The sequence below is a fragment of the Pseudomonas poae genome (assembly GCF_001439785.1).
In the GTDB taxonomy this organism is placed as follows: domain Bacteria; phylum Pseudomonadota; class Gammaproteobacteria; order Pseudomonadales; family Pseudomonadaceae; genus Aquipseudomonas; species Aquipseudomonas poae.
On sequence record NZ_JYLI01000004.1, the window covers coordinates 173,015 to 230,685 of the forward strand.

At 62.6% G+C, this 57,671-nt stretch carries 45 protein-coding genes and 1 riboswitch (2 of these 46 running past the window's edge); of the genes, 34 read left to right on the forward strand and 11 right to left on the reverse strand.

Features of this window, described 5'->3' with window-relative positions:
• The 3 genes from tssI to TU75_RS06240 form a co-directional block, all read left to right on the forward strand.
• On the forward strand, window positions 1–166 hold the 3' end of the coding sequence (gene tssI, locus TU75_RS06230) for a type VI secretion system tip protein TssI/VgrG (protein ID WP_060548459.1). It extends 1,862 nt beyond the left edge of the window; only the last 166 of its 2,028 coding nucleotides appear in the window; its start codon lies off the left edge, out of view; its stop codon occupies window positions 164–166.
• A complete protein-coding gene (locus TU75_RS06235; RefSeq protein WP_060548460.1) occupies window positions 166–894 on the forward strand; it encodes a DUF4123 domain-containing protein in 729 nt (242 codons plus the stop codon). The genes tssI and TU75_RS06235 overlap by 1 nt, the downstream gene beginning before the upstream one ends.
• Window positions 895–967: 73 nt before the next feature.
• On the forward strand, window positions 968–1,804 hold the full coding sequence (locus tag TU75_RS06240; protein ID WP_003237231.1) for a 23S rRNA (adenine(2030)-N(6))-methyltransferase RlmJ: 837 nt from the start codon (window positions 968–970) through the stop codon (window positions 1,802–1,804).
• Window positions 1,805–2,123: 319 nt separating this feature from the next.
• On the opposite strand, the gene msrA is transcribed toward TU75_RS06240, so the two are convergent.
• The 4 genes from msrA to aceE all read right to left on the reverse strand — a co-directional run bounded on the left by msrA (window position 2,124) and on the right by aceE (window position 10,157).
• Window positions 2,124–2,771, reverse strand: coding sequence for a peptide-methionine (S)-S-oxide reductase MsrA (gene msrA, locus TU75_RS06245; protein ID WP_015373601.1), 648 nt, complete (start codon window positions 2,769–2,771; stop codon window positions 2,124–2,126).
• Window positions 2,772–2,842: 71 nt separating this feature from the next.
• Entirely contained in the window at window positions 2,843–5,536 is a 2,694-nt protein-coding gene (locus tag TU75_RS06250) for a putative bifunctional diguanylate cyclase/phosphodiesterase (RefSeq protein ID WP_060548461.1), read from the reverse strand.
• Between the two features lie 314 nt (window positions 5,537–5,850).
• Window positions 5,851–7,500: a dihydrolipoyllysine-residue acetyltransferase gene (gene aceF, locus TU75_RS06255; RefSeq protein ID WP_060548462.1), complete on the reverse strand. Its 1,650-nt coding sequence runs from the start codon at window positions 7,498–7,500 to the stop codon at window positions 5,851–5,853.
• An 11-nt stretch (window positions 7,501–7,511) separates the two neighbouring features.
• Window positions 7,512–10,157 carry a pyruvate dehydrogenase (acetyl-transferring), homodimeric type gene (gene aceE, locus TU75_RS06260; protein WP_060548463.1) on the reverse strand — a complete coding sequence of 882 codons (2,646 nt, stop codon included), beginning with the start codon at window positions 10,155–10,157 and terminating at the stop codon, window positions 7,512–7,514.
• Between the two features lie 383 nt (window positions 10,158–10,540).
• Between aceE and glnE the strand changes: the two genes are divergently transcribed.
• The 18 genes from glnE (at window position 10,541) to TU75_RS06350 (ending at window position 32,156) form a co-directional block, all read left to right on the forward strand.
• On the forward strand, window positions 10,541–13,480 hold the full coding sequence (glnE, locus tag TU75_RS06265; protein ID WP_060548464.1) for a bifunctional [glutamate--ammonia ligase]-adenylyl-L-tyrosine phosphorylase/[glutamate--ammonia-ligase] adenylyltransferase: 2,940 nt from the start codon (window positions 10,541–10,543) through the stop codon (window positions 13,478–13,480).
• A gap of 198 nt (window positions 13,481–13,678) precedes the next feature.
• Window positions 13,679–14,713, forward strand: coding sequence for a lipopolysaccharide heptosyltransferase II (gene waaF / locus TU75_RS06270; RefSeq protein ID WP_015373604.1), 1,035 nt, complete (start codon window positions 13,679–13,681; stop codon window positions 14,711–14,713).
• A gap of 1 nt (window position 14,714) precedes the next feature.
• The gene (waaC, locus tag TU75_RS06275; RefSeq protein ID WP_003237218.1) at window positions 14,715–15,776 is read left to right on the forward strand and encodes a lipopolysaccharide heptosyltransferase I; all 1,062 of its coding nucleotides are present in this window, start codon (window positions 14,715–14,717) and stop codon (window positions 15,774–15,776) included.
• Window positions 15,776–16,900, forward strand: a complete 1,125-nt coding sequence (locus TU75_RS06280; protein ID WP_060548465.1) for a glycosyltransferase family 4 protein — start codon at window positions 15,776–15,778, stop codon at window positions 16,898–16,900. The genes waaC and TU75_RS06280 overlap by 1 nt, the downstream gene beginning before the upstream one ends.
• Entirely contained in the window at window positions 16,897–17,703 is an 807-nt protein-coding gene (rfaP, locus tag TU75_RS06285; protein WP_015373606.1) for a lipopolysaccharide core heptose(I) kinase RfaP, read from the forward strand. The genes TU75_RS06280 and rfaP overlap by 4 nt, the downstream gene beginning before the upstream one ends.
• Window positions 17,703–18,437 carry a lipopolysaccharide kinase InaA family protein gene (locus TU75_RS06290; protein ID WP_003237212.1) on the forward strand — a complete coding sequence of 245 codons (735 nt, stop codon included), beginning with the start codon at window positions 17,703–17,705 and terminating at the stop codon, window positions 18,435–18,437. The genes rfaP and TU75_RS06290 overlap by 1 nt, the downstream gene beginning before the upstream one ends.
• Window positions 18,434–19,186 carry a lipopolysaccharide kinase InaA family protein gene (locus TU75_RS06295; RefSeq protein WP_060548466.1) on the forward strand — a complete coding sequence of 251 codons (753 nt, stop codon included), beginning with the start codon at window positions 18,434–18,436 and terminating at the stop codon, window positions 19,184–19,186. Before TU75_RS06290 ends, TU75_RS06295 begins: the two co-directional genes overlap by 4 nt.
• Window positions 19,186–20,631 carry a lipopolysaccharide kinase InaA family protein gene (locus TU75_RS06300; protein ID WP_060548467.1) on the forward strand — a complete coding sequence of 482 codons (1,446 nt, stop codon included), beginning with the start codon at window positions 19,186–19,188 and terminating at the stop codon, window positions 20,629–20,631. Before TU75_RS06295 ends, TU75_RS06300 begins: the two co-directional genes overlap by 1 nt.
• A 410-nt stretch (window positions 20,632–21,041) precedes the next feature.
• The gene (locus TU75_RS06305) at window positions 21,042–22,019 is read left to right on the forward strand and encodes a sugar ABC transporter substrate-binding protein (RefSeq protein ID WP_060548468.1); all 978 of its coding nucleotides are present in this window, start codon (window positions 21,042–21,044) and stop codon (window positions 22,017–22,019) included.
• The gene (locus TU75_RS06310) at window positions 22,019–23,542 is read left to right on the forward strand and encodes a sugar ABC transporter ATP-binding protein (protein WP_060548469.1); all 1,524 of its coding nucleotides are present in this window, start codon (window positions 22,019–22,021) and stop codon (window positions 23,540–23,542) included. The genes TU75_RS06305 and TU75_RS06310 overlap by 1 nt, the downstream gene beginning before the upstream one ends.
• A complete protein-coding gene (locus TU75_RS06315; RefSeq protein ID WP_003237200.1) occupies window positions 23,535–24,485 on the forward strand; it encodes an ABC transporter permease in 951 nt (316 codons plus the stop codon). Before TU75_RS06310 ends, TU75_RS06315 begins: the two co-directional genes overlap by 8 nt.
• Complete coding sequence (locus TU75_RS06320; RefSeq protein ID WP_003237198.1) at window positions 24,482–25,408, forward strand: ABC transporter permease; 927 nt, start codon at window positions 24,482–24,484, stop codon at window positions 25,406–25,408. The genes TU75_RS06315 and TU75_RS06320 overlap by 4 nt, the downstream gene beginning before the upstream one ends.
• Before the next feature lie 112 nt (window positions 25,409–25,520).
• A complete protein-coding gene (locus TU75_RS06325; RefSeq protein ID WP_003237196.1) occupies window positions 25,521–25,850 on the forward strand; it encodes a YceK/YidQ family lipoprotein in 330 nt (109 codons plus the stop codon).
• A 170-nt stretch (window positions 25,851–26,020) separates the two neighbouring features.
• The gene (locus TU75_RS06330) at window positions 26,021–27,778 is read left to right on the forward strand and encodes a carbamoyltransferase family protein (RefSeq protein ID WP_003237194.1); all 1,758 of its coding nucleotides are present in this window, start codon (window positions 26,021–26,023) and stop codon (window positions 27,776–27,778) included.
• Entirely contained in the window at window positions 27,779–28,675 is an 897-nt protein-coding gene (locus tag TU75_RS06335; protein WP_060548470.1) for an antimicrobial resistance protein Mig-14, read from the forward strand. It begins immediately after the preceding gene.
• Window positions 28,672–30,072: a PIG-L deacetylase family protein gene (locus tag TU75_RS06340; RefSeq protein WP_060548471.1), complete on the forward strand. Its 1,401-nt coding sequence runs from the start codon at window positions 28,672–28,674 to the stop codon at window positions 30,070–30,072. The genes TU75_RS06335 and TU75_RS06340 overlap by 4 nt, the downstream gene beginning before the upstream one ends.
• Window positions 30,073–30,126: 54 nt before the next feature.
• Window positions 30,127–31,275, forward strand: coding sequence for a glycosyltransferase (locus TU75_RS06345; RefSeq protein ID WP_060548472.1), 1,149 nt, complete (start codon window positions 30,127–30,129; stop codon window positions 31,273–31,275).
• Window positions 31,272–32,156, forward strand: coding sequence for a glycosyltransferase (locus TU75_RS06350; protein ID WP_060548473.1), 885 nt, complete (start codon window positions 31,272–31,274; stop codon window positions 32,154–32,156). The genes TU75_RS06345 and TU75_RS06350 overlap by 4 nt, the downstream gene beginning before the upstream one ends.
• Here the strand turns inward: TU75_RS06350 and TU75_RS06355 are convergent.
• Window positions 32,153–34,003, reverse strand: a complete 1,851-nt coding sequence (locus TU75_RS06355) for a bifunctional O-antigen ligase/aminoglycoside phosphotransferase family protein (protein ID WP_060548474.1) — start codon at window positions 34,001–34,003, stop codon at window positions 32,153–32,155. The two genes, TU75_RS06350 and TU75_RS06355, sit on opposite strands and share 4 nt — an antisense overlap.
• A gap of 158 nt (window positions 34,004–34,161) precedes the next feature.
• Here TU75_RS06355 and msbA point away from each other — a divergent pair, with 158 nt between their 5' ends.
• The 3 genes from msbA (at window position 34,162) to TU75_RS06370 (ending at window position 38,441) form a co-directional block, all read left to right on the forward strand.
• Window positions 34,162–35,967, forward strand: a complete 1,806-nt coding sequence (gene msbA / locus TU75_RS06360) for a lipid A export permease/ATP-binding protein MsbA (protein WP_003237182.1) — start codon at window positions 34,162–34,164, stop codon at window positions 35,965–35,967.
• Between the two features lie 127 nt (window positions 35,968–36,094).
• Window positions 36,095–37,519, forward strand: coding sequence for a bifunctional D-glycero-beta-D-manno-heptose-7-phosphate kinase/D-glycero-beta-D-manno-heptose 1-phosphate adenylyltransferase HldE (gene hldE / locus TU75_RS06365; RefSeq protein ID WP_060548475.1), 1,425 nt, complete (start codon window positions 36,095–36,097; stop codon window positions 37,517–37,519).
• Window positions 37,512–38,441: an NAD-dependent epimerase/dehydratase family protein gene (locus TU75_RS06370; protein ID WP_060548476.1), complete on the forward strand. Its 930-nt coding sequence runs from the start codon at window positions 37,512–37,514 to the stop codon at window positions 38,439–38,441. Before hldE ends, TU75_RS06370 begins: the two co-directional genes overlap by 8 nt.
• 475 nt (window positions 38,442–38,916) lie before the next feature.
• Here the strand turns inward: TU75_RS06370 and TU75_RS06375 are convergent, their stop codons facing one another.
• The 4 genes from TU75_RS06375 to TU75_RS06390 are packed head-to-tail and all read right to left on the reverse strand — an operon-like array spanning window position 38,917 to window position 42,284.
• Complete coding sequence (locus TU75_RS06375; protein WP_003236303.1) at window positions 38,917–39,867, reverse strand: hypothetical protein; 951 nt, start codon at window positions 39,865–39,867, stop codon at window positions 38,917–38,919.
• A 41-nt stretch (window positions 39,868–39,908) separates the two neighbouring features.
• A complete protein-coding gene (locus TU75_RS06380) occupies window positions 39,909–40,721 on the reverse strand; it encodes an aldo/keto reductase (RefSeq protein WP_060548477.1) in 813 nt (270 codons plus the stop codon).
• The gene (locus TU75_RS06385; RefSeq protein ID WP_060548478.1) at window positions 40,718–41,893 is read right to left on the reverse strand and encodes an NAD(P)/FAD-dependent oxidoreductase; all 1,176 of its coding nucleotides are present in this window, start codon (window positions 41,891–41,893) and stop codon (window positions 40,718–40,720) included. The genes TU75_RS06380 and TU75_RS06385 overlap by 4 nt, the downstream gene beginning before the upstream one ends.
• 55 nt (window positions 41,894–41,948) lie before the next feature.
• Window positions 41,949–42,284, reverse strand: coding sequence for a DMT family transporter (locus TU75_RS06390; protein WP_003236297.1), 336 nt, complete (start codon window positions 42,282–42,284; stop codon window positions 41,949–41,951).
• An 81-nt stretch (window positions 42,285–42,365) separates the two neighbouring features.
• On the opposite strand from TU75_RS06390, the gene waaA reads away from it, so the two are divergent.
• Window positions 42,366–43,640 carry a lipid IV(A) 3-deoxy-D-manno-octulosonic acid transferase gene (gene waaA / locus TU75_RS06395; RefSeq protein WP_060548479.1) on the forward strand — a complete coding sequence of 425 codons (1,275 nt, stop codon included), beginning with the start codon at window positions 42,366–42,368 and terminating at the stop codon, window positions 43,638–43,640.
• Between the two features lie 30 nt (window positions 43,641–43,670).
• Here waaA and TU75_RS06400 read toward each other — a convergent pair whose 3' ends face one another.
• The gene (locus TU75_RS06400; RefSeq protein WP_060548480.1) at window positions 43,671–45,110 is read right to left on the reverse strand and encodes a TolC family outer membrane protein; all 1,440 of its coding nucleotides are present in this window, start codon (window positions 45,108–45,110) and stop codon (window positions 43,671–43,673) included.
• A gap of 195 nt (window positions 45,111–45,305) precedes the next feature.
• Window positions 45,306–45,411, forward strand: a riboswitch (TPP riboswitch).
• A 148-nt stretch (window positions 45,412–45,559) separates the two neighbouring features.
• On the opposite strand from TU75_RS06400, the gene thiC reads away from it, so the two are divergent.
• The gene (gene thiC, locus TU75_RS06405; protein WP_003236291.1) at window positions 45,560–47,464 is read left to right on the forward strand and encodes a phosphomethylpyrimidine synthase ThiC; all 1,905 of its coding nucleotides are present in this window, start codon (window positions 45,560–45,562) and stop codon (window positions 47,462–47,464) included.
• A gap of 133 nt (window positions 47,465–47,597) precedes the next feature.
• A complete protein-coding gene (gene cytX / locus TU75_RS06410; protein WP_060548481.1) occupies window positions 47,598–48,887 on the forward strand; it encodes a putative hydroxymethylpyrimidine transporter CytX in 1,290 nt (429 codons plus the stop codon).
• Here cytX and TU75_RS06415 read toward each other — a convergent pair.
• A complete protein-coding gene (locus TU75_RS06415) occupies window positions 48,856–49,602 on the reverse strand; it encodes an RsiV family protein (RefSeq protein WP_060548482.1) in 747 nt (248 codons plus the stop codon). The two genes, cytX and TU75_RS06415, sit on opposite strands and share 32 nt — an antisense overlap.
• Before the next feature lie 193 nt (window positions 49,603–49,795).
• On the opposite strand from TU75_RS06415, the gene TU75_RS06420 reads away from it, so the two are divergent.
• The 7 genes from TU75_RS06420 to parC all read left to right on the forward strand — a co-directional run.
• Window positions 49,796–50,413 carry an NUDIX domain-containing protein gene (locus TU75_RS06420; RefSeq protein WP_003236285.1) on the forward strand — a complete coding sequence of 206 codons (618 nt, stop codon included), beginning with the start codon at window positions 49,796–49,798 and terminating at the stop codon, window positions 50,411–50,413.
• Complete coding sequence (locus TU75_RS06425; RefSeq protein WP_060548483.1) at window positions 50,404–50,853, forward strand: DUF1249 domain-containing protein; 450 nt, start codon at window positions 50,404–50,406, stop codon at window positions 50,851–50,853. The genes TU75_RS06420 and TU75_RS06425 overlap by 10 nt, the downstream gene beginning before the upstream one ends.
• A gap of 60 nt (window positions 50,854–50,913) precedes the next feature.
• Window positions 50,914–51,726: a 3',5'-cyclic-AMP phosphodiesterase gene (gene cpdA / locus TU75_RS06430; protein ID WP_003236283.1), complete on the forward strand. Its 813-nt coding sequence runs from the start codon at window positions 50,914–50,916 to the stop codon at window positions 51,724–51,726.
• Between the two features lie 114 nt (window positions 51,727–51,840).
• Entirely contained in the window at window positions 51,841–52,449 is a 609-nt protein-coding gene (locus TU75_RS06435) for a YqiA/YcfP family alpha/beta fold hydrolase (protein WP_003236281.1), read from the forward strand.
• Between the two features lie 44 nt (window positions 52,450–52,493).
• A complete protein-coding gene (gene parE, locus TU75_RS06440) occupies window positions 52,494–54,398 on the forward strand; it encodes a DNA topoisomerase IV subunit B (protein ID WP_003236280.1) in 1,905 nt (634 codons plus the stop codon).
• Window positions 54,398–55,393, forward strand: a complete 996-nt coding sequence (locus TU75_RS06445; protein WP_060548484.1) for an esterase-like activity of phytase family protein — start codon at window positions 54,398–54,400, stop codon at window positions 55,391–55,393. The genes parE and TU75_RS06445 overlap by 1 nt, the downstream gene beginning before the upstream one ends.
• A gap of 73 nt (window positions 55,394–55,466) precedes the next feature.
• Window positions 55,467–57,671 carry the 5' portion of a DNA topoisomerase IV subunit A gene (gene parC, locus TU75_RS06450; RefSeq protein ID WP_003236276.1) on the forward strand. The gene runs 60 nt beyond the window's last position, so only the first 2,205 of its 2,265 coding nucleotides appear in the window; it begins with the start codon at window positions 55,467–55,469; its stop codon lies off the right edge, out of view.

Below are 57,671 nucleotides of genomic sequence, written 5' to 3' on the forward strand. Positions count from 1 at the left end.
GCCCGGCGTGACGGACAAGCTGCTGGCGTCTCTTGCTGCGCCACTGAGCCAGGCGCAGGTGGCGAGCTTGAAACGCAGCGCGCCGTTTTGTGAAGAGTGCGAGCGCTGCAAAAACGGGCAGTGTGACATCGCCGAACATGCCAACATCGACAGGAAACTTCCCTGATGCCTATCCCTTTGACGCCCAGTGCCTGGCTGGCGCAGTGCCCTTTGCAGGCCGGTGAAATCCTCTACGCGGTGCTGGGCAATGCCAGCGAGGCCAGGCCGCTTGCCGTCTGGCAAGCCAGGGCTGCAGGGCCTGCGCCTCAACCGATATGGGCAGGAACCGCCTATGCGCAGTGGGGCGAGGTTATGCCTTACGTGGCTATCGCCGAACCGGGCAGCGCTTTTCTCGACTGGATCGCCACCTGCGAATCGACGGATTGGGGATGGTTGGCGGTGTCGTCCAGCCCGTTGGACACCGTGATCGCCCATTTGCAGGGCCTGACCAAGGTGCTGCTGCCCGACGGGCAGGCTGTGTTTCTGCGCTACTGGGATGGCGCTCGCTTTCTGCCGCTGCTGCAACACTTGGGCGATACCGCCGCGGATGTACTGCCGGTGTTTCAGCGTTACCTGATCAATGGCTGCCCGCTCACGGTGACGACGGGTGCGGTGACCGTCGCCAAAACCAGTCCCTGGTGCCAGGTGCCGCCGGCGCTGCTTGAGCATCTGGCCGTGCAATCACCCCAGACCCTGATCGACAACCTGCTGCAATGGCTGGAAGAACAGCGCCCGGACCTGTCCAGCGCTTTTACCCCGGCGACTGTGCAACACAAGCTGTCGTACTTCGTGCGCAGGCCGCAGCTGAACCATGAGGCACTGACCGCCTACCTCAGCAAGGAACTGACGCCCTGAGCACCGCCCGGCACACGGCCCTGCACCTTTGCCCGCGCAGAAGGTAAACTTCGCCCCCTGCGCAGGAGCAACCATGAATTATCGTCACGCCTTTCACGCCGGCAACCACGCCGATGTCTTCAAACACCTGACCTTGACCCGCCTCATCGCCCTGATGTCGCGCAAGGAGCAGCCGTTCGCCTACCTCGACACCCACGCCGGCATCGGCCTGTACGACCTGCAGGGCGACCAGGCCAACCGCACGGGTGAGTACCTCGAAGGCATCGCCCGCCTGTGGGGCGCCAGCGACCTGCCGCCACTGACCGCCGACTACCTGCGCGTGCTGCAGGAGATGAACCCGGACGGCCAGTTGCGCTACTACCCGGGTTCGCCGGAGCTGGCACGTCGCCTCACGCGAGCGCAGGACCGCGTATTGCTCAACGAAAAACACCCGGAAGATGGCGTGTTGCTCAAGGACAACATGAAGGGCGATCGCCGTGTGAAGGTGCATCTGGGCGAAGGTTGGCACGTGCCGCGCGCCCTGCTCCCGGTGCCGGAAAAACGCGCGCTGATGCTCATCGACCCGCCGTTTGAACAGCTCGATGAAATGCAGCGTTGCGCCGCATCCCTCAAGGAAGCCATTGGTCGCATGCGCCAGACGGTCGCGGCGATCTGGTACCCGGTTAAGGACCAGCGCATGTTGCGCCGCTTCTACCAGGACCTGGCCGGCACCGGCGCGCCAAAGTTGCTGCGCGTGGAGCTGCTGGTGCATCCGCTGGACACACCCAACACCCTGACCGGCTCGGGCCTGGCCATCGCCAACCCGCCGTGGGGGCTTGAAGAGGAGCTGCGCGAGTTGCTGCCGTGGCTGTCCAAAAAGCTCGGCCAGACCCAGGGCGGCTGGCAGATGGATTGGCTCATCGCTGAATAATTGGCGCTCAAGCCAGGCACCAAACCAAATGTGCGGCTCTGCCAAGTCTTCGACCCAGCGCTGTCGCGCAGCAGGCTGGAGGCTCTGTGGCGAGCGGGCTTGCCCCGCGTTGGGGTGCGAAGCGCCCCCAATCCAGCAAAACGCGGTGTACCTGATACGGCTCAACGCCTGGTTTTGGGACTGCTGCGCAGCCCAACGCAGGACAAGCCTGCTCGCCACAAGAATGTGGCTTCCTGAAATTTCAGTTTTTAAATCAAAAAGTTATTTTGTGTTTGATAAGAGCGGGCAAGCCCGCTCCCACATTTGAGTTGCGCACATCTTAGATCGGGCAGGTCACGCCTGTGCCGCCGATGCCGCAGTAGCCTTGCGGGTTCTTCGCCAGGTATTGCTGGTGATACGCCTCGGCGAAATACACCGTGGGCGCTTCTGCAATTTGCGTGGTGATTTCGCCCAGGCCGGCCTTGGTCAGTTCCTGCTGATACGCCTGGGCACTGGCGTGCGCCGCTGCCAGTTGTTCCGGCGTGGTGGCGTAGATCACCGAACGGTATTGGGTGCCGATGTCGTTGCCTTGGCGCATGCCCTGGGTCGGGTTGTGCAATTCCCAGAACATCTTCAACAAGTCTTCATAATTCACTTTGGCCTGGTCGTACACCACCAGCACCACTTCGCTGTGGCCGGTGAGGCCTGAGCACACTTCTTCGTAAGTCGGGTTCGGCGTGTAGCCGCCGGCGTAGCCCACCACGGTGCTGACCACGCCGTCGCGTTCCCAGAACTTGCGCTCGGCGCCCCAGAAACAGCCGAGGCCGAAGATCGCAAAGCCAACGTCGTCGACGAACGGGCCCAACAGCGGGTTGCCGTTGACGAAGTGCGTTTCTGGCAGGTTCATTGGCGTTTCACGGCCAGGCAACGCTTGTTCTTGAGTGGGCAGCACGTTTTTGTTCACCAGAATTTCCGAGCGCAAGACCATGATCAGTCCTCTCAGTCAGATTGAGTTGGATAAGAATCGGACCGCCAGTGTGCCCGAGTGTTACAGCGCTGTCAGGCGATTGGCCCGCGTGGGTAGCGCTTGAGCTTCTCGAGCAGCTCGGAGCCCGGAATCGGCCGGTCGAACAGGTATCCCTGTCCCACGTCGCAACGGTGCCGGCGCAGGAACGCCAGTTGCTCGGCGGTCTCGATGCCTTCGGCCACCACCTTGAGCTTCAGGTTGTGGGCCATGGCGATCACGGCGGAGGTGATTTCCATGTCGTCCTGGTTGTCGGGGATTTCGTGGATAAAGCTGCGGTCGATCTTGATGATGTCGATGGGGAATTTTTTCAGGTAGCTCAGCGACGAATAGCCGGTGCCGAAGTCGTCCATGGCCAGGGTCAGGCCGAAGCTTTTCAACTGGTCCAGTTGCCGGCGCGTGTCTTCGGTGGCCTCCAGCAGCAGGCCTTCGGTGAGTTCCAGCTCCAGCAGGTTGGCCGGCAGTTCTTCTTCCTTGAGGATGCTGGCGATGGAGGCCACCAGGTCCGGGTCGGAGAACTGTTTGGGCGATAGGTTGATCGCCACCTGCAGGTTGCCCATGCCGGCGGCGCTCAGTCGCTTGCTCATGCGGCAGGCCTGGCGCGCGATCCATTTGCCGATAGGGATGATCAAGCCGGTTTCTTCGGCCACGCTGATGAACTGGTCGGGGCGGATCATGCCCTTTTCCGGGTGGTTCCAGCGCAGCAACGCTTCCATGCCCAGCAGGCGGCCGCTGCGCAGGCACAGCTTGGGCTGATAGAACACGTCCAGCTCGTTTTGCGTCAGCGCGCGGCGCAGGTTGTTTTCCACGAACAACTTATAGCTGGCCTCGGCATTCAGTGCCTCGGTGAACACCTGCACCTGGTGTTTGCCGTTGGCCTTGGCCTTGTGCAGGGCCAGGCCGGCGTTACGCATCAGGGTCTGCGGGTCGCGGCCATGCAACGGCGCGCAGGCCAGGCCCACGGAGCCGGTGACGCTGATCAACTGGTTGTCGACGAACATCGGCTTGTCGAGCGTGGCGAGCAACTGGCTGGCGACCTGCTGGCCGCTCTCAAGATCGGTGTCGTCAAGCAGCACCGCAAATTCGTTGCTGGCAAAGCGCGCCAGGCTACCGCCGGTGCTCAGGCTGTTGCGCAGGCGCCGGGCGAGGCTGATCAACAGCTTGTCGCCCGTCTGGTGGCCGAGGCTGTCGTTGATGCGCTTGAAATTATCGATATCCACCAACAGCAGGCTGATCGGACTGTCGCTGTCGCGGGCAAAACGTTCATCGAGGTTGCGGATGAACGCTGGACGGTTGCCCAGGTTGGTCAGGTTGTCGGTGTAGGCCAGGCGCTCGATACGCTGCTGGGCCAGCTTGGTCTGGGTGATGTCTTCGTAGATGCCGATGTAATGGGTCAGCTCACGGTTGTCGCCGTACACCTTGGAAATCGACAGCTGGCCCCAGTAGGGTTCCAGGTTCTTGCGCCGGCTCTTGAATTCGCCCTGCCAGCTGTTGCTTTTGGCCAGGGCCGAGGGCGCGTCGAACAGCAGCTCACTGAGGTTTTCCAGGGCCGGCAACTGCGCCAGGCGATGGCCATGGACCTCTTCGGTGCTGTACTGGGTGATCGCGGTAAAACTGGGGTTGACGTACTCCACCACGCCGTCGCAATTGACCAGCAGAAAGGCATTCGCGCTTTGCTCCACCGCACGCTGGAACAGGTGCAGTGCGCTGGTGGCGGTGCGCCGGTTGTGGTTGTTGATGACCTGGGCGAACTGGTCCGCCAGCTCGCCGGCAAACGCGATTTCATCGGACTGCCAGGCGCGCGGGCTGCCGCCCTGTTCCAGGCACAACACGCCGACCACCTGGCCATCCACGCGAATGCTCGCGTCGAGCATGGCGTAAGTGTCGTTGGCGCGCAGGGTCTCGGCCATTTCCCGGGTGCGTGGGTCGCGCATGGCGTTGCTGGCGTCGATGGCGCGGCTGGTGTGCAGGGCCTCCAGGTAATCGGGGAAGTCACTGGCATCAATCGGATCAGGCAGATGGTGGCGCTCGTCGACATGGTTGTACGCCGAGATCGGCACCAAGCGTTTGCCTTCAAGGTTCCAGATGCTGGCGAAATCGATCTGGTAGATATCGCAGGCGCTGCGGGTGATCAGCTCGGCGGCTTCCTGCAGCGAGTTGGAGGTGGTGTAGCGCTGGCGGGCCAGCAGCAGGATCAGCTCCTGCTGGGCGCGCACTCGCTCAAGGTGTTGCAGTTGTTCCTGTTGCGCGCGCTGGTTCAGCTCCAGGGCAATTTGCAGGCGGCTGTTCTGGCTTTCCAGGTCGGCGGCCGGAGCGGTGGAGGGCAGCTCGTTGAACAGGCCCTCCACGACCATCAGGTAGCCGCGCAGCAGGTGACGATTGTGCTGTTTGTAGGCCTCGCCCATTTCCAGCAGGTTCAGCGGGCCATCGTTGGTGTGCAGGGTATAGCGCACCAGATAGTGAGGGCTCTGGCTCAACTGCTGCTGGATGGCATCGTGCAGCTGATAGCGCGCCTGTGGCTCCATCAGGCTGGCGTAGGGCGTGCCGAGCATGGCGCACAGTTCCACCGCCGAGAGGCCGAATTGGCGTTCGCAGTTGGGGTCGAGGTACAGCAGGGCCCAGCTTGCCTCATTCAGCCGCTCGAAACGCAGCATGCCCAGGCGCGAAGGCACGGGTAATTGCGTCACTACCTCGGTCGCCGTACGGGCGACATCGGGCTGGCTTTTCATGGGGAAGCTCACTTGAAATAACGCACTTGGCGCCGGGCTCACGCCCTCTTTACTGTTGCTTGTGGCAAGGTTGCATCATGCAGCACAGGCTGACAAGAGAGGATGAAGGCTAAGTGCTATAAGGCTGTTATCGGCCGGCTGGGGGATTTCTGCAGTCGGATTGATCAAAGGTGTACAAACCTGTCCCCAAGCTCGTTGCCTGTGTGGCATCCGCGCAAAAAAAGCCCCGCCATGTGGCGGGGTTGAGGTACGAGCGTGGCGCTCGAAAATCGGTGCAACCCGGCTTCCCCGATGAAGGGTCGACCGGGTGATGCTTACAGCAGGATGGTGCGAATGTCGTTCAGCAACTGGCTCAGACGCTGGGTGAAGCGCGCAGCCGCAGCACCGTTGATCACGCGGTGATCGTAGGACAGCGACAGCGGCAGCATCAGCTTGGGCTGGAACGTTTTGCCGTCCCACACCGGCTGGATGGTCGCCTTGGATACGCCAAGGATCGCCACTTCCGGCGCGTTGACGATTGGCGTGAAGCCAGTGCCGCCAATGTGACCCAGGCTTGAGATGGTGAAGCAGGCGCCCTGCATGTCATCTGCGGTGAGCTTCTTGTCACGGGCCTTGGCAGCCAGCGCAGCAGCCTCGGCGGCAAGCTGCAACAGGCTCTTCTGATCAACGTTCTTGATCACAGGCACCAGCAGGCCATCCGGGGTATCAACCGCAAAACCTACGTGCACGTACTTCTTGCGAATGATCGCCTTGCCGCTTGGCGCCAGCGAACTGTTGAAGTCCGGCAGCTCCTTGAGCAGGTGCGCGCAGGCCTTGAGCAGCAGTGGCAGCACGGTCAGCTTGACGCCGGCTTTCTCGGCCACGGCTTTCTGCGCAACGCGGAAAGCTTCGAGGTCGGTGATGTCGGCCTGGTCGAACTGGGTCACGTGCGGGATGTTCAGCCAGCTGCGGTGCAGGCTCGACGCGCCGATTTGCATCAGGCGAGTCATCGGCACTTCTTCGGTTTCGCCGAAGCGGCTGAAGTCCACGACCGGAATCGGTGGAATGCCCGCGCCGCCAGTCGCAGCGCCGGCAGCCGGAGCTTCCTTGGCCTTCTGCATCATGGCCTTGACGTACACCTGCACGTCTTCCTTGAGCACGCGACCGTGCGGGCCGGTGGCCGACACAGCGTTCAGCTCAACGCCGAATTCACGGGCCAACTGGCGTACCGCCGGACCGGCGTGAACCTTGGCGCCGCTTGGCGCAGGTGCGGCAGCAGCAGGGGCCGGTGCGGCCTCGGCTTTTGCAGCAGGGGCTGCGGCAGGGGCAGCCGGAGCAGCTTCAGCCTTTGCAGCAGCCGGAGCAGCAGCGGGTGCTGGAGCGGCAGCCGACGCAGCGCCTTGTACTTTCAACTTGAGGATGAAGTCGCCAGTGCCGACTTCATCTTCCAGCTTGACCGCGATGCTTTCCACTACGCCGGCAGCCGGCGATGGGATTTCCATGGATGCCTTGTCGGACTCCAGGGTGATCAGCGACTGGTCGGCTTCGACGGTGTCGCCGACCTTGACCAGCAGCTCGATGATCTTGGCCTTGCCCGACGAACCGATGTCCGGGACGTGAATGTCCTGGACCGTGGCTTCTGCCGGTGCAGCAGCCGGAGCCGCAGGGGCTTCGGCGGCGGCAGGTTTTTCAACGGCAGGCGCGGGCGCGGCAGCGGCTTCAGCCTTGGCCGCAGGGGCTGCATCGGCAGCACCTTCGATTTCCAGCTCCAGCAGTTCGTCGCCTTCTTTCAGGCGATCGCCCAGCTTCACTTTCAGGCTTTTGACCACGCCGGCCTTGGGAGCAGGGATTTCCATGCTCGCCTTGTCCGATTCGAGGGTCAGGATGCTCTGGTCGGCTTCGACGGTGTCGCCGACCTTCACAAACAGCTCGATTACTTCACCTTCACCGCTGCCGATGTCAGGTACGCGAATGAGTTCGCTCACAAAAAGTCTCCTCAGCAGTCCAGTGGGTTGCGTTTTTCCGGGTTGATCCCGAACTTGACGATGGCGTCAGCCACCACCTTGGGTTCGATCTCACCACGGTCAGCCAAGGCTTCCAGGGCTGCCAACACCACGAAGTGACGGTCGACTTCGAAGAAGTGACGCAGCTTCTTGCGGCTGTCACTGCGGCCGAAACCGTCGGTGCCCAGGACTTTGAATTCCTTGGACGGGACCCACTGGCGAATCTGTTCGGCAAACAGCTTCATGTAGTCGGTAGAGGCAATCACTGGACCCTTGCGGCCGGCCAGGCATTCTTCGACGTAGCTCAATGCAGGCTTCTGACCAGGGTGCAGGCGGTTGTTGCGCTCCACGGCCAGGCCGTCGCGACGCAGTTCGTTGAAGCTGGTAACGCTCCACACGTCGGCGCCGACGTTGAATTCGTCACGCAGGATCTTCGCCGCTTCGCGCACTTCACGCAGGATGGTGCCGGAGCCCATCAGCTGTACGTGGTGTGCCGCTTCCCTGGTGTCTTCTTCGAGCAGGTACATGCCCTTGATGATGCCTTCTTCCACGCCAGCCGGCATCGCAGGCTGCTGGTAGGACTCGTTCATCACGGTGATGTAGTAGAAAACGTCCTGCTGCTGCTCGGTCATCTTCTTCATGCCGTCCTGAATGATCACCGCCAGCTCGTAGCCGTAGGTTGGGTCAAAGGTGCGGCAGTTCGGGATAGTGGCCGCCAGGATGTGGCTGTGACCGTCTTCGTGTTGCAGGCCTTCGCCGTTCAGCGTGGTACGACCAGCGGTGCCGCCGATCAGGAAACCACGGGTACGGCTGTCGCCGGCTGCCCATGCCAGGTCGCCGATACGCTGGAAACCGAACATCGAGTAGAAGATGTAGAACGGCAGCATCGGCTGGTTGTGGCTGGAGTACGAAGTACCGGCAGCGATGAAGGAGCTCATGGCGCCCGCTTCGTTGATGCCTTCTTCGAGGATCTGGCCCTTCTTGTCTTCCTTGTAGAACATCACCTGGTCTTTATCGACTGGCTCGTAGAGCTGGCCGACCGAGGAGTAGATGCCCAGCTGACGGAACATGCCTTCCATACCGAAGGTACGGGCTTCGTCCGGGATGATCGGGACGATGCGCGAACCGATTTCCTTGTCCTTGACCAGTTGCGCGAGGATGCGCACGAAGGCCATGGTGGTGGAAATTTCACGGTCGCCCGAACCGTCCAGGATAGCCTTGAGGGTATCCAGTGGCGGTGTAGGAATATCGAACGATTTGGCGCGGCGCTGCGGCACGAAACCGCCCAGTGCGGTGCGACGCTCGCTGAGGTAGCGGGCTTCGGCACTGTTTGGCTCAGGCTTGAAGAACGGCAGGTTCTCCAGCTCTTCGTCCTTGACCGGAATGTCGAAACGGTCGCGGAACAGCTTCAGGCTGTCGACATCGACTTTCTTGGTGTTGTGCGCGGTGTTCTTCGCTTCGCCGGCACCGGTGCCATAACCCTTGATGGTCTTGGCCAGGATGACGGTAGGCTGCTCTTTGTGGTTGACCGCTTCGTGGTACGCCGCGTAGACCTTGTACGGGTCGTGACCGCCACGGTTGAGTTTCCAGATCTCGTCGTCGGACAGGTCGGCAACCATCGCCTTGAGTTCAGGCGTGTTGAAGAAGTGTTCACGCACGAACGCGCCGTCTTTGGCCTTGTAGTTCTGGTACTCGCCGTCGATGACTTCGTCCATGCGACGTTGCAGGATACCGTCGACGTCCTTGGCCAGCAGTGGGTCCCAGAAACGGCCCCAGATGACTTTGGTGACGTTCCAGTGAGCGCCACGGAACACGCCTTCGAGTTCCTGGATGATCTTGGCGTTGCCGCGAACCGGACCGTCGAGGCGCTGCAGGTTGCAGTTGATGACGAAGATCAGGTTGTCGAGCTTCTCGCGGCCGGCCAGGGAGATGGCGCCGAGGGATTCCGGCTCGTCGCACTCGCCGTCGCCCAGGAAGCACCAGACCTTCTGCTTGCCTTCCGGGATGAAACCACGGGCTTCCAGGTACTTCATGAAGCGTGCCTGGTAGATTGCCTGGATCGGGCCCAGACCCATGGAAACGGTCGGGAACTGCCAGAAATCAGGCATCAGCCAAGGGTGCGGGTAGGACGACAGGCCCTGACCGTCGACTTCCTGGCGGAAGTTGTTCATTTGCTCTTCGCTGATGCGGCCTTCCATGAACGCACGGGCGTAAACGCCTGGGGAAGTGTGGCCCTGGAAGTAGATCAGGTCGCCGCCGTGTTCGTCGGTCGGGGCCTGGAAGAAGTAGTTGAAGCCGATGTCATACAGGGTTGCGCTGGAAGCGAAGCTGGAGATGTGACCGCCCAGGTCCGAATCTTTCAAGTTCGTGCGCATTACCATCGCCATGGCGTTCCAGCGTACCAGCGAGCGAATGCGGCGTTCCATGAACAGGTCGCCAGGCATGCGTGCTTCGTGGGTAACGGGGATGGTGTTGCGGTATGGCGTGGTGATGGCGTAAGGCAACTGCGAGCCGCTGCGGGTCGCGAGTTCGCCCATGCGGGTCATCAGGTAATGAGCACGGTCTTCGCCTTCTTTGTCGAGAACCGATTCCAGGGCGTCCAGCCATTCCTGGGTTTCGACGGGATCGAGGTCTTGCATGGCTTGCTCCAGGGCGGAAAGGCTACCAGAATCGGTTGCCTGAAGTTTGCGACTGGCCTTGTGGGCAGACGACATAAATTCTTGGATGGCCGAAGGTTGCTTCGGCGTCCTGTAGTTTTACTACAAATCGGCGGCCATTTCAGCCTTTCGAATGTATATACGAGTAGTAAAACTACACAAGACCGAGCGTATGGCTCGGTCTGGCTGGTGAGCATAATCGTTAATGTTGATCTTTTGCGAACAAGAAAAGGTTCAAGTTTGATGTTACCTGCCAAGATTGATTTAATTTCAGCTATTTCTAACTTTTGTTCGACAGTTCTTCAACGGGAGCGGTTCATGCGCTCACCTCTACAGGCCGTTTACACGCCGATCAAGGATAGACCATGAGCCTTCCAACGCTGGCCGAACTGCCTGCCATTCTCTTGCCATTTGCCCAGCGGGCCGAGCAGTCATTTCGTGACGCCGTGGCCGCGCTGGATGACGATAATGGACTGTGTGCGTGGACGCCGCAACGGTGGGCAGCGTTTACCCGTGTGTGCGCCGCCAGTGATTTTGTCATTGAACAGAGCGTTCGTGACCCTTTGATGTTGCTTGAGTTGGTGGCCTGGGGCGAGCTGGATCGCGGCTTTGCGCCGGGCGAGCTGTGCAGCCAGATCGCCGGCGCTGTGCAACAGGCGCAGACGGAAGATGAACTGGGCCGTTTGCTGCGGCGCCAGCGTACGCGCCAGCAAGTGCGCATCATCTGGCGCGACCTGACCCGCCAGGCCGACCTGGTGCAAACCTGCCGCGACCTCTCCGACATGGCCGACGCCTGCATCGACCAGGCCTATCAGTGGTTGTACCAGCGCCACTGCGTGCAGTTCGGCACGCCCACGGGGCGACGCAGCGGCGACGCCCAGCACATGGTCATCCTCGGCATGGGCAAGCTCGGCGCAATGGAGCTTAACCTGTCGTCGGATATCGACCTGATCTTCGCCTACCCCGAAGGTGGCGAGACGGTGGGGGTGAAGCGCTCGCTGGACAATCAGGAGTTTTTCATCCGTCTTGGTCAAAAACTGATCAAGGCGCTGGACCCGATGACCGTCGATGGCTTTGTCTTTCGCGTCGACATGCGCCTGCGCCCCTACGGTTCCGCCGGCGCGCTGGTGCTGAGCTTCAACGCGCTGGAGCAGTATTACCAGGACCAGGGTCGCGACTGGGAGCGCTACGCGATGATCAAGGCGCGGGTGGTGGCGGGCGATCAGGTGGCCGGTGCGCTGCTGCTGGATATGCTGCGACCGTTCGTCTACCGCCGTTACCTGGATTTTTCGGCCATCGAAGCGCTGCGCACCATGAAGCAGTTGATCCAGCAGGAAGTGCGGCGCAAGGGCATGGCCGAAAACATCAAGCTGGGTTCGGGCGGCATTCGCGAAGTGGAATTTATCGCCCAGGCGTTCCAGCTCATTCACGGTGGCCGCGACCTGAGCCTGCAACAGCGGCCACTGCTCAACGTGCTGGGCACTCTCGAAGGCCAGGGTTATCTGCCGCCGGCGGTGATTGCCGAGTTGCGCAATGGCTACGAATTCCTGCGCTACACCGAACACGCCATCCAGGCGATTGCCGACCGTCAGACGCAGATGCTTCCCGATAGCCCGGAAGACCAGGCGCGCATTGCCTTTATGCTCGGCTTTGCCGACTGGACGGCGTTTCACGAGCGCCTGATGCACTGGCGTGGCCGCGTGGACTGGCACTTCCGCCAGGTGATTGCCGATCCGGATGAGGAGGAGGGCGAAGAAAGCGAGTTGGTCGTGGGCGGTGAGTGGTTGCCATTATGGGAAGAATCCCAGGATGACGATGCGGCCTGCCGCCAACTGGCCGAAGGCGGCTTTACCGATGCACCCAAGGCGCTCAAGGCCCTCGCCAGCCTGCGCAGCAGCCCGCAATTGCGCGCCATGCAGCGTCTGGGGCGCGAGCGCCTGGATGCCTTTATTCCGCGCCTGCTGGCCCAGGCCGTGGAACACGCCAACCCGGACCTGGTGATGGAGCGGGTATTGCCGCTGGTGGAAGCCGTCGCCCGCCGTTCGGCCTACCTGGTGCTGCTCACCGAAAACCCCGACGCCCTGCGCCGCTTGCTGACCCTGTGCGCCGCCAGCCCGTGGATCGCCGAGCAAATCACGCGCTTCCCGCTGCTGCTGGATGAATTGCTCAACGAAGGCCGCCTGTTCAAACCGCCGCTGGCGCCGGAGTTGGCCGCCGAGCTGCGCGAGCGCCTCACGCGTATCCCCGAGGACGACCTCGAGCAGCAGATGGAAGCCCTGCGCCACTTCAAACTCGCCCACCGCCTGCGCGTGGCGGCCTCGGAAATCGCTGGCAGCCTGCCGTTGATGAAGGTCAGCGACTACCTCACCTGGCTCGCCGAAGCCATTCTCGAACAAGTGCTGGCTCTGGCCTGGCGCCAGACGGTCGCGCGCCACGGCTCGCCGCAGCGGCTGGATGGCAGCCTGTGCAATCCGGGGTTCATCATCGTCGGGTATGGCAAGGTTGGCGGCATCGAACTGGGCCATGGCTCGGACCTGGACCTGGTGTTTATCCACGATGGCGACCCCCATGCCGAAACCGACGGCGCCAAGCCAATCGATGGTGCGCAGTTCTTCACGCGCCTGGGCCAGCGCATCATTCACCTGCTGACCACCCAGACCAACTCCGGCCAGCTGTACGAAGTGGACATGCGCCTGCGACCGTCCGGCGCGTCCGGGCTATTGGTCAGTTCGCTGGGGGCATTCGACCGCTATCAACAAAATGAAGCCTGGACATGGGAACATCAGGCCCTGATCCGCGCGCGGGTGCTGGTGGGCAGCCAGGATGTGGGCCAGGCATTCGAGCAGGTACGGGCGAAAGTGCTGGGGCGTGAGCGCGACTTGGCCAAGCTGCGCCAGGAGGTCAGCGAGATGCGCGCCAGGATGCGCGACAACCTCGGCACCAAGGCCACCACGGCCGGTACCGGCGCCAATGCCTTCGAGGCTACGGCCGTGTTCGACCTCAAGCAGGACGCCGGAGGTATCGTCGATATTGAATTTATGGTGCAATACGCGGCTTTGGCGTGGTCTGCGCAACATCCTTCGTTGCTGCGCTTCACCGACAATATCCGCATTCTGGAGGGCCTGGAGCAGGTCGGGCTGATGCCCGCCGCCGATGCCCATCTGTTGCGTGAGGTGTACAAGGCCTACCGTTCTGCCGCACACCGCCAGGCCTTGCAAAACGAGGCCGGCACGGTAGCCGGGGATCAGTTCGCCGACGAACGGCGCCAGGTGATGCGGATCTGGAATGAACTGGGGTTAAGCTGATTAATTAAGTGGCTCCAATTTAATCTGGAAATCGGCTTTATGTGGGAGCCGGGCTTGCCCGCGATGCAGGCGCCTCGGTACTTCAGCCATACCGAAGCGATGCCATCGCAGGCAAGCCAGCTCCCACAAAAAGCGCGATCTACAATCATTGTCGAGGCGGGGAGGCATAAGCCTCCCCGTATCGTTTGTGGAAACTACATGAATATTCTGATCGTTGGGCCCAGTTGGGTCGGTGACATGGTGATGGCACAGACACTGTTCCAGTGCCTGCGCCAGCGCCATCCAGACTGCCAGATCGACGTGCTCGCCCCCGAGTGGAGCCGACCGATCCTTGAGCGTATGCCTGAAGTGCGCCAGGCCTTGAGTTTTCCGCTCGGCCACGGTGCGCTTGAGCTGGCGACGCGCCGGCGTATCGGCAAGTCCCTGGCCGGCCGGTACGACCAGGCGATCCTGCTGCCCAACTCGCTCAAGTCGGCGCTGGTGCCCTATTTTGCCGGCATCCCCAAGCGCACCGGCTGGCGCGGCGAGTTTCGTTATGTGCTGCTCAACGATGTGCGCACCCTCGACAAAACACGCTACCCGCTGATGATCGAGCGCTTCATGGCCCTGGCCTATGCGCCGGGCGCCGAGCTGCCCACGCCGTACCCACGGCCGAGCCTGCAAATCGACCCGCTGACCCGTGACGCCGCGCTGACCAAGTTCGGCCTGCAGTTGGATCGCCCGGTGCTGGCGCTGTGCCCGGGGGCGGAGTTTGGCGAGTCCAAGCGCTGGCCGTCGGAGCATTACGCCAAAGTCGCCGAGACGAAGATTCGCGAAGGGTGGCAGGTGTGGCTGTTCGGTTCGAAAAACGATCATTCGGTGGGCGAAGACATCCGCCAGCGCCTGATCCCAGGCCTGCGCGAAGAAGCGGTGAACCTGAGCGGCGAGACCTCGCTGGCCGAGGCGATCGACTTGCTCTCCTGCGCCGATTCGGTGGTGTCCAACGACTCCGGGCTGATGCACGTGGCCGCCGCGCTGAACCGTCCGCTGGTGGCGGTGTACGGCTCCACCTCGCCGGGCTTTACGCCGCCGTTGGCCGACAAGGTCGAAGTGGTGCGCCTGGGCCTGGAATGCAGCCCGTGCTTTGAACGCACCTGCCGGTTTGGCCACTACAACTGCCTGCGCCAATTACTGCCCCAGCCGGTGACCGATGCGCTGCAGCGGTTGCAGGGCGACGTGGTCGAGGTTCACTGAGTTGCGGGTACTGGTAATCAAGACCTCATCCCTGGGCGACGTGATCCATGCGTTGCCGGCACTCACCGATGCGGCGCGGGCGATCCCCGGCATCCGGTTCGACTGGGTGGTGGAAGAAGGCTTTGCCGAAATCCCCACCTGGCACCCGGCGGTCGACAAGGTGATTCCGGTGGCGATTCGCCGCTGGCGCAAGAATATCTGGCAAACCCTCAAAAGCGGCGAGTGGCGACGCTTCAAACAGAGCCTTCAGTCGACCAAATACGACCTGGTCATCGACGCCCAGGGCCTGCTTAAAAGCGCCTGGCTGACCCGCTACGTGCGTGCGCCCGTTGCCGGGTTCGATAAAAGCTCGGCCCGTGAGCCCATGGCGGCGCGTTTCTATTCGCGGCGCCTGGCCGTGGCCCGTGGGCAACATGCGGTGGAGCGGCTGCGCCAGCTGTTCGCCGTGGCCCTGGGCTACGACCTGCCCAAAGGCCTGGGCGACTACGGCCTGAGTGTGGAAAAACTGCTCGGCCTGCCGCCGGAAAAACCCTTTGTCCTGCTGTTACACGGCACCACCTGGGACACCAAGCACTGGCCCGAAGCCTATTGGCGCGAGCTGGCCGAGCGCATGGGCCGCCTGGGTGTGGACGTGAAACTGCCCTGGGGCAATGCCGACGAAAAAGCCCGCGCCGAACGCCTGGCCCAAGGCTTGAGCAACGCCCAGGTGCTGCCCAAACTCAACCTGGCCGGCGTTGCCCGCGTATTGGCCGGCGCCCGCGCCTGCGTGGCGGTCGACACCGGCCTCGGCCACCTCGCCGCGGCGCTGGACGTGCCGACCATTTCCCTGTTCGGCCCCACCAATCCGGGCCTGACCGGCGCCTACGGCAAGGGCCAGATTCACCTGGCCAGCGACTGGCCGTGTGCACCCTGCCTGCAAAAACACTGTACCTATCAACCGACGGCCGACGACGTGCGTCGGTTCGACATCCAGCGCGAGTCGCCCCTGTGCTTCACGCGCCTGAACCCTGAGCGTGTGGCAAGCCGACTGAGCACGTTGTTACTGGCTGAGGAGCTGCACTGATGCAACTGGCATTTGTTCTGTACAAATACTTCCCCTTCGGTGGCCTGCAGCGCGACTTCATGCGCATCGCCCTGGAATGCCAGCAGCGCGGCCACACCATTCGTGTCTATACGCTGATCTGGGAGGGCGATATCCCGTCGGGCTTCGAGGTGCTGGTGGCGCCGGTCAAGGCGTTTTTCAACCATCGGCGCAATGAAAAACTCAGCGCCTGGATGGAGGCAGACCTGGCCAAACGCCCGGTCGACCGCCTGATCGGCTTCAACAAGATGCCCGGCCTGGACGTTTACTACGCCGCCGATGGCTGCTTTGAAGACAAGGCGCAAAACCTGCGTCACTCGCTGTACCGCTATTTCGGTCGCTACAAGCACTTTGCCGACTACGAGCGCGCCGTGTTCGCCAAAGATGCCAAGACCGAAGTGCTGATGATCTCCGAAGTTCAGCAGCCGCTCTTTATCAAGCACTACGACACCCCGCTTGAGCGCTTTCACCTGCTGCCGCCGGGCATTGCCCAGGACCGCCGGGCGCCGCCGAACGCGGCCGAGATTCGCGAAGGCTTTCGCCAGGAATTCAACCTGGGCGATGACGACCTGTTGCTGGTGCAGATCGGCTCGGGCTTCAAGACCAAGGGCGTCGATCGCAGCCTCAAGGCCGTGGCCGCATTGCCCGCCGAGCTGAAAAAACGCACGCGCCTGTTTGTAATCGGCCAGGACGACCCCAAAGTATTCCAATTGCAGAGCGCCACGCTTGGCCTGGGCGACAATGTGCAGTTTCTCAAGGGACGCAGCGATATCCCTCGCTTCCTGCTGGGCGCCGACCTGTTGATCCACCCGGCGTACAACGAAAACACCGGCACCGTGTTGCTCGAAGCACTGGTGGCCGGTCTGCCGGTGCTGGTGTCGGCGGTGTGTGGCTACGCCCATTACATCGCCGAAGCCGACAGTGGCCTGGTGCTCGATGAGCCGTTTGAACAGAACCAGCTCAACGCGTACCTGGCCCGCATGTTGACCGATTCTGCACAGCGCGCGGCCTGGGGCCGCAATGGGCTGGCCTATGCCGAGACAGCCGACCTCTACAGCATGCCGCAGCACGCGGCGGATGTGATTCTGGCGGAGCCAAAACCATGAAGTTGATGCTTGCCGAACCGTTCAAGAGCCTCTGGGCCGGACGCGATGCGTTCGCCGAGGTGGAGCGTCTGGAGGGCGAGGTGTACCGCGAACTCGAAGCCCGTCGCACGCTGCGCACCGAGGTCGAGGGGCGTGGTTATTTTGTGAAGATCCACCGGGGTATCGGTTGGGGCGAGATCGTCAAGAACCTCGTCACCGCCAAGCTGCCGGTACTCGGCGCGGGCCAGGAGTGGCTGGCGATCCAGCGTCTGCAGGAAGTCGGCGTGCCGACCATGACCGCTGTCGCCTATGGCGAGCGCGGCAGCAACCCGGCCGATCAGCACTCGTTCATCATCACCGAAGAGCTGGCGCCTACCATCAGTCTTGAAGATTTCAGCATCGACTGGGTCAAGCAGCCGCCCGAGCCGCGCTTGAAGCGCGCGCTGATCGCCGAAGTGGCGCGCATGACCGGCATGATGCATCGCGGCGGCGTCAACCATCGCGATTGCTATATCTGTCACTTCCTGCTGCACACCGACACGCCGGTGACCGCCGAGCATTTCAAGCTGTCGGTGATCGACCTGCACCGCGCGCAGACCCGCGCCAGAATCAGCCATCGCTGGCGCAACAAGGACCTGGCCGCGCTGTACTTCTCGGCGCTGGACATCGGCCTTACCCGCCGCGACAAATTGCGTTTCCTCAAGGGCTATTTCCAGCAGCCGCTGCGCCGCATCCTGGCCGAAGAAAGCGCCTTGCTGCAGTGGCTGCAAGGCAAGGCCGACAAGCTGTATGCCCGCAAGCAGCGTTACGGGGATGCGCTCTGATGGCGGGTTGGAACCTGGAGCCTGCGTACGCCAACCTCGCGGATGACTTCGGCAGCCTGGAGGCGGTGTTTGCCTTGCAGGGCGAACGGCTGACCCGCGACCCGCTGTCGGAAGTGATCCGCGTGGAACGCGGCGGGGTCAATTACTACGTCAAGCGCTACGTCGGTGCCGGTAAAGGCTTGCGCCGCTACCTGGGCAAGCCCCGGGTGAAGTCCGAGTGGCAGAACCTCAAGCGCTTCGCCAAGTGGGGCATTCCCACTGCCGACGTGGTTGCCTGGGGCCTGGAGCGCAACGGCCTGGCCTACGACCGTGGGGCGATGATCACCCGTGAGCTGCCCAGGACCGAAGATCTGTCGGCGCTGGCCGAGCACAAGGACGCGCGCCTCAAGGATCCCCGCTGGGTCAATGCGGTCAGCCGCCAGCTCGCCGAATACACGCGCACCATGCACGAACACCGGTTTACCCATAACGATTTGAAGTGGCGCAACCTGCTGGTGGATGACCAGGCCACGCTGTACCTGATCGACTGCCCCAATGGCGATTTCTGGCGCGGCTTCTGGCTCAAGTACCGCATCACCAAGGACCTGGCGTGCCTGGACAAAGTGGCCAAGTATCACCTGTCGGCCACCCAGCGCCTGCGCTTTTACATGCAATATCGCCAACGCACGCACCTGACGGTGTCGGACAAACTGCGGATTCGCCACGTGGTGAAGTTTTTCGAGGGACGCGAATGAGTGACTTCCTGGCGGCCGAGGACCGCGCTCTGCTTGAGCGCCACGGCCTGGCCACTTTCGACGCCCTGTGGGCCAAGCAACTGGACGCGGTGGACGAGCCGAACACCAGCCGTGGCGGCTGGAGCAGCGTGTTTCGCCTGGAGCTCGACGGCCACGGTTACTACCTCAAGCGCCAGAGCAATTATCTGACACGCACCTTGCACAGCCCGTTGGGCGAGCCGAGCTTCGCCCGCGAGTTTCGCAATATCAGCCGGTATCGGGCGCTGGGCATCCCGGCACTGCAGGCGGCGTTTTTTGGCGAGCGCAAGGTCGCGGGCGAACGCCGCGCGATGCTGCTGACGCGTGCGCTGGATGGCTGGAACGACCTGGACTCGTTGCTGGAGCAATGGTCGTCACTGAGCGACGCCCAGCACCACGCGATCCTGCTGGCCTGCGGTCGGCTGGCGCGTCAGTTGCACAGCGTGGGCCAGGTGCACGGCTGTTTTTACCCCAAGCATATTTTTTTGCAGGCGACCGGTGACGGTTGCGCCGCGCAACTGATCGACCTGGAGAAAACCCGCCCGTTGCTGTTCGGCTGGCGTGACCGGGTCAAGGACCTGGAACCGCTGTTGCGCCGCGCGCCGCAGTGGTCGCAGACCCAGGTGCGGCAACTGCTGGCGGCGTATCTTGAGCAACCGCAGGACAGCGCGCTGGTCGATACCTGGTACCAGCGCCTCACTGCGCGGCGCAGCCACAAGGAGAACCGCTGATGCGTTTGTCCGAACTCAAACAGGCCGGACGCCGTCCGAGCCTGCCGCTGACCATCGAGTTGGCGGATGCGGCCGGCACTGGCCAATTGCAACTGCTGAGCCTGTTGCGCGTGTTGCCGGGCGAGCGCTACGTGGGCGCGGCGGTTTGGCGGGGGCGCCCGGTACTGGCCAAGTTGCTGGTGGGCAGCAAGGCGGCGCGGCACTTTCAGCGTGAATTGAGCGGTGTGCGCCTGCTGGCCGAGCAAGGGCTGACGACGCCGCTGCTGCTCGCCGATGGCTTGCAGGAAGGCGAGGGCGGCTGGCTGTTGTTCGAATTTATCGAGGGCGCCCAAAGCTTGGCCGACGCCTGGCGCGCGGTCGAAGACTTGCCGCCGTTGGCCGATGAGCAGACGGCGGTGCTGGCCGAAGCCCTGGGCGCGATTGCGCAGATGCATGCCAAGGGCGTGTGGCAGCAAGATTTGCACCTGGACAATCTGCTGCGCCAGGGCGACACGCTGTACCTGATCGACGGTGCCGGTGTGCGGGTTGAAGAGGCGGGCAAGCCGCTGTCGCGCAACCGCGTGCTGGAAAACCTCGGGGTGTTCTTTGCGCAGTTGCCCAGGAACCTTGAGCCGTTTACCGAAGAATTGCTGGTGTATTACCTGCTGAGCAACGGCGAGCACGCATTGCCGCTGCAGGCGCTGGAAAAACAGGTGCGCAAGGTCAGCGCCTGGCGCCTGAAGGACTTCCTCGGCAAAGTGGGCCGCGAGTGCACGCTGTTCAGCGTGCAGCGCGGCGCCTTTGGCTTGCGCGCGATTCGTCGCGAAGAAGAAGCGGCGATGTTGCCCGTGCTGGAGCAGGCCGACGCATTGCTGGATCAGGGGCACCTGTACAAGACCGGCGGCGCAGCCAGCGTGGCCAGGGTCGAAGTGGCCGGCCGGCCGCTGGTGATCAAGCGCTATAACATCAAGGGCTTCGCCCATTGGCTCAAGCGCTTCTGGCGCCCAAGCCGCGCCTGGCATTCCTGGCGCGAGGGCAACCGCCTGGCGTTCCTCGGCATCGCCACGCCCAAGCCGTTGGCGGTGCTGGAAAAACGCTTTTTCTGGCTGCGCAGCCGGGCCTACCTGGTGACGGAATACCTGCCGGGACCGGACATCATTGAGCGCTTTGCGCCTTACGTGGAAAACGGCGACGCCCCCGAAGCCGAGTTGCAGGCGCTCGACCAACTGTTCGCCGAACTGATCCGCGAGCGCATCAGCCATGGCGATTTCAAAGGCCACAACTTGTTCTGGGCCGGGGATCGGTGGTCGCTGATCGACCTGGATGCGATGTGCCAACACACCTCCGATGCCAGCTTTGCGCAGGCGTTTGCCAGAGACCGCGCGCGGTTCATGCGCAACTGGCCTGAAAGCAGCGCGTTGTATCAGCTGATTGATCAGCGCCTGCCCACTCGCACGAGCGCATAAGATCCAGAGGGGGAGGTGGCTTGCTCCCGATGAGGGTGTGTCAGTCGGTACCTGAGTTGACTGCCCGCCGCTATCGGGAGCGAGGCCCCTTTTTATTAAGTACAAAGACAACTTGTAATTTAAAGCCTGAAATTTCAGGCAAGCCCGCTCGCCACAGAGGCTACGGTTTGCTGTGCGGCAGCACCAAGTCGAAGATTTGTCGGAGGCTCCTTGACTGGAATGATTCATGTCAGATGGATCCAGGTATATGTCGCCTGGGCAACAGCAATGGGGCAATTGTTGTTGCGCAAGAACAGTCCGCGTTTGCTTTTTTTCTTTATTTCATTGATTTAAATAGATAAAAATCCTGGCACACACTCTGCAATGACAATCGGTGAACCCATTCACCGGTCGCTTCAGCGGAGCCCTGTATGCCCACCAGCCTTTTCTCGTTTTACCGTTTGATTTGCCTTGGCGCCGCGCTGTTGCTGGGCCAGGTGTGCACGGCTTACGCCGATGATGCGGTGCCGTCGCTTGCCGGCAAGCGCATCGCCGTGAGCATGACCGGCACCAGTCACTATTTCGATATCAAGGCGTTCCAGGCACAGGTCGATGAGATCAAGCGCCTGGGCGGTACGCCGATCACCCTGGACGCCGGGCGCAATGACAAGAACCTGGTGACCCAGCTGCAAACCGTGGTCACCCAGAGGCCCGATGCGGTGATTCAGACCCTGGGCACTCTCAGCGTGATCGACCCCTGGCTCAAGCGCATCAGCAAGGCCGGCATCCCGCTGTTCACCATTGATGCGCCGTCGCAGTACAGCCTCAACAACACCACTTCCGATAACGTCGCCACCGGCAAGGCCCTGGCCGAGCAGTTGATCAAGGACGCCGGCGGCAAGGGCAAAATCCTGGTGTTCAACGGCTTCTACGGCGTGCCGGTGTGTGCGATTCGTTATGACCAGTTGAAGCTGGCGCTCGAGGCGTATCCACAGCTGGAAATCATCCAGCCCGAACTGCGCGATGTGATTCCCAACACCGTGCAGGACGCCTATTCCCAGGTGTCTGCACTGCTTAACAAATACCCCAAAGGCAGCATTTCGGCGATATGGTCGGCGTGGGATATTCCGCAGTTGGGCGCGAGCAAGGCGTTGATCGACGCCGGGCGCACCGAGATCAAGACCTACGGTGTCGATGGCACGCCGCAAGTGCTGGCGCTGCTGGGACAGGACCATTCGCCGGTGGGCGCGGTGGTGGCGCAGCAGCCGGCGCTGATCGGCAAGACCGCCGTGCAGAATGTGGCGCGTTACCTCGCCGGGCAGCATGACTTGCCCCGTGAAAGCCATGTGGCGACGCTGCTGACCACCGCCGCAAACCTGCCGCAGGTCCAACAATTGCGAGGTGACTGATGCCGGCTCTACACCTGCAGCATGTGCACAAACGCTTCGGCGCCACCCTGGCGCTGGACGGTGCGAGCCTCAAGGTCGAGCGCGGCACGGTCCACGGGTTGGTGGGCGAGAATGGCGCGGGCAAGTCGACCCTGATCAAGATCCTGGCCGGTATCCACACCGCCGACGCGGGGCAGGTGAGTATCGACGGGCAGTCGTACGACAGGCTGTCGCCGCGCCAGGTGGACGCACTGGGCGTGCAGTTCATCCATCAGGAGCGGCTGTTGCCGGCCAGTTTCACTGTGGGCGAAGCGCTGTTTTTCGGGCATGAGCTGCGCCGTGGGCCGTTTGTGGATCGGCGTCGTCAGCAACGCGAAGCGCAGCGTTTGCTGGCGGACTATTTCGACCTGCAATTTCCGGCCGGTGCCTTGGTGAGCGAGCTGAACAGTGCCGAGCGCCAGGTGCTGCAGATCACCCGCGCGCTGATTCGCCAGCCGAAGATTCTGGTGTTCGATGAGCCCAGCGTGGCGTTGGTCAAGCGCGAGGTCGACCAGTTGCTGCGCATCGTCAGGCGCTTGCGCGACCAGGGGCTGTCGATTCTGTACATCTCCCATTACCTGCAGGAGATCGACAGCTTGTGTGATGAGGTCACGGTGCTGCGCAATGGGCGCGATGTGGCGGTGGTCGAACCTCGTCATACGTCGAGCGCCGAGATCGCGCGGCTGATGGTCAATCGGGAAGTCCAGGAGATGTACCCCAAGGCCAGGGTGGCGTTGGGCGAGCCGTTGCTGCAGGTGAAGTCGCTGAGCCTGGCGCGGCGTTATCGGCACATCGACCTGCAGGTGCGGCGTGGGGAAATCGTCGGCCTCACCGGGCTGGTCGGGTCGGGAGCCAAGGAATTGATCAAGACGCTGTTTGGGATCGAGCAGGCCGACAGCGGCAGTGTCCACCTGCAAGGTCGCCTGCTGCGCCTGCGTTCACCGGGCCAGGCGATTGCCGCCGGGATCGCGCTGGTGCCGGAAGAACGACGCAGCCAGGGCATCGCGCCGGTGCTGTCGGTGCTGGAAAACCTGACGCTGGCCGGGCTGGGCAGGTTCAGCCGCTGGGGGCTGTTGAGCCGTGCCACGGAGCAGGTGGAAACCGCGCGGCTAATCGATGAACTGGCAATCAAGGCGCCGGGGCCTCACGCGGCGGTCAGCCAGCTCAGTGGTGGCAACCAGCAGAAGGTGGCGCTGGGCAAATGGCTGAGCCGCCGTTCGGCCGTGTACTTGCTCAATGAGCCGTGCGTGGGGGTGGATGTGGGCGCCAAGGTCGAGATCTATCGCTTGATCGGGCGTCTGGTGCAGGAGGGCGCGGCGGTGCTGGTGCTGTCGTCGGATTTGCCCGAGCTGCTGGGGATCAGCGACCGTATTCTGGTGCTGCATCGCGGTGAAATCGCCGGCGAGTTTCGCGCTGGCGAGGCCGACAGCGACCAGCTGCTGGCGTGTGCCACCGGGGCAGTGCCCGCCGCAGAGTTGCGGGCGCGGGAGGTCGAGCATGCTTGAGGCGCTGCTGCGACGCGGTTCGGTCGGCGTATTCCTGGCGATCCTGGTCGGGTTTGCCGTGGCCGCGCCGAATTTTCTCTCGGTGGGCAATCTGGCCAATGTGTTCAGCCAGTCGGCGATTCTCGGCGTGCTGGCGTTCGGGCTGACCTGCGTGATTATCGGCGGTGGCTCGAATGTGGTCGCCGGTGGGCTGGACCTGTCGTTGGCAGCCAACCTGGGGCTCTGTGCGGCGGTGTTCAGCCGCCTCAACAATGTTGGGCTGGCGCTTTGGCTGACGGTGTCGCTGACCCTGGCGTGCGGCGTGGCGGTCGGCCTGGTCAATGGCCTGGCGGTGGTGCTATTGCGCCTGCCGCCACTGCTGGCGACCCTGGCGAGCATGAATGTGCTGGCTGGGCTTGAGCTGGTGCTGACCGAAAATACCGTGGTGTCCACCGACTCGCCGCTGCTGGACCTGCTCAGCGGCGGCGCCTGGCTGGGGGTGCCGGCGCTGGCCTGGGTACTGCTGGTGACGGCGGGGCTGCTGACCTTGCTGATCCAGCATTCGCCCTACGGGCTGCGTTTGCATGCGGTGGGCGAATACCCGCAGGCGGCCGAGGCGGCGGGGCTGCGCAATGCGCGCTATGTGTTGTCGAGTTATCTGTTGTCAGGGCTGTGCGCTGCCGTGGCTGCGTTGTGTTCGGCGGCGTTTTTCAGCGGCAGCACCACCGGCTCCGGCGACATGCTGCTGTCGGTGGTGGCGATTGCATTTCTGGGCGTGGTGTTTTCGCGGCGGCTGGTGGCGAGTATCCCTGGCACGTTGTTCGCGGCGTTGTTGATCGGCTTTCTGATCAATGGTTTTCAATTGCTCAACGTATCGAGTTTCTGGGTCAACGGCGTGCAGGGCGTGTTGATCCTGCTGGTGGTGGCTGCGTCCAGCGCATTGAGTCGAGGGGGCCACCCATGAAGCTGCGTGCCTTGTTGCCATTGACCTTGCCGCTGGTCTTTGGGGTGATTGTCGTAGTGTTTGCCGTGCAGGCGCCGGGGTTCCTTAGCGCCGGCAACCTCAAAAGCCTGGTGCTGAATAATTTTGTGCTGCTGGCGATTGTGTCCATCGGCATGACCTACGCGGTGGCGGCGGGCGGCATCGACCTGTCGGTGGGGACGGCGCTGGATTTTGCCAGTTTCAGCTTTGTGGTACTGCTCAACAGCGGGCATGGCTGGGCCGTGGCGGCGGCGGGTGCGTTGGCGGCGGCATTGCTGGTGGGGCTGGTGAATGCTGTGCTGATTGGCGGGCTGCGTATCAGCCCGTTCCTGGCCACCCTTGGCACGCTGTTTATCGGCACCAGTGCCCAGCAATTGCTCTCGGACGGCGGGCAGCCGATCTACATTGCCCAGGGATTGAAACCGGGCATTGCGGGCCTCACGCCTTTGCTGGTCGTGCTGGGGCTGGCGCTGTTTTATGGCGTTTTACTTGCGCGAGGGCGATTGGGGCGGGAATTGCTGGCACAGGGCACGCAGCCGCTGCTGGCGTATTACTCGGGGTTGTCGGTGCGGCGGATCGTGACCGTCGTGGCACTGGCCACAGCCTTGGCGTGTGGGGTCGCCGGGGTGTTGCTTGGGGCCACGGTGAGCGCTTATGTACCGTTGTCCGGGAATGCGTTTTTGCTGAATGCGATTGGCGCGGTGTTTATTGGCACGACACTGAGTCGGCAGGGCCGGGCGAACGTTTTTGGGACGTTGCTGGGGGTGCTGTTTATCAATGTGATTGCCAACGGGTTGTTGTTGATCGGCTGGAATTTTTATTGGCAGCAAGTGGCAACGGGGGTGTTGATTTTTGGGGTATTGACGTTCAGTTTTGCCAGTCGGCGCCTGGTGGAGCTGGCCTGAATGCCCACAGTGCATCGGCAATCGGAAAACTCCCACGCCGGTATGTCCTTATTCCTTCTATGGAGGGCAGGGCCGTAATGCTAGCGTTCGTGACCTTACCGGAGGTCACTCAATGAACATTGCACTCAAAATCCTGTTGGCTGCGTTATGCCTGAGCCTGGTCGGCTGCGGCACCGTTAACACAGTCATGCGCGAAGACCACGTCGCCGTGCAGGCGCTCAAGAAACAGAAAACCTATTGCCAGTCCATCACCCGCGTCTACAGCGGGGTCGCTTATGACCTGTGTCAACTGCACGCCCCTCCTTCGGCCACCGCCGGTGTGTGGGTGAATTTCGTGCCGCTGATTGTCATTGATGTGGTGGCCTCCGGCGTGTTGGACACCCTCGTCCTGCCCTACACGGTCTACCGGCAAAACACCGACGGCAGCCTCGAACTCAGGTAGAGCAGTGATGGGCTCCACACTGCCCGCTTTTGCCTTGCCGCTTGCCGCTAACAGCTCCCCACTGCTTTTAAGCTATAATCCCGCCCTTTAGCTGTTTCCTGCCCAGGCGGGAGGCACACTTTTTTCAGGCGCGATGCGCCTGCATGCAGACTAAAAGAGGCTAGACCCCTGTGGCATTGACGATTCTTGGCCTGTCCGGCGCCCTTAGCCATGATCCTTCCGCAGCCCTTTATATCGACGGCAAGCTGATCGCGGCCGCCGAAGAAGAGCGCTTCGTACGCGACAAACATGCAAAGAACCGCATGCCCTACGAATCGGCGAAGTTCTGCCTGGAACAGGCCGGTATCAAGCCTTCGGACGTTGATGTGGTGGCGATTCCGTTCGCGCCGATCAGCCTGTTCGGCGAGGCGCGCTGGCACTACGCCAAGCGTTACTGGTACGCCCCGGACCGCGCCCTCGACGCGATCCTGATGGGCAACCGTCGCTACAAGCGCTATCGCAACAAGATCGTCTGGTGCCTGGAGCAATTGGGCTTCGATCCGAAGAAAATCAAGATCGAACCGGTAGAACACCACCTGGCTCACGCCTCCAGCGCCTACCACTGCTCGGGCTTCCAGGAAAAAACCGCGATCCTGGGCATTGACGGCAAGGGCGAGTACGCCACCACGTTCTTCGGCTACGGCGAAAACGGCAAGATCCACAAGATCAAGGAATTCTACGACCCGGACTCCCTCGGCGGCCTGTACGGCGCAATCACCGAGTTCCTCGGTTTCGAGATGCTCGACGGTGAGTTCAAGGTCATGGGCATGGCGCCGTACGGCGATGCCAGCAAATACGACTTCTCGCGCCTGGCCTCTTTTGAAAACGGCGAGTTGGTGATCAACACCGACTACGCCAACGTCATCGGCCTGCGCCGCTACAAGGAGAAGGGCAAAGGCTTCTACTTCTCGCCAAAACTGATCGAGTGGCTGGGGCCCAAGCGCGAAGGCGATATCGCCGACGAGCCGTACATTCACTACGCGGCCAGCATGCAGGCGTTGTTCGAGAAGCTGGCCCTGCAGATGATCGACCACTACCTGGGCGACATTCTCAAGGACACCGGCAAGCTGGCCTTTGCCGGTGGTTGCGCGCTGAACGTCAAGCTGAACCAGAAGATCATCGCCCGTGATGACGTCAAAGAGCTGTTCGTGCAGCCGGCCTCCGGTGACGCAGGCACTGCCGTTGGCGCAGCCGCCTACGTGTCCCACGCCCGTGGCGTACCGGTGGAGAAGATGGAACACGTCTATCTCGGCCCGTCCTACAGCAACGAAGACGTAATTGCGGCGTGTGCCAAGCACGAGAGCAAGCCGGTGTGGCGCAAGATCGACAACATGCCCCAGCGTATTGCCAAGATCATGGTCGACGGCAACCCGGTGGCCTGGTTCCAGGGCCGCATGGAGTTTGGCCCGCGTGCGTTGGGCGGTCGCTCGATCATCGGTTGCCCAAGTGCTACCGGCGTGGCCGACCGCATCAACCACCAGATCAAGTTCCGCGAGCGCTGGAGGCCTTTCTGCCCCTCGATGCTCGACACCGTGGCGCCGCAGATGATCAAGGTCGATCACCCGGCGCCGTTCATGACCTTCACCTTTGAAGTCTCGGAAGAGTGGAAAACCCGCGTGCCGGAAGTAGTCCATGAAGATGGCACCTCCCGCGCCCAGGTGCTCAAGCGCGAATACAACCCGCGCTATTACGACATGATGAAAGAACTCGAAGTGCTGACCGGCAACGGCGTGTCGCTGAACACCTCGCTCAACCGCCGTGGCGAAGCGATGATCTGTTCGCCCAAGGATGCGCTGGACATGTTCTTCGGCTCCGACCTGCAGTACCTGATCATGGAAGACATCCTCGTGGTCAAGGACGGTGTGGACCCTTATGACGCCGTGGTCTAAGTGCTGAACCGCTTCCAGGGTTGGCGTGAGCGAGGCTGGGTGCCTGTCGAGGCCGAGGCTTACGCGCAGGCCTGGCAGCGATTTGGTGGCAGCGTGGCGACCCATCCACGGGTCGTCGAGCGGTTGGCCGGTCTGGCGCAGATTCCGGTGCGTTACCTGGGCTGGGAGCAGCACGGCGAACTCAAGGGCGCTATCGCCACCTGGGGTCGCGACCTGGCGCTGTCCAAGGACGTGCTCAAGCGCCATGGCAAAAAAGGCCTGTTTGACCTGGGCAATGCCGAGATCATCCTGCCGATTGCAACTGATGCACAGTTGCCGGTGCGCCATCGCGGTCGCTACCTGTCGGCCTTGAACGAAGGGCGCGTCAGCACCCTCAAGCCCCAGGCCGAGCAGTTGGCCATGGCGCGTACCCCCGAAGACCTGTCGAAGAAGTTTCGCTACAACCAGCGCCGCGAACTGCGCTTGCTGGAGGAGGCGGGCGGCAGGGTGCGGGCGGTGAATGAGTTTTCCAGCGCCGAGCTGGCGGCCATGTATTGCGACCTGTTCCAGCGCCGATGGGGCTTTGCCGCCACCGGCGCCGAGCGCCTGGCTGAAGTGCTGGAACTGCTTCAGGAGTTTCTGGTGGGCTCCGTGCTGTTTCTCAACGAGGCGCCGATTGCCGTGCAACTGGTGTACCGCGTCGAGGCGCCCGAATGGGTCAGCGTCGAGTACGTCAACGGCGGTGTCGACCCCGAAACCCGTGCGTTCAGCCCAGGCAGCGTGTTGAGTTTTCTCAACACTCAAAGCGCCTGGGAGCAGGCTCGCTCGCTCGACAAGCCGCTGCGTTTTTCTTTCGGGCGTGCCGACCGCGAATATAAAGAGCGCTGGTGCAACCCGGTGCCGGTGTTCAGCCTATGAGCCGCAAACAACAACTGCTCAAACGCCATCGGCGCAACAAACGCATCGCGTTGATGGTGGGCTTGCTGCTGTTGATCGCGGTGGGTGTGCTGGTGGCGTGGTGGCTGCCGCTGATCCTCGCAGTGCTGCTGTGGGTGGCCCACGAAGCCTGGTTTGCCGACCATCTGTTCTACTCACCCAAGGATGACTACCAATACCGCTTTGCCCCGCACAGCCGGCACGGCGAACTGCGCCTGGAGGCCGGGCGCTTGCTGTCGGACACGCCGCTGGTGCTGGCGGGCGATGAAACCCTGATCGTCCAGGTGCAGTTGCAAAGCAGCTGGCTCGCACGTTTTTTCGACCCTGCGGTTGATGTGTCGGGTGACCGCCAGGCCTTCGAGCGCGGCGTGGCCGGTACCCGTTACCTCAACCTCACCGGTGTGGCGGCGGCCCTGGCGGCGGGTGAAGTGCGCATGCGCGGGCGATTCTGTCGCATCGTCGGCCAGCCGACGCTTTGGGTATTCCGCCAGCCGGACCCGGCGCGTCAGCGCGTGATGGTGATCGCCCCCCATGCCGACGATGCCGAGCTGGCGGCGTTCGGCCTGTATGCCCAGGCCGATGAAAGCTGGATCGTGACCCTTACCGCCGGTGAAATCGAAGCCGAACATTATCAACAGATGGGCCTGCCGCAGGCCGACGCCGCGCGTCTGAAGGGGCGCCTGCGCGCCTGGGACAGCATCGCCGTGCCGCGCTGGGCGGGCGTGCCCGAGGCGCAGTGCGTGCAACTGGGTTACTTCTGCCTGCAACTGCCCGCCATGCAGGCCGCGCCGGATCAGCCCCAGGCTTCGCGCGAGGCGCAATGCGCCGATACGCGGCTGTTTCGCACGTTCAACGGGCTTGCGTTGCCCAGCGATGTGGACGGCGTGCCGACCTGGCACAATCTGATCGCCGACCTGCGCGCGCTGCTGCTCAAGGCGCGTCCCGAGGTGGTCGTGTTGCCGACGCCCGCGCTCGACCCGCACCCGGATCACATCTGCGCTCACGACGCCGTCATCGAAGCCTTGCAGGGGCTTGAGTGGCAGCCGAGCACATTGCTGGGCTACGCCAACCATTTGCACGATAACGACCGCTGGCCCATGGGCGATTCGGGCGCGGGTGTGGCGTTGCCGCCGCAGTTCGATGCCGAGCGGTTGCTGCAGCCGTATTGCCGGGTGCTCAGCCACGGCCAGCAGGTGGACAAGGCCATGGCGCTGGGCATGATGCATGACCTGCAACCGCGCGCGCCGTTCAAGCGCCGTGTCCGTCGCCTGTTGCAGCAACTGCTGGCGGGCCGTGGTCCATCGCCCTACGGCGAGAACGAGTTTTTCCGCAAGGCCGTGCGCCGTCACGAACTGCTTTGGGTGCTGAAGCAGGACTGAAATTGACTTTATCGTCGGGCGGCTTGCAGCGGCCCGATTGCCCCATGGAGTGTTATGAAGCCTCGTTTCAAGGTTTTGCAATTACAGCCGGACTACAACGTCAAACTCAACGATTTTGCCGACCTCGGTGAGCAGATCGTCAAGTCGTTGCCGCCTGAGCGTTTCGAGGTGACCTCGGCATTCCTCAGTGGGCATCCGCAGCCGGGCCATCCGTTGAGCGTGGCCGACCATTCCAAGTATTTCCAGTTTCCCGAGAAAGCGCTGAAGGGCATTCGCCTGGGCGCCATGTGGGCAATCTACAAGTATTGCCGTGAGCAGCAGTTCGACGTGGTCATCTGTAACCGCTTCAAGTCGGTGAACATGATGCTGTCGCTCAACCGCTGGTTGAAGATCCCGTTGTGCATCGGCATTTCCCATGGTTTTGGCGAGTATGAGCGCGCTTATCGCCGGCGCCAGACGCGCCGGCTGGTGAGCCCGGCGTGGCGGTTTGTCGGGGTGTCGGCGGCCGTGCGTGATTACCTGGTGGGCCTGGGCTGTGGTTTTACCCGCGAGAACACCACCTTTGTCACCAATGCCATCGACATTCCCCAGGCCGAAGCCCTGCAGTTGCCGCGCGAGCAGGCGCGCCAGGCGCTCGGGCTGGCGGCCGACGCGCTGATCATCGGTGCGTTGGGGCGCTTGGTGCCGATCAAGGGCCACACGCACCTGTTGCAGGCGTTCGCACGGCTCAAGGACAAGTACCCCCACGCGCAGCTTGGCATCATTGGCTCCGGGCGAGCGGAAGCTGACCTGCGCGCCGACATCGAGCGCCTTGGGCTGACCGGCCGCGCGCACCTGCTGGGCTTTCGCGAGGATGGTCTGCAGTACGTGCGCGCCTTCGATATCTGGACCATGCCGTCGCTGCAGGAGGGCCTCGGCCTGGCGCTGCTCGAAGGCATGAGCGGGCACCTGCCGGTGATTGCCTCCAACGTCCCGGCCATGCTGCCGCTGGTGGAAGGGGCGGGTGGCCTGTCCCACGAGCCGGGCAACGTCGAACAGCTCAGCGCGGCCCTGGACACTTACCTGGCCATGAGTGACGACCAGCTGCGCGCCAAGGGCGAGCAGGTGTTTCGCTACCTCGAAGAGCACCACGCCCTGGCAGAATTCCAGCAGAAGTACCTGGACCTCATCGACACCGGTTTGAAACAAGTAGGTAGAGCATGACAACGCAACAACCCTTGGTCTCGGTGATTATCGCGTCCTACAACCACGGCCGGTACATCGAGCAGAGCATCCTCAGCGTGCTCGGCCAGACGTACCCGAATATCGAATTGCTGGTGGTGGACGACGGCTCCAAGGATGACAGCGTCGAGCGCATCCGCCGTCTGCAGGCCGAGCATGGCTTTGACTTCCACGTGCAGCAGAACCAGGGCCTTACCGCCACCCTCAACGGGGCGATTGCGCGGGCCAAGGGCAGCCTGATCGCACCGTTCGGCTCCGACGACATCATGCTGGCGGACCGTATCGCCACTCAGGTGGCGTATATGGAAGACAAACCGAAGGTGGGTATCTGCGCCGGCAATATCGAGCTGATCGATGGCGACGGCAACCTGCACCCGGAGAAAAAACAGCGCCGCGACGTACCGTTTCGCAGCCTGGATTTCGATGACATGTTCATGGACCGCAAGCCGTTCCCGCCGGCGCCGACCATGCTGATTCGTCGGCACGTGCTGGAGGAGGTCGGTGGCTTCGATCCGCTGATCCCCCTGGAAGACCTGCTGATCCAGCTGAAAGTCACCGCAGCGGGCTACACCATCGACGCCCTTGGGGTGGTGATGGCGCAGTACCGCCAGCATGCGAGCAACACCTACAAGAACCACCGCTACATGATCCAGAACATTCTCAAGACCTACGCCCACTTCAGCCACCACCCGGCCTATGACGCGGTGCGCTACAACTTCCTGAACTCGATGTTCCTCAAGACCGCCGACCGCGACCGACCACTGGCGCGGGAAATTCTCAAGCAGATCCCGTTGAAGTTCTGGGGCCGCAAGACCTTGCGTGGCCTGGTGCGGCTTTACCTGACGCCGGTGCGCGCCGCCTAGGCGCCGGGCGTGGCCAGCACGTGCGCGCGGATCTTCGCCGTGGCGCCGGCGCTGGCAACGGTCGCGTAACCTTTGGTCAACTGTTCGAAGTGGGTGTCGAACAGCCAGTTGCGATCCTGCGGGTAGCGCTGCATATGACGCAGGTTGCGCTGGCGCAGGGCGTTGCGCAGGGGTGACGGGAAGAGGCGCAAGTCGGCGATGTCGATCAGGCCGAACTCACCGTCGTCCATCAGCAGAACGTTACCCAAGTGCAGCGAGCGGAAGTACACGCCGCGCTCATGCAGCTGCGCCATGAATTGGCCAAAGCGCTCGATCAGCGACTCGCGCAGGCTGCTGTCCAGGCTTTGCAGGGCCTGGCGCAGGGTCAGGCCGGGCAGTGGCGAATAGGTGACGGCGCTGCTGCCATCGGCGAGGGCGTAGATCGCAAGTATCTGCGGCGTGGGAATGCCCAGGCTGCGCAGCTGTTCAGCGTTGCTGGCGAACCGCTCGGAGTAGGGATTGAAGCTGCCCGAGGTGTACCAGCGACGGGCGCGGAACACCTTGAGGAAGCGTCCATCGACCAGGCGCAGGACCTTCGGGCCCAGGCCATCGGCTTCGATCACCTGGGCATCGCTGCACAGCTGTTCAAAAGCGGCGGGCTTGAGGCTTTGCACGGGCAGGCGCAGCAGGCTGTGACGACGCTGGGCAATGCTCAAACCGGCGATCAGCGCCAGCGGAATCCACAACAGGAACCAGTGCTCCTTGGGCCGCGACAGGATGCCGCCGCCTTCGGTCAGGCCGGCGCCGATGCCGTAGGCGAGCAGGGAGGAAGCGAGGATGAACAGCGGTTGCGCACGCTCCTTGAAGCTTTTGTACAGGCCCCAGCCAAGCATGAATAGCCACGGGATGAAGCCAATGATGCCGACGTAATACAGCACGCCAAGGGCGAAGCTGTGGGGCTCGCGCAGTACGTAGCCGTCGGCCAGGGTCAGGTACAACTCCGAATCATAGCTGTGGCCGATCCACGGGTGGTCTGCAATCCGCTCCAGCGACATGCTCCACAGTTCGAAGCGAAATGAGCTGCCGCGTTGGGTGATCAGTTCCGGGTACATCAGCAGCAGACTGGCGGCGCTCACCACAAGGGCCGCGATCAACACGGCCGAGCGACGGTTGCGGCTGACAAAACTCATCCACAGGATGGCCAGGGTCATGGCAACCAGAGGTGTACGCGAACCGGTCGCCAGCACCGCCGCAGTCATCACCGCCAGGGCCGGCACGCTGAACCACAGCACATGCAGGCGCCGGGTGGTCATGCACACGTACAGCCAATACACGCAGAAAAAGCCGAAGATGTGGGAGCTGAGCAGCGGGTTATCCAGGGCGCCACGGCCGCCGATCATGCGCATGCCCGGTTGAAAGCCTTTGACGAACGCCACCAGGTTGAACACGCACACCACCATCGCGATCACGGCGGCGGCAAAGAAGATGGGCTTGAACAGGTCGTTGCGATAATGCAGCAGCAGCCCGCAGCCACCGAACAGCATGAAGGTGTTCAGCGGGCGTTTGAACAGGTCGGTATCGATGCTGGGCTCGGGACTCCACAGCAGGCTGGTCAGGGCCCAGGCGGCAAACACCAGAAACGCGATCGCCAGCGGTTCGCGCAGCAGTTCGCGTAACTCCCGGGGGCGCTGGAACAGCATGACCAGGCTGGGCACGGCGAACAGGATGTAGACGATTCGATGCAGCACATTACGATTGGAGACAAAGAACAGCGCACTCAGTAGCAGCAATAAGCCAATGGGCAAAATCCACATGACCAGAAAGTCGAAAACGCGATTTGAACCATAGTTGAGACGCTTGGAGTGCATACGCAAAAGCCATTCCAGAGAAAGAAAGCCGACCATCGTAAAGCAGGCGTTATCGGATGTCGTCGGCAGCAAGCGCGGGGCGCGCGGGTCATGCCGGGTGCAAGTACAACAGAGAAGCTGTGCTAAAGTCAGCCTCCTTTTTCAAAACGCCGCGTGTTATGACCGATTCCAGTCCGAGCGCAAGCCCTTCGAGCTTGAAAATATACTTCCGTCTACTCAGCTACGTCAGGCCCTACGCGGGACTGTTTGCACTGAGTATTCTCGGATTTCTGATTTTCGCGTCGACCCAGCCGATGCTGGGGTACATCCTCAAGTACTTCGTCGACGGCCTGTCCAACCCCGAAGCGGTGCTGTTCCCCAGCGTACCGTTCCTGCGCGACCTGCAGTTGCTGCAGGCCGTGCCGCTGCTGATCATCCTGATCGCGGCGTGGCAGGGCCTGGGTTCGTTCCTGGGCAACTACCTGCTGGCCAAGGTGTCCCTGGGCCTGGTCCATGACCTGCGGGTACAGCTGTTCAACAACCTGCTGACCCTGCCCAACCGTTATTTCGACAATCACAACTCAGGGCACCTGATTTCCCGCATCACCTTCAACGTGACCATGGTCACGGGGGCTGCCACCGATGCGATCAAGGTGGTGATCCGCGAAGGCATGACGGTGATTTTCCTGTTTGCCTCGCTGCTCTACATGAACTGGCGCCTGACGCTGGTGATGATCGCCATCCTGCCGCTGATCGCGGTGATGGTGAGCACGGCCAGCAAGAAATTTCGCAAGCAGAGCAAGAAGATCCAGGTGGCCATGGGCGACGTCACCCACGTGGCCTCGGAAACCATCCAGGGCTACCGTGTGGTGCGCAGCTTCGGCGGCGAAGTCTACGAGGAGAAGCGCTTCCTCAAGGCCAGCCAGAGCAACACCGACAAGCAGTTGCGCATGACCCGCACCGGCGCCATCTACACCCCGGCCCTGCAACTGGTGATCTACACCGCCATGGCCGTGTTGATGTTCCTCGTGCTGTACCTGCGTGGTGATGCATCGGCGGGCGACATGGTGGCCTACATCACCCTGGCCGGCCTGTTGCCCAAGCCGATTCGCCAACTGTCGGAAGTCAGCTCCACCATCCAGAAGGGTGTGGCAGGCGCCGAGAGCATTTTCGAACAGCTGGACGAAGACGTCGAAATCGACCAAGGCTCCATTGAGCGTGACAAGGTCAGCGGTCGTCTGGAAGTGCGCAACCTGAACTTCACCTACCCCGGCACCGAACGCCATGTGCTCAAGGACATCAGCTTTACCGCCGAGCCTGGGCAGATGATTGCCCTGGTCGGTCGTTCGGGCAGTGGCAAATCCACATTGGCCAGCCTGATCCCGCGTTTCTATCACCACGAAAGCGGCGAGATCCTGCTCGACGGCGTGGAGATCGAAGACTACAAGCTGCTCAACCTGCGCAAGCACATCGCGCAGGTCACCCAGCATGTGACCCTGTTCAGCGACACCGTGACCAACAACATTGCCTATGGCGACCTGGCCGGCGCGCCACGGGCAGATGTCGAGGCAGCCGCTGCGGATGCCAATGCCAAGGACTTCATCGACCAGTTACCCAAGGGCTTCGACACCCAGGTCGGTGAAAACGGCGTGCTGCTGTCCGGTGGCCAACGCCAGCGCCTGGCGATTGCCCGGGCGCTGCTGAAAAATTCGCCGCTGCTGATTCTCGATGAGGCCACCTCGGCCCTCGACACCGAGTCCGAGCGCCATATTCAGGCGGCGCTGGACAAGGTCATGCAAGGCCGCACCACCCTGGTGATCGCGCACCGCCTGTCCACCATCGAGAAGGCCGATCTGATCCTGGTGATGGACGACGGCCGCATTGTCGAGCGTGGCACTCACGGCGAGCTGCTCGTGCAGAACGGCTACTATGCCCGCCTGCATGCCATGGGCCTGGATGCGCCAGTGTCGGCCGACATCACCTGATTCGACGGGGGCATACAGGGCTACTGTGTAAGGCGTGTTTTGCTTGCGGGTGAATTCACTGCCGCACAAGCAGCCTGTAACCCTGTGCTAATATCGCGCCCCTGTTCATTTTGTAGTGGGTTGCTCCATGAAGTTGTCCATGCCGCGATTCGATCAAGCCCCTGTCTTGGTGGTCGGCGATGTCATGCTCGACCGTTACTGGCATGGCGGAACCTCACGGATTTCCCCTGAGGCGCCGGTGCCGGTGGTCAAGGTCGAGCAAATCGAAGACCGTCCGGGCGGCGCTGCCAACGTTGCCCTCAATATTGCCGCCCTCGGCGCCCCGGCCTCCCTTGTAGGCGTGACCGGCGACGACGAAGCCGCCGACAGCCTGGCCAACAGCCTGCGCGGTGCCGGGGTGCGTGCGCTGTTCCAGCGCATTGCCCATCAGCCGACCACCGTCAAACTGCGCGTGATGAGCCGTCATCAGCAATTGCTGCGTATCGATTTCGAAGAACCCTTCGCCACCGACGCCCTGGCCCTTAGCGGTCAGGTCGAGGCGCTGCTCGAGGGTATCAAGGTGCTGGTGCTCTCCGACTACGGCAAAGGCGCGTTGCAGAACCACCAGATGCTGATACAGGCCGCCAAGGCCAGGGGCATCCCGGTATTGGCCGATCCCAAGGGCAAGGACTTCTCGATCTATCGGGGGGCCAGCCTGATCACGCCGAACCTGAGCGAGTTCGAAGCCATTGTTGGCGGATGCGTCGATGAACACGACCTGGTGACCAAGGGCGCGGCGCTGATGGCCGACCTCGACCTGGGGGCCTTGCTGGTGACTCGTGGCGAGCACGGCATGACCCTGCTGCGCCCCCACCATCCGGCCATGCACTTGCCCGCGCGAGCCCGTGAAGTGTTCGACGTCACCGGCGCAGGCGACACGGTGATTTCCACCCTGGCGGCGTCCATTGCCGCCGGCGAAGAATTGCCCCACGCGGTGGCCCTGGCCAACCTGGCGGCCGGCATCGTGGTCGGTAAACTGGGTACGGCGGCGATCAGCGCACCTGAGCTGCGCCGCGCCATCCAGCGCTCCGAAGGCTCCGAGCGTGGCGTGCTGACCATCGAGCAATTGCTGCTGGCCATCGATGACGCGCGCGCGCACAACGAAAGCATCGTGTTCACCAACGGCTGTTTCGACATCCTGCACGCCGGTCACGTGACCTACCTTGAGCAGGCGCGCGCCCAGGGCGACCGTCTGATTGTTGCGGTGAACGACGATGCCTCTGTCAGCCGTCTCAAAGGCCCGGGCCGGCCGATCAATAGCGTCGACCGGCGCATGGCCGTGCTGGCCGGCCTGGGTGCGGTGGACTGGGTGATCAGCTTCTCGGAAGGCACCCCGGAAAACCTGTTGGCCCAGGTCAAGCCGGATGTGCTGGTCAAGGGCGGCGACTATTCGGTCGATCAGGTCGTGGGTGCCGATATCGTCAGTGCCTATGGCGGCAAGGTTAAAGTGCTGGGCCTGGTCGAGAACAGCTCGACCACCGCCATCGTCGAGAAGATCCGCAGCCATGAGTGACGCTTGCGTATTGATTACCGGCGGCGCGGGTTTTATCGGCTCGCACCTGGTCGATGCGTTGCTCGCCAAGGGCTACGCGGTGCGGGTGCTGGATAATCTGTCCACCGGCAAACGCAGCAACCTGCCGCTGGACAACCCACGGTTGCAACTGCTGGAAGGCGATGTGGCCGACGCCGAGCAGGTCGCCCAGGCCGCCGTTGGCGTAAGCGCTGTGGTGCACTTGGCCGCAGTGGCCTCGGTGCAGGCTTCGGTGGACGACCCGGTGGGCACGCACCAGAGCAATTTTGTCGGCACGCTGAATGTCTGCGAAGCCATGCGCAAGGCCGGGGTGAAGCGCGTGGTGTTTGCCTCCAGCGCGGCGGTGTACGGCAACAACGGCGAGGGTGCTTCGATTGACGAAGAGACCACCAAGGCGCCGCTGACGCCCTATGCCTCGGACAAGCTGGCCGGTGAACATTACTTTGACTTCTACCGCCGCCAGCATGGCCTGGAGCCGGTGATCTTCCGCTTCTTCAACGTGTTCGGGCCGCGCCAGGATCCGTCATCGCCGTACTCCGGGGTGATCAGTATCTTCAGCGAACGCGCGCAAACGGGCGCGCCGATTGCCGTGTTTGGCGATGGCGAGCAAACCCGTGATTTCATGTACGTGGAAGACCTGGTGGAGGTGCTGGTGCAGGCCATCGAAGCGCCGCAAGCGCCGTTGGGTGCGATAAACGTGGGATGGAACCGCACCACCACGCTCAAGCAGGTGTTGCAGGCGCTTGAGCAGGTGGTGGGCACGTTGCCGACAGTCACCTATGGCCCCGCGCGCTCCGGGGACATTCGCCATTCGCGAGCGAATAACCAGCGGTTGCTGACCAGCTTCAAACTGCCCGAACCGACCCCGCTCAAGGTGGGCCTGGAGCGCTTGCTCAACGCCTGACCGCAATCCCTGTGGCCAGCGGGCTTGTTGTGGCGAGCGGGCTTGCCCCGCGTTGGGGGGGCGAAGCGCCCCCCAATCCAGCAAAACGTGGTGTACCTGATACGGCTCGGCGCCTGGTTGTGGGGCTGCTGCGAAGCCCAACGCAGGACAAGCCTGCTCGCCACAGCGTGATGCTCAAAGCAACGAGCGGTGCGACTTTTCATTGCCCCAACACTCGGCACCTCGCTCAGGCTCGGCCAGCGTGTTTGACGGGGCGCCTCAGATCAAAAGCAAAAGCGCGGCGGCCTTAGAGCCGACCGGTATGGGTGAGTGTGAACGCGATCAAATGTGGGAGCGGGCTTGCCCGCGAAGGCGTCGGCCCAGCAACCATTGAGGTCGACTGACCCACCGCTTCCGCGGGCAAGTCGCACCGCCACAGAGGCTTCAGTTTGCTGGGCGAGTGCGCCAAGTCGGAGAACTGGCGGGGGCTCTCACCTTATTTTTTCTTTGGCACCATCTTGCGCAGCACTCGTTTGGCCAAGCGCTTGAGTTTGGATTCCTTTTCCGGCTCTGCCAGACCTTGCTGGCGCAGCCAGTCCTTCCAGCGAATCCGCTCGTCGCGTACCAGCCAGCCGTCCTGTTGGGCGAAGCTTTCCGCCAGGTACAGGCCCCGAGTGCTGGCCGGGGACAACTGGTCTTTTTTCAAGGTGTAGAGCTCGGCCAACGGCTGGCCGTCCTTGAGCGGCATCAGGTACAGGTCCGGGCGTTGACGGTCCAGGCGCGCGACCAGTTGATCGCCTTCCAGGCGCTCGTCCACATGGAACAGGCTCAGGGACTTGGCCTCCTTGGGCACTTCCAGGCGCAGGTCGTAGATCAATTGCAGCGAGGCCGTGGGCAAGTGCACATAGGCCCGTGGGCGCTCGATCAGCTGCATGGTCGCGCAGCGCACCGGGCGGGCCGCGCCGGAAAGCGGGCTCAAGCGGAACGGTAGCGCTTCGCGATAGTGCAGGGCGGCGGAGTAGGGCGCCGGCAGCCAGGTGTCGTTGAAGCGTCCGCCGAGCCAGCCCTCCGGTGTTTCCAGCAGGCATTCCTCGGCGATTTCCTGGATGGCGGTGTGCAGCGGCAGATTCAGCTCATGGGCGGGCACGTAACCTGAGATGAGCTTGAGTACCACATCGCCACGGTCCTGGCGCCGCTGGCGCACCAGCACCCAATAGTCCCTGTTTTGCCAGTGCAGCGTCAGGCGCACCGACACGCCCAGGTTGGCCAGCTCCAGAGCGAAGCGCTCGGGGTCGGCCACCTCTACCGGCTTGCGCCGTTGCAGGGTCTGCGCAAAGTTGAGCGGCATGCCGACGCTCTGGTAGCTCAGGCCTTCGGGGCTGGCTTCGACGTGCAGCGGCAGGGTCTTGAAATTACTCGGATTCTTTCTTATGAGCGTTCGCGGCATGTCGGCTCCTTCTTGCGACAGGGTCGGCCGCGTCGGCGGCATCAGAGTTGACGAATGACCTGGGCAGCGGTCGCCACGTTATGGGCCAGGTGCAGCGGATTAATGGTCCCGACAATAGCACTGGCGACGCCCGTTTGCGCAAACAACAACATGAAACTGGCACGAATTGGATCCATTCCAGGCGCAAGGCACGCATGCCCGCTGGCCAGGGCTTTTTTCACCAGAATGCCCTTGCCGTGGGCCGCTGCATAATCAATGACGGCTTTCTCGGATTGTTCGTTCAGGTTGTAAGTGACCATCGCGCAATCCCCCTGTTCCAGGGACTTGATGCCCCCTTCGACGGTTTTGCCGGAGAAACCGAAACCGCGAATCTTGCCCTCTTTTTTCAGCGCGGCCAGGGTCTCATACACTTCGCCGTCGTTGAGGATGTGCAGGTCATTGCCGTCAGAATGCACCAGCACCAGGTCGATAAAATCCGTTTCAAGGCGTTTCAGGCTGCGTTCGATGGACAGGCGTGTGTGGGCGGCGCTGAAGTCGTGGCGGGATGCGCCGTTCTCGAACTCTTCGCCGACCTTGCTCACGATCACCCAGTCCTTGCGCTGATCACGCAGCAATGGCCCCAGGCGCTCCTCGCTCAAGCCATAGGCCGGCGCAGTGTCGATCAGGTTGATGCCCAGCTGGCGGGCCTGGCGCAACAACATGCGCGCCTCTTCGTCATTGGGAATCTGGAAGCCGTGGGGGTACTTCACGCCCTGGTCGCGGCCGAGTTTGACGGTGCCCAGGCCCAGTGGCGAGACCAGCAGGCCGGTGCTGCCGAGGGGGCGGTGCAGGTCGTGCAGGGTTGGCAGGCTCATGGCAACAGTTGCTCCCAGGCGGGTACGCCGATGGCAGGTTTTGGCAGGGCGGGCAGCGGCTCGCCGGCGGTGGGGCGGATGCCGTCACGTTCGAGGCTGTTGATGACGCGATCAGCGAAGTCAGGCGCCAGCGCCAGTTTGGTCGGCCAGCCCACCAGCAGGCGCCCCTCTTCGGCGAGGAAGGCGTTGTCGGGGCGCACCAGGCCGGACTGCAGTGGCTCGGCACGGTCGACGCGCAGGGTGGCCCACCGGGTCTGGCTCATGTCGATCCACGGCAGCAGTTGCGAAAGCTCTTTTTGCGCCGTGGCGATCTGTTCCTGTGGGGTGCGTGTCACGCCGTCGGCCTCGGCGATATCGCCGCCCATGTACCACACCCAATTGCCGTCGGCGGCCGGGTGGGTGGTGATGGTGATGCGCGGCTTGGTGCCGCCGCCCAGGCAGTGGGCGTACAACGGTTTAAGGCCAGGGCCTTTGGCGATGATCATGTGCAGCGGGCGTTTTTGCATGGCCGGTGCGCTCAGGCCCAGGGCCTTGAGCAGCTCGGCGGTGCCGCCGCCAGCGCTCAGCACGATGCGCTGGGCGCGGATGTGGCGGCCATCCACCGTCAGGCCCACCAGCGCATTGCCTTCCAGCAGCGGCTCAACGCGTTGCCCGGCAAGCAGACCGTCACCGGCCAGTTGCGCCAGGCGTTCGATCAGGCTGGGCACGTCGACGACCAGTTCCGCCAGGCGATAGACCTTGCCCTTGAAGCGGCGGTCCTGCAGGGCCGGTGGCAACGCGTCGCCCTTGACCTGATCGACCCGGCCGCGCACGGCCTTGCTGGCGAAAAAGCTGGTGAGGTTACCGGCCAGGGTGCCGGGGGACCACAGGTAGTGAGCCTCGGACAGCAGGCGCACGCCTGACAAATCCAGCTCGCCGCTGCCGGCCAGGGCTTCGCGCCAGCGGCGCGGCATGTCGGCAATTGCCTCGGAGGCGCCGGTCAGCGCGCCGTGCAGTGCGTATTTCGCACCCCCATGAATGATCCCCTGGGATTTCACACTCTGCCCGCCGCCCAGGGTGGCGCTTTCCACCACCACCGTGGAAAAGCCCTGGCGGCGCAGACGCGCATTCAGCCAGAGGCCGGCAACCCCGGCGCCGACAATCAGGACGTCGGTGGAAATATCGGATGGCATGGGCGACCTCAGTGTTCAAGACAAGGGGCGCAGTATACAGGCTGTTGCGTGGCGGTCAGTGCCCGGCGGTTTTCGAGAACAGCTGGATCACCACCACGCCCAGCACAATCAAGCCCATCCCCAGCATCGCCGGCACATCGAGCTTCTGCCCGTAGATAAACAACGCGGCGATGCTCACCATCACAATGCCCATTCCGGCCCACACGGCATACGCCACGCCCACCGGCACCGTGCGCACCACCAGGGTGAGCATCCAGAACGCCACGCCATACCCCACGATCACCAGCAGCAGCGGGATCGGCGTACTCCAGCCCTTGATAGCTTTCATGGACACGGTGGCGATCACTTCCGAGCAGATGGCGATAGCCAGGTAGTAATAGGCGGGATTCATGGGGCAGTCCTCGGCGTGCGGCGTTATCAGGATGGGCATTCTATAGGCTGACTATTGAAAAAGCCGATAAACTCCGCCGCCATGAATAGAACTCTCTACAGCTGTCTGTTTTACCTGGCGCTGCCGTTGGTGGCTTTACGTCTGTGGCGGCGTGCACGCAAGGCACCGGCCTATGCACAGCGCGTGGGCGAGCGGTTTTCCCTCGGCTTGCCGGCGATGCAGCCCGGCGGGATCTGGGTGCATGCCGTGTCGGTGGGCGAAAGCATTGCCGCAGCGCCCATGGTTCGCGGGCTGCTGGAGCGTTATCCGCAGTTGCCGATCACAGTCACCTGCATGACGCCGACCGGTTCCGAGCGTATCCAGGCGCTGTTTGCCAATGAGCCGCGCATCCAGCATTGCTACCTGCCCTATGACGTGCCGTGCGCGGCAAAGCGCTTTCTTGATCGCGTGCAGCCCAGGCTCGCTGTCATCATGGAAACCGAATTGTGGCCCAACCATATCCACGCCTGCGCCCGGCGCGGCATTCCGGTGGCGTTGGCCAATGCGCGACTGTCGGCGCGCTCGGCCAGGGGCTACGCCCGGTTTGCCAGACTCACCGCGCCGATGCTGGCCGAGATGAGCCTGTTGGCCGTGCAGACGCACACCGAAGCCGAACGCTTCCGACGCCTGGGCGCGCGAGCGAATACGGTGCAGGTCACCGGCTCGATCAAGTTCGACCTGAGCATCGACCCGCAATTGCCGGCACGCGCTGCGGCCCTGCGTGAACAATGGGGCGCCACGCAGCGCCCGGTATGGATCGCCGCCAGCACCCACGAAGGCGAGGATGCGGTGGTACTCGCGGCTCATCGTCAGTTGCTCGAGAGCTATCCCAATGCGCTGCTGATTCTGGTGCCGCGCCATCAGGAACGCTTCGGCCCGATGTTCGAGCTGTGCGAGCAGCAGGGTTTTGCCACGGTGCGCCGGTCCAGCGACGAGCCCGTCACGGCGCAAACCGCCGTGTTGCTCGGCGATACCATGGGCGAGCTGCTGTTTCTCTATGCATTGGCCGACAGCGCTTTTGTCGGCGGCAGCCTGGTAGCGACCGGCGGGCATAATCCGCTTGAACCGGCGGCGTTGGGGTTGCCGGTGATCATGGGACCGCACCTGTTCAACTTTCTGGAGATCAGCGCGATGATGCGCGAGGCCGGGGCGTTGCGTGAGGTGGATGATGCAGAGGGGTTGGCCGAGGCTGTGCGGCAGTTGTTCGAGTTGCCGCAGGATGCCCGCCGCATGGCGCAGGCGGGGCTCAAGGTGATGCAGGCCAACCAGGGCGCGTTGCAGCGTTTGCTGGATGGCCTTGGCCGGCTGATCAACTGACACAGCACCGATAAAACTGTGGGAGGGTTGTCAGGACCCGGGGCGGGCCTTGAGCTGTTCGGCGGCGGCTTTGGCCAGGTCCGGTGGCAGGAAGTCGCGATCCGGGTTGTAGTCGGCCTTGAGGTAACGGGTCAGGTCCTGCAGGTCACCTGGGTTCAAGGTGCCGGCTGCCTGCTTCAATCGCAGATTGTCGAGAATGTAGTCATAGCGGCTGTTGTTGTAGTTGCGCACCGACGCATAGAGCTGGCGCTGCGAGTCCAGCACGTCGACGATATTGCGCGTCCCCACCTGGTAACCGATTTCCGTGGCTTCCACCGCGCTCTGGTTGGAGATGATCGACTGGCGGCGCGCCTGCACCTGCTCCACATCGGTGTTCACCGCGCGGTGCAGGTTGCGGGTGTTTTCCACCACCTGGCGGCGCAGGCCTTCGCGCTGTTGTTCGGACTGGTCCAGGCGCGAGTAGGACTCGCGTACCTGCGAACTGGTAAGGCCGCCGCTGTAGAGCGGGATATTCAGGCGCAGGCCGACGGTACGCTGGGACACGTCGCCGCCGTAAGGAATAGGCAATTGGTTCGGATTGCTGAAGCCCAGCGCGTCGTTGTCACCTTTTTCGTACTGCGCCACCGCATCGAGCGTGGGCAAGTGGCCGGCCTTGCGCTGGCGCAGGGTTTCTTCGGCGGCGGTGACGGCGTAGTTGCTGGCCAGCAGGTTGAGGTTCTGACGGCCGGCGGTTTCGACCCAGGCCTTGGCGTCGTTTGGCGCTGGCGGCAACACCGGCAGGCTGTGGACGATGCCCTGGATGGCGTTGTACTGGCGGTTGGTGAGGGTGATCAGCGCCTCGAAGGCATCGTCCACCTGGCGCTGGGCGAGGATGCGGTTGGCGCGCGCGGTGTCGTAGCTGGCCTGGGATTGCAACACGTCGGTCTTGTCCGACAGGCCCACGTCGAAGCGCTCGTTGGACTGGTCCAACTGACGCTTGAAGGCATTTTCTTCGGCCTTGGTCGAGGCCAGGTTGTCCTGGGCGCGCAGCACCGCGAAGTAGCTTTCGGCGCTTTGCAGAATCAGGTTCTGCTCGGTTGCCGAGAGTTGCAGCGAGGCCTGCTCGTTGACCGCATGGGCGGCCTGCAGCTGGAACCAGCGGTCGGCGCGAAACAGTGGCTGGCTCAACGTCGCGCGCCAGGAGTGGGCATCACGGTTGACAGTGGCCGCTGGCTGGTCGATCTGGGTGCGCACATTGTTGCTGTCGGCGCCGGCCGAGAGGTTGGGCAGCAAGCCGGCGCGGGCCTGGGGCACCACTTCCTTTTGCGCGCCATATTGAGCGCGAGCGGCGGCCAGGTCGGCGTTGTTGTTCATCGCCTCCTGGTAGACGCTGACCAGATCGGTATTGACGGACAAGGGCGCTTCAGCTGCCCAGACCAGTCCGTTGGTCGCACAAGACACGGCAAGGGCCAGTGAGAGTTTGCGCAGCATGAGGCGATCCCTGAATGAATATTACGCTGATAATTAATCGCCCAAGGCTACGGTGGCGCTTTTAGAGCGTCAAGCCTTGAGGCCGCTCTGGAGTGTAGTGGCGCGACCTCGGCACAACAATCCTGCAATTACGCCATTCATCACGCTTGACCCACCGTTATTGGCAATTTGCCCACGCCATGGTCTAGACTGGCCACGTTCTTGTCGGGGTGCCTTGTTGGAAGGCTGAGATCGGTAAATACCGGATCCCGTTGAACCTGATCAGGTTAACGCCTGCGTAGGGAACAAGATTTCTCGTCACCCGGCGAGTCCTCTTGTGCTTCGTCCGGGATGCTGTTCGACCATCGAACGCCCTCGTGCACAAAGCACAGCACTGCCATCAGTGCGTCCATCCGTCCCAGGTTCGCTCCGACAACAATCCACCGCCTGGATAAGTTGGAGAGCCCGTGATGAGTACCGAACTAAAAAGCCAAAAATCAAAAAATGCCGTGCACCTGAGTGAATCGGCCAAGGTCGACTCCGGCTCCGTGCAGCCGTTTACCCGCTCGCAAAAGATCTACGTGCAGGGCTCGCGCCCCGATATCCGCGTGCCCATGCGCCAGATCAGCCTGGACGTGACGCCCACCGAATTCGGCGGCGAAATCAACGCACCGGTGGTGGTCTACGACACGTCCGGCCCTTACACCGACCCCACTGTCATCATCGACGTGCGCAAAGGCCTGGCCGACGTGCGCTCGCCGTGGATCGAAGAACGTGGCGACACCGAGCGCCTGAGCTGCCTGAGTTCACGCTATGGCCAGGAGCGCCTGGATAACCCGGAGCTTGCCTACCTGCGCTTCGCCCACCTGCAGAACCCGCGCCGCGCCAAGGCCGGCGCCAACGTCAGCCAGATGCACTACGCGCGCAAAGGCATCATCACGCCGGAGATGGAATACGTCGCCATCCGCGAAAACATGAAGCTCGAAGAAGCCCGCGCGGCCGGACTGCTCAAGCAGCAGCACGCCGGGCACAGCTTTGGCGCGAGCATTCCGAAGATCATCACCCCTGAGTTCGTGCGCGAGGAAATCGCCCGCGGCCGCGCGATCATCCCGGCCAACATCAACCACACCGAACTGGAACCGATGATCATCGGCCGTAACTTCCTGGTGAAGATCAACGGCAATATCGGCAACAGCGCCCTCGGCTCGTCCATCGAGGAAGAAGTGGCGAAGATGACCTGGGGCATTCGCTGGGGTTCGGACAACATCATGGACTTGTCCACCGGCAAGCATATTCACGAAACCCGCGAGTGGATCATCCGCAACTCGCCGGTGCCGATCGGCACCGTACCGATCTATCAGGCCCTGGAAAAAGTCGACGGCATGGCCGAGGAGCTGACCTGGGAGCTGTTCCGCGACACCCTGATCGAACAGGCCGAGCAGGGCGTCGATTACTTCACCATCCACGCCGGCGTGCTGCTGCGCTATGTGCCGCTGACCGCCAACCGGGTCACCGGCATCGTCAGCCGGGGCGGGGCGATCATGGCCAAGTGGTGCCTGGCGCACCACAAGGAAAACTTCGCCTACACGCACTTCGAAGAAATCTGCGAAATCATGAAGGCCTACGACGTCAGCTTCTCCCTGGGCGACGGTCTGCGCCCGGGCTCGGTGGCCGACGCCAACGACGCCGCGCAATTCGGCGAGTTGGAAACCCTCGGCGAGCTGACCAAAATCGCCTGGAAGCACGACGTGCAAACCATGATCGAAGGCCCCGGCCACGTGCCGATGCAGCTGATCAAGGAGAACATGGACAAACAGCTCGAATGCTGCGACGAGGCACCGTTTTACACCCTGGGCCCGTTGACCACCGACATTGCGCCGGGCTACGACCACATCACGTCCGGCATCGGCGCGGCGATGATCGGCTGGTTCGGCTGCGCCATGCTCTGCTACGTCACGCCCAAGGAACACCTGGGCCTGCCGAACAAGGATGACGTGAAAACCGGGATCATCACCTACAAGATCGCGGCGCACGCGGCGGATTTGGCCAAGGGCCATCCGGGCGCGCAGATTCGCGACAACGCGTTGAGCAAGGCGCGCTTCGAGTTTCGCTGGGAAGACCAGTTCAACCTCGGCCTGGACCCGGACACCGCGCGGGCCTTCCATGACGAGACCTTGCCCAAGGAATCGGCCAAGGTCGCGCACTTCTGCTCGATGTGTGGACCGAAGTTCTGCTCGATGAAGGTGACTCACGAAGTGCGCGAGTACGCGGCCAACCAACGCATTGAAGCGGTGGATGTGGACGTGGCCAAAGGGTTGGCGGAGCAGGCGCAGCGGTTCAAACAGGAAGGCAGTCAGCTGTATAAAAAGGTCTGATTGGGATTATAGGTGTCTGTACCGGCCTCTTCGCGCGCGAGCCCGCTCCCACATTTGAAATGCATTCCAAATGTGGGAGCGGGCTCGCGAAAGCAGTCTTTCTAACAACCAGTGCCCCTCAGAGATAACACCCTTGAACATACAACCGAGTACTTACTCCCCGGATAACGCGGTGCCGAGCGACAACCGCGTCTTCGGTGCCCGCGACCTGTTTTCCCTGTGGTTCTCCCTCGGCATCGGCCTGATGGTCCTGCAGACCGGCGCCTTATTGGCGCCTGGCCTGGGCCTGTCGGGCTCATTGCTGGCGATCTTCCTCGGCACACTGGTCGGCGTGTTGCTGCTGGCTGCGGTCGGTGTGATCGGCAGCGACACCGGCCTGTCCGCGATGGCCGCGCTCAAGCTCAGCCTTGGCAGCAGGGGGGCGAGTCTGCCGGCGCTGCTCAACCTGTTGCAGTTGATCGGCTGGGGCTCCTTCGAAATCATCGTGATGCGCGACGCCGCCAGCCTGCTGGGCACGCGGGCATTCAGCGACGGCAGTGTGTTCGCCAGCCCGCTGCTGTGGACCCTGTTCTTCGGCGGCCTGGCGACGTTGCTGGCGGTGAGCGGCCCGTTGACCTTCGTGCGCCAGATCCTGCGCAAGTGGGGTATCTGGCTGCTGCTCGGCGCCTGTCTGTGGCTGACCTGGAACCTGCTTGCCAAGGCCGATCTTGCCGCACTCTGGGCTCGGCCTGGTGACGGCTCGCTGCCGTTTGCGGTGGGCTTTGATATCGCCATCGCCATGCCGTTGTCCTGGCTGCCGTTGATTGCCGATTACTCACGCTTCGGCAAACACGCGAAGAGCGTATTCGGTGGCACGGCGCTGGGGTTCTTTATCGGCAATGTCTGGCTGATGAGCCTGGGCGTGGCCTACACCCTGGCGTTCGCGCCGAGCGGTGAGGTGAATGCCTTGCTGTTGGCGCTGGCCGGGGCGGGTCTTGGCATTCCGCTGCTACTGATTCTGTTGGACGAGTCGGAAAACGCGTTTGCCGATATTCACTCGGCGGCGGTGTCCAGCGCGATGCTGGTGCGCTTGAAGGTCGAACACCTGGCGCTGGCCATCGGGGTGGTCTGCACCTTGATCGCCTGCGTCGCGCCGTTGGCCCAGTACCAGAACTTCCTGCTGCTGATCGGCTCGGTGTTTGCGCCGCTGTTTGGCGTGGTGCTAGTGGATCATTTCATCCTGCGCCGTCGCGGCCAGGGGGTGGTTGTCGGCCTGCGCTGGCCGGCATTGGTGGCCTGGCTGGGGGGCATCGCCACTTACCACCTGCTGGCCAACCTGTATCCGGACATAGGCGCGACCCTGCCGGCGCTGGTGCTGGCAGGTGCGTTGCAATTTGTCCTGGCTCGCGCCTTCAGCGGCGCGCAGGCACCAGCTCAGGCTTGAGGATGCCTTCCAGGCGCGAGTAGGGGATCTGCAACTCGACGTGGCCCAAGGCGTACGGCGCGATGGTGCTGGTGGGGTACTTGAGGATCACACCGCCGTAGGTCAGCGCCACGTTCGGGGTTTTCTGGAAGGGATACTTCTTCACGAACTCCGGCTCCAGGCTCAGGCGGGTGCTGATCAGCCAGCTGTTGTGCGCCACCTGGGCAGCTTTCCAGAAGGCCTCTTCCTTGCCGGGCAACAGCATGTCGGTGAGCGAGAGGGCCTTTTGCTGCTGGCGCGAATAGTTGATGAAGGCGCGGCCGGGCTCACCGTGGGTGGCACCCTGGTCCAGGTAGCTGGACAGCTCGATGATCACCAAGCCGTCATGCTGCTCGCGTACCTTGGCCTGCAAGTACATGCTGTTGCGCGGGGCGGCGGTCTTCAGGAACTGCTCGCGATAAGTGTCCAGGCTGGTCGGCAGCGGGTCGCTGGCGTTGGTTTGAGCCATCTCCAGCAGGTGCTGTTCGATCAGCGCGTCCAGCTTGGGCTCCTTGGCGAAATGTACGGTGTCGATATTCACCAGTGGGCAATCGGCGCTGGCGCACCCCGGCTTGCTTTGCTCGCTGGCGTCGCGGGTGGCTTCAAGAGGCGTGCGCCACGCGGGTTGGAACAGGCTCTGGCATGCGCCGAGGGTCAATGCGATACACGCCACGGAGGCGATTTTCAAGAGCGACATGTATGGTCTTCTTCCGTCGATAAGAGCGAAATTCGTGGAGCTTCGACTACCGGCAAGGCAGTCAGTTCGCCACTAAGCTGATTAGAGTGAGTTTGACGCCAGCCGTCTATCCCGGCAACTGGAAAGGGGCTGCATCCGAGGGCAGGAGCGCGTTAGGATGGCGCCCATTGCGCAGGCTTATCGAGGATGGGACATGACGGATATTGCGAAATCGACGCCGAGCACAATCGAAATCGTTCAGCGCGACAATGCTTATAAAGGCTTCTACAAACTCGACCGCGTGCAACTGCGCCACGAAAAATTCGATGGCGGCATGAGCCGAGTGATCAACCGCGAGGTGTTCGTGCGTCACGACGCAGTCTGCGTGCTGCCCTACGACCCGCAACGCGATGAAGTGGTGTTGATCGAGCAGTTCCGCGTCGGCGCCATGGGGCGCACCGATAACCCGTGGCTGGTGGAAATGGTCGCCGGGCTGATCGACAAGGACGAAGAGCCGGAGGAGGTTGCACACCGCGAAGCCGAGGAGGAAGCTGGGCTGACGTTCTCCGCGCTGTGGCCGATCACCAAATATTTTCCGTCGCCCGGTGGCAGTACCGAATTTGTGCACCTGTTCCTGGGTCGTTGCGACAGCGCGGGGGCCGGCGGCGTCCATGGATTGGAAGAAGAGGCAGAAGATATCCGCGTCACGGTGTGGGCGTTCGAAGATGCCCTGCAAGCCGTGCGCGACGGCAGAATTTCCAACGCAGCCAGCATTATCGCCCTGCAGTGGCTCGCGCTTAACCGCGCGGAAGTGAGGGGGTTATGGCAGTAAAGGCACGGGAACGCTATCGCGTTGACCTGATCGGGCTGCAAGCGGCCTGCGAGGCCAACTATGCGCGGCTGATGTGCCTGCTTCCCGACATGCGCCACGCCCCCGAGGCGCGGCGCATCGGGGTGACCCATGGCGACCAGATGCTCGGCGTGCTGGCCCTGGAAGTCATCGTCAACTGCCCCTACACCACCACCCTGCGGGTGCGCCAGGAGCACAGCCTGCCGTGGCTGCCGGTGCCGCAACTGGAAGTGCAGGTGTATCACGATGCGCGCATGGCCGAAGTGATCAGTGCCGAACATGCGCGGCGTTTTCGCAGCATCTATCCCTACCCGAATGTGTTCATGCACCAGCCCGATGAGAAAGCACAGCTCAATGTGTTCCTCGGCGAATGGTTGAGCCATTGCCTGGCCCTGGGCCATGAGTTCGAAGTGGTGCGCTAGACCGCGCTTGAGCATAATCGCCACCCATCTTCATTTACCGTGATTGCCAGGGAGAGCGCCTTGCCCCGCGTACCCACTGTGAACCCTGACGCTGCCTTGCTGGTGCAGTTGTCCGACAGCCATCTGTTTGCCGAGGGCGATGCCACCCTGCTGGGCATGAATACCCGTGACAGCCTGCACCGGGTGGTTGCCCTCGTGCGTGAGCAGCAGCCCTGTGTCGATCTGGTGTTGGCCACGGGAGATTTGTCCCAGGACGGCACGCTGGCGTCGTATCAGCAGTTTCGCGAGATGACCGCGCCGCTTGGCGCACCGACGCGCTGGATTCCCGGAAACCACGATGAACCGCAGGTCATGAGCGTGGCCGCCGTCAACAGCGACCTGCTGGAACCGGTAGTCGATGTCGGCAACTGGCGCATCACTCTGCTCGATTCCGCCGTGCCCGGCTCGGTGCCGGGCTACCTGGAGGACCAGCAACTGCAACTGCTGGCCCAGGCCTTGAGCGAGGCGCCTGATCAATATCATCTGGTGTGTTTTCACCATCATCCGGTGCCCATCGGCTGCGCGTGGATGGAGCCCATTGGTTTGCGCAATCCGGAAGCATTGTTTGCCGTGCTCGATCGCTTTCCCCAGGTCAGGGCGGTGCTGTGGGGGCATGTGCATCAGGAGATCGATCAAGTGCGCAACGGCGTGCGTCTGCTGGCATCGCCGTCCACCTGCATCCAGTTCGCGCCGGGCAGCGAGGATTTTGCGGTCAGCGAGCAGGCGCCGGGCTACCGTTGGCTGCGCCTGCATGCCGACGGGCGGTTGGAGACCGGGGTGGAGCGTGTCCCAGACTTTGCTTTTACTGTCGACTACGGCAGCAACGGCTATTAAAAGCTGCAAACACCAAACAAATGTGGGAGGGGGCTGGCTCCCGACATTCGATCCTCGTTTGCCCATATTCCCTGTAAACTGCGCCTCTTTGGCTGAGTCACGGAGAGCCCCGGCATGTCCGCTTCGATCTTGTATATCCACGGTTTCAACAGCGCGCCGGTTTCCAACAAGGCCAGCCAGCTGACGACCGTGATGGACAGCCTTGGCCTGGCCGACCAATTGCGCGTGCCGGCCCTGCATCACCATCCGCGCAAGGCGATTCCTCAATTGGAAGAGGCCATTGCGCAACTGGGGCGGCCATTGCTGGTCGGCAGCTCACTCGGCGGCTACTATGCAACCCATCTCGCGCAGCGCCATGGCCTCAAGGCGCTGCTGGTCAACCCTGCGGTCAGCCCTCATCGGATGTTCGACGGTTACCTGGGCACCCAGAAGAACCTCTATACCGATGAAACCTGGGAACTGACCCACGACCACGTCACGGCGCTGGCCGAACTGGAAGTGCCGGCGCCCCAGGACGCCGCGCGTTATCAGGTGTGGTTGCAGACCGGAGATGAAACCCTGGATTATCGCCTCGCCCAGCAGTACTACCGTGCCTGTGCCTTGCGCATCCAGGCCGGCGGCGACCATGGTTACCAGGGCTTTGCCCGACAATTGCCAGCCTTGCTCAGCTTTGCCGGCATTGGCGCAGATCAGTATCAATCCTTCGATTTCAGCGCATTGTGAAATCCCAGGGTACTTTTTAATCGCAAGACTCTAGACGAGACCCCATGGCCACTCCCAGCGCTAGCTCTTATAACGCAGACGCCATCGAAGTCCTCTCGGGCCTCGACCCGGTGCGCAAACGCCCCGGCATGTACACCGACACCAGTCGGCCGAACCACCTCGCCCAGGAAGTCATCGACAACAGCGTCGACGAAGCCTTGGCCGGGCACGCCAAATCGGTGCATGTGATTCTCCACGCTGACCATTCCCTTGAAGTGTCCGATGACGGCCGCGGCATGCCGGTGGACATTCACCCGGAAGAGGGCGTATCGGGCGTCGAGCTGATCCTCACCAAGCTGCACGCCGGCGGCAAGTTCTCCAACAAGAACTACCAGTTCTCCGGTGGCCTGCACGGCGTGGGTATTTCAGTGGTCAACGCCCTGTCCACGCAGGTCAGGGTCAAGGTCAAGCGTGACGGCAACGAGTACGAGATGACCTTTGCCGATGGCTACAAGGCCACCGACCTGCAAGTGGTCGGCACTGTCGGCAAGCGCAACACCGGCACCAGCGTGTACTTCGCGCCGGACCCCAAATACTTCGATTCGCCGAAATTTTCCATCAGTCGCCTCAAACACGTGCTCAAGGCCAAGGCCGTGCTGTGTCCGGGCCTGCTGGTCATCTTTGAAGACAAAGGCACCGGCGAAAAAGTCGAGTGGCATTACGAGGACGGCCTGCGTTCCTACCTCGAAGACTCCGTCAGCGACTTCGAACGTCTGCCCAACGAGCCATTCTGCGGCAGCCTGGCCGGTAATAAAGAAGCCGTCGACTGGGCGCTGCTGTGGCTGCCCGAAGGCGGCGACAGTGTGCAGGAAAGCTACGTCAACCTGATCCCCACGGCTCAGGGCGGCACCCACGTCAACGGGTTGCGTCAGGGTTTGCTGGATGCCATGCGCGAATTCTGCGAATACCGCAGTCTGCTGCCGCGCGGTGTGAAGCTGGCGCCGGAAGACGTGTGGGAGCGCATCGCATTCGTGCTGTCGATGAAAATGCAGGAGCCGCAGTTCTCCGGCCAGACCAAAGAGCGCCTGTCGTCCCGCGAGGCGGCGGCGTTTGTCTCCGGTGTGGTCAAGGACGCCTTCAGCCTGTGGCTCAATGCGCATCCGGAGCTGGGCCTGGCCCTGGCCGAACTGGCGATCAACAACGCCGGCCGTCGCCTCAAGGCGAGCAAGAAGGTCGAGCGCAAGCGCATCACCCAGGGCCCGGCACTGCCTGGCAAACTGGCCGACTGCGCCGGGCAGGACCCGATGCGCTCCGAGCTGTTCCTGGTCGAGGGTGACTCTGCCGGCGGTTCCGCCAAGCAGGCGCGGGACAAGGAGTTTCAGGCGATCCTGCCGTTGCGCGGCAAGATCCTCAACACTTGGGAAGTCGATGGCAGCGAAGTCCTGGCCAGCCAGGAAGTGCACAACATCGCCGTGGCCATCGGCGTTGACCCCGGCGCGGCGGACATGAGCCAGTTGCGCTACGGCAAGATCTGCATCCTCGCCGACGCTGACTCCGACGGCTTGCACATCGCCACCCTGCTGTGCGCGCTGTTCGTGCAGCACTTCCGCCCGCTGGTGGATGCCGGTCACGTTTACGTCGCCATGCCGCCGCTGTACCGCATTGACCTGGGCAAGGAGATTTTCTACGCCCTGGACGAAGCCGAGCGTGACGGCATCCTCGACCGCCTGGTGGCCGAGAAGAAACGCGGCAAGCCACAGGTCACGCGATTCAAGGGCCTGGGCGAAATGAACCCGCCGCAATTGCGCGAAACCACCATGGACCCCAACACCCGGCGCCTGGTGCAGTTGACCCTGGAAGATTTCGCCGGTACGTCGGAAATGATGGACATGCTGCTGGCCAAGAAACGCGCGCCGGATCGCAAAGCCTGGCTGGAATCCAAAGGCAACCTGGCCGAGGTGTTGGGCTGATGCGCACAGGCATCGTCCTGGCGATCCTGATGGTGAGCGCTCTGGTGGCCACCGACACAGTGGCCGCTCCCGTGGCGGAGCTCAAGCTGGTGTCCGAGCACGCCGTGGACGGCATGCGTGGCGGTAACCTGTCGGGCCTGGCGCTGTGCGGCAAGGATTTATGGACGGTGTCCGACCGCGACGATGAACAGATCTATCGCCTGGATATCAGCGCGCCGGTGTGGCAAGCCGAAACGGTAAAGATCGAGGTGCCACCGGTGCCCGAGTCCGGTTTGCCGTGGGGCTTGCGCTCGCGCACCACGGCGGCGTCGTTCATTCGCGGCGGCGACCTGGATTTTGAAGGCATCAGCTGCGATGCCGCAGGTAACCGTTACATCGTCAGCGAAGCCCATGCGGCGGTGCTGCAGGTGCCAGTGGACGGCGCGCCGCAGTGGCTGCAGATCGCTCCGCGCATGGTGCGCGAAGCACGGGCCAGCGGCATGTTGCTGCACTTCAATGCGCTGTTTGAAGGCCTGGCGGTAAACCCCGAGGGCAACCAGATCTGGCTCGCCGCCGAGCGCGAGCGGCGCGGGCTGATTTCCATCAAGCGCCCGCACAGCCTGTGGGATTGTGACGGTGCCTGCGTGTTGCTCAGCGAAGCCGGCCAGGAAGTTCAGCCGGCCCAGTTCACCAATGCGAAGGCGGTGTCGAGGGATTTTGCCGACCTGGCATTGTTCAAGGGCAAGCTGTTCACCCTTGAGCGTAATGCCTTCCAGATTTGCCGGCGTGACCCGGTCACGGCCAAGGTCGAGCTGTGCTGGTCGTTTGCCGACGAAACCCTCAAGCCTGAGCGGCGCTACGCCCAGCCCTATGGCCTGGCCGAAGCCCTGGTGATTGACGAAGACGGTGCCTGGTTGGGCATCGACAACAACTTCGGCCCGCGCGCCGATGGTGAAAAACGCCCGGTGGTCTACCGTTTTGCTGCCCCGGCCGGTGGCTGGAGTGCCCAGCCATGAACCACCAAACACTTGAATTGACCCGGCGCAGTGGTCTTGCCACCGCGCGTTACCAAACCATGATGAGGCCCGCATGAGTGACATCCTCGCAGACAGCTTAGATGGCGTAGAACGCCGATCGCTGGCTGACTTCACCGAAAATGCCTACCTCAACTACTCCATGTACGTGATCATGGACCGGGCCTTGCCGCATATCGGCGACGGCCTCAAGCCCGTGCAGCGGCGCATCATCTACGCCATGAGTGAGTTGGGCCTGGACGCCGATTCCAAGCACAAGAAGTCGGCGCGTACCGTCGGTGACGTGCTCGGCAAGTTCCACCCCCACGGCGACTCGGCGTGCTATGAAGCGATGGTGTTGATGGCCCAGCCATTCAGCTACCGCTACACGCTGGTGGACGGGCAGGGCAACTGGGGTGCGCCGGATGATCCCAAGTCCTTCGCGGCCATGCGTTATACCGAAGCGCGCTTGTCGCGTTATTCCGAAGTGCTGCTCAGCGAGTTGGGCCAGGGCACGGCGAACTGGGGGCCGAACTTTGACGGCACCCTCGACGAACCGCTGGTGTTGCCGGCACGTTTGCCGAATATCCTGCTCAATGGCACCACCGGCATCGCGGTCGGCATGGCCACTGACGTGCCGCCGCACAACCTGCGCGAAGTCGCCACCGCGTGCGTGCGCCTGCTCGACGAGCCCAAAGCCACGGTTGAGCAGCTGTGCGAGCATATCCAGGGCCCGGACTACCCGACCGAAGCGGAAATCATCACGCCGCGCGCCGACCTGCTGAAAATGTACGAGACCGGCAAGGGCTCTGTACGCATGCGCGCCGTATACCACATCGAAGATGGCGACATTATTGTCACCGCGCTGCCGCATCAGGTCTCCGGGGCCAAGGTGCTGGAGCAGATTGCCGCGCTGATGCAGGCCAAACCGTCGAAACTGCCGCAGGTGGCTGACCTGCGTGACGAGTCCGACCACGAAAACCCCTGCCGCATCGTGATCATCCCGACCAACAGCCGGGTCGACCACGAAGTGTTGATGCAGCATCTGTTCGCCAGCACCGACCTGGAGTCCAGCTACCGGGTCAACGTCAACATCATCGGCCTGGACGGCAAGCCGCAGTTGAAGAACCTGCGCAACCTGCTGGTGGAGTGGCTGGAGTTCCGCATCCAGACCGTGCGCCGCCGTCTGCAATTTCGCCTGGACAAGGTCGAGCGTCGCCTGCACCTGTTGGACGGTTTGCTGATTGCCTACCTCAACCTGGATGAAGTGATCCATATCATCCGTACCGCCGAGCACCCGAAAGCCGAGCTGATCGCGCGTTTCGAACTGAGCGAGATCCAGGCCGACTACATCCTCGACACCCGCTTGCGCCAGTTGGCGCGTCTGGAAGAAATGAAGCTGCGCGACGAACAGGATGCGCTGCTCAAGGAACAGGCCAAACTGCAAGCGCTGCTGGGCAGCGAAGCCAAGCTCAAGAAGCTGGTGCGCAGCGAGCTGATCAAGGACGCCGAAACCTATGGCGACGACCGCCGTTCGCCGATTGTCGAGCGCGCCGAGGCCAAAGCCCTGACAGAAACCGAGCTGTTGCCTAACGAGAAAATTACCGTCGTTCTGTCGGAAAAGGGTTGGGTTCGTTCGGCCAAGGGTCATGATATCGACGCGACCGGCCTGTCCTACAAGGCTGGCGATGGCTTCAAGACCGCTGCGGCCGGGCGTTCGAACCAGTTTGCGGTGTTTATCGACTCAACGGGACGCAGTTATTCGGTGCCGGCCCACACCTTGCCGTCTGCACGCGGGCAGGGCGAGCCGCTGACCGGGCGTCTGACGCCGCCGCCGGGGGCGAGTTTCGAGTGTGTGCTGCTGCCCGATGATGACTCGCTGTACGTGATCGCATCCGATGCCGGCTACGGTTTCGTGGTCAAGGGTGAAGACCTGCAGGCCAAGAACAAGGCGGGCAAAGCGCTGTTGAGCCTGCCGAACAACGCCAAGGTGATTCTGCCGCGTCCGGTGGACAATCGCGACAGCAACTGGCTGGCGTCGGTGACCACCGAGGGGCGTCTGTTGGTGTTCAAGATCAGCGATCTGCCGCAGTTGGGCAAAGGCAAGGGCAACAAGATCATTGGTATTCCAGGGGAGCGGGTGGCCAGTCGCGAAGAGTACGTAACCGACATCGCGGTAATCCCTGAAGGTTCTACCCTGGTGCTCCAGGCGGGCAAGCGCACGTTGTCGCTGCGCCCTGACGACCTTGAACACTACAAGGGGGAGCGGGGTCGCCGTGGC

What these genes read in the sequence shown, in the direction of transcription:
- TU75_RS06235 (WP_060548460.1), top strand. Translation starts at nt 166, where the DNA reads ATGCCTATCCCTTTGACGCCCAGTGCCTGGCTGGCGCAGTGCCCTTTG.
- TU75_RS06240 (WP_003237231.1), top strand. Translation starts at nt 968, where the DNA reads ATGAATTATCGTCACGCCTTTCACGCCGGCAACCACGCCGATGTCTTC.
- msrA (WP_015373601.1), bottom strand. Translation starts at nt 2,771, where the DNA reads ATGGTCTTGCGCTCGGAAATTCTGGTGAACAAAAACGTGCTGCCCACT.
- TU75_RS06250 (WP_060548461.1), bottom strand. Translation starts at nt 5,536, where the DNA reads ATGAAAAGCCAGCCCGATGTCGCCCGTACGGCGACCGAGGTAGTGACG.
- aceE (WP_060548463.1), bottom strand. Translation starts at nt 10,157, where the DNA reads ATGCAAGACCTCGATCCCGTCGAAACCCAGGAATGGCTGGACGCCCTG.
- glnE (WP_060548464.1), top strand. Translation starts at nt 10,541, where the DNA reads ATGAGCCTTCCAACGCTGGCCGAACTGCCTGCCATTCTCTTGCCATTT.
- waaF (WP_015373604.1), top strand. Translation starts at nt 13,679, where the DNA reads ATGAATATTCTGATCGTTGGGCCCAGTTGGGTCGGTGACATGGTGATG.
- TU75_RS06280 (WP_060548465.1), top strand. Translation starts at nt 15,776, where the DNA reads ATGCAACTGGCATTTGTTCTGTACAAATACTTCCCCTTCGGTGGCCTG.
- rfaP (WP_015373606.1), top strand. Translation starts at nt 16,897, where the DNA reads ATGAAGTTGATGCTTGCCGAACCGTTCAAGAGCCTCTGGGCCGGACGC.
- TU75_RS06290 (WP_003237212.1), top strand. Translation starts at nt 17,703, where the DNA reads ATGGCGGGTTGGAACCTGGAGCCTGCGTACGCCAACCTCGCGGATGAC.
- TU75_RS06295 (WP_060548466.1), top strand. Translation starts at nt 18,434, where the DNA reads ATGAGTGACTTCCTGGCGGCCGAGGACCGCGCTCTGCTTGAGCGCCAC.
- TU75_RS06300 (WP_060548467.1), top strand. Translation starts at nt 19,186, where the DNA reads ATGCGTTTGTCCGAACTCAAACAGGCCGGACGCCGTCCGAGCCTGCCG.
- TU75_RS06305 (WP_060548468.1), top strand. Translation starts at nt 21,042, where the DNA reads ATGCCCACCAGCCTTTTCTCGTTTTACCGTTTGATTTGCCTTGGCGCC.
- TU75_RS06310 (WP_060548469.1), top strand. Translation starts at nt 22,019, where the DNA reads ATGCCGGCTCTACACCTGCAGCATGTGCACAAACGCTTCGGCGCCACC.
- TU75_RS06315 (WP_003237200.1), top strand. Translation starts at nt 23,535, where the DNA reads ATGCTTGAGGCGCTGCTGCGACGCGGTTCGGTCGGCGTATTCCTGGCG.
- TU75_RS06320 (WP_003237198.1), top strand. Translation starts at nt 24,482, where the DNA reads ATGAAGCTGCGTGCCTTGTTGCCATTGACCTTGCCGCTGGTCTTTGGG.
- TU75_RS06325 (WP_003237196.1), top strand. Translation starts at nt 25,521, where the DNA reads ATGAACATTGCACTCAAAATCCTGTTGGCTGCGTTATGCCTGAGCCTG.
- TU75_RS06340 (WP_060548471.1), top strand. Translation starts at nt 28,672, where the DNA reads ATGAGCCGCAAACAACAACTGCTCAAACGCCATCGGCGCAACAAACGC.
- TU75_RS06345 (WP_060548472.1), top strand. Translation starts at nt 30,127, where the DNA reads ATGAAGCCTCGTTTCAAGGTTTTGCAATTACAGCCGGACTACAACGTC.
- TU75_RS06350 (WP_060548473.1), top strand. Translation starts at nt 31,272, where the DNA reads ATGACAACGCAACAACCCTTGGTCTCGGTGATTATCGCGTCCTACAAC.
- TU75_RS06355 (WP_060548474.1), bottom strand. Translation starts at nt 34,003, where the DNA reads ATGCACTCCAAGCGTCTCAACTATGGTTCAAATCGCGTTTTCGACTTT.
- msbA (WP_003237182.1), top strand. Translation starts at nt 34,162, where the DNA reads ATGACCGATTCCAGTCCGAGCGCAAGCCCTTCGAGCTTGAAAATATAC.
- hldE (WP_060548475.1), top strand. Translation starts at nt 36,095, where the DNA reads ATGAAGTTGTCCATGCCGCGATTCGATCAAGCCCCTGTCTTGGTGGTC.
- TU75_RS06370 (WP_060548476.1), top strand. Translation starts at nt 37,512, where the DNA reads ATGAGTGACGCTTGCGTATTGATTACCGGCGGCGCGGGTTTTATCGGC.
- TU75_RS06375 (WP_003236303.1), bottom strand. Translation starts at nt 39,867, where the DNA reads ATGCCGCGAACGCTCATAAGAAAGAATCCGAGTAATTTCAAGACCCTG.
- TU75_RS06380 (WP_060548477.1), bottom strand. Translation starts at nt 40,721, where the DNA reads ATGAGCCTGCCAACCCTGCACGACCTGCACCGCCCCCTCGGCAGCACC.
- TU75_RS06385 (WP_060548478.1), bottom strand. Translation starts at nt 41,893, where the DNA reads ATGCCATCCGATATTTCCACCGACGTCCTGATTGTCGGCGCCGGGGTT.
- TU75_RS06390 (WP_003236297.1), bottom strand. Translation starts at nt 42,284, where the DNA reads ATGAATCCCGCCTATTACTACCTGGCTATCGCCATCTGCTCGGAAGTG.
- waaA (WP_060548479.1), top strand. Translation starts at nt 42,366, where the DNA reads ATGAATAGAACTCTCTACAGCTGTCTGTTTTACCTGGCGCTGCCGTTG.
- TU75_RS06400 (WP_060548480.1), bottom strand. Translation starts at nt 45,110, where the DNA reads ATGCTGCGCAAACTCTCACTGGCCCTTGCCGTGTCTTGTGCGACCAAC.
- thiC (WP_003236291.1), top strand. Translation starts at nt 45,560, where the DNA reads ATGAGTACCGAACTAAAAAGCCAAAAATCAAAAAATGCCGTGCACCTG.
- TU75_RS06415 (WP_060548482.1), bottom strand. Translation starts at nt 49,602, where the DNA reads ATGTCGCTCTTGAAAATCGCCTCCGTGGCGTGTATCGCATTGACCCTC.
- TU75_RS06420 (WP_003236285.1), top strand. Translation starts at nt 49,796, where the DNA reads ATGACGGATATTGCGAAATCGACGCCGAGCACAATCGAAATCGTTCAG.
- TU75_RS06425 (WP_060548483.1), top strand. Translation starts at nt 50,404, where the DNA reads ATGGCAGTAAAGGCACGGGAACGCTATCGCGTTGACCTGATCGGGCTG.
- TU75_RS06435 (WP_003236281.1), top strand. Translation starts at nt 51,841, where the DNA reads ATGTCCGCTTCGATCTTGTATATCCACGGTTTCAACAGCGCGCCGGTT.
- parE (WP_003236280.1), top strand. Translation starts at nt 52,494, where the DNA reads ATGGCCACTCCCAGCGCTAGCTCTTATAACGCAGACGCCATCGAAGTC.
- TU75_RS06445 (WP_060548484.1), top strand. Translation starts at nt 54,398, where the DNA reads ATGCGCACAGGCATCGTCCTGGCGATCCTGATGGTGAGCGCTCTGGTG.